The organism is Rugamonas sp. (assembly GCF_025354735.1).
Classification (GTDB): Bacteria; Pseudomonadota; Gammaproteobacteria; order Burkholderiales; family Burkholderiaceae_D; genus Rugamonas.
In genome coordinates this window covers 1-41,432 of the sequence record NZ_JANXMI010000092.1, presented here as the reverse complement: position 1 = coordinate 41,432, position 41,432 = coordinate 1, and the positions used below count along the sequence as shown (strand labels likewise).

The 41,432-nt window shown below is 65.7% G+C and carries 29 protein-coding genes; 18 read left to right on the top strand and 11 right to left on the bottom strand.

Annotation, left to right across the window (positions count from 1 at the left end; translation table 11 throughout):
- The first annotated feature begins 103 nt into the window (after window positions 1–103).
- Both Q0S71_RS08240 and Q0S71_RS08235 read left to right on the top strand, forming a co-directional pair.
- Window positions 104–334: a DUF6139 family protein gene (locus Q0S71_RS08240; protein WP_295993899.1), complete on the top strand. Its 231-nt coding sequence runs from the start codon at window positions 104–106 to the stop codon at window positions 332–334.
- Window positions 335–503: 169 nt separating this feature from the next.
- On the top strand, window positions 504–1,589 hold the full coding sequence (locus Q0S71_RS08235; RefSeq protein ID WP_295993898.1) for a glycosyltransferase family A protein: 1,086 nt from the start codon (window positions 504–506) through the stop codon (window positions 1,587–1,589).
- Between the two features lie 48 nt (window positions 1,590–1,637).
- On the opposite strand, the gene dnaE is transcribed toward Q0S71_RS08235, so the two are convergent.
- From dnaE to Q0S71_RS08220, 3 genes are all read right to left on the bottom strand, one after another.
- Window positions 1,638–5,192: a DNA polymerase III subunit alpha gene (gene dnaE, locus Q0S71_RS08230; RefSeq protein ID WP_295993897.1), complete on the bottom strand. Its 3,555-nt coding sequence runs from the start codon at window positions 5,190–5,192 to the stop codon at window positions 1,638–1,640.
- Between the two features lie 66 nt (window positions 5,193–5,258).
- The gene (locus Q0S71_RS08225; protein ID WP_295993896.1) at window positions 5,259–5,591 is read right to left on the bottom strand and encodes a colicin immunity domain-containing protein; all 333 of its coding nucleotides are present in this window, start codon (window positions 5,589–5,591) and stop codon (window positions 5,259–5,261) included.
- On the bottom strand, window positions 5,588–5,917 hold the full coding sequence (locus Q0S71_RS08220) for a colicin D domain-containing protein (RefSeq protein ID WP_295993895.1): 330 nt from the start codon (window positions 5,915–5,917) through the stop codon (window positions 5,588–5,590). The genes Q0S71_RS08225 and Q0S71_RS08220 overlap by 4 nt, the downstream gene beginning before the upstream one ends.
- 234 nt (window positions 5,918–6,151) lie before the next feature.
- On the opposite strand from Q0S71_RS08220, the gene Q0S71_RS08215 reads away from it, so the two are divergent.
- Together Q0S71_RS08215 and Q0S71_RS08210 are read left to right on the top strand one after the other, a co-directional pair.
- On the top strand, window positions 6,152–7,036 hold the full coding sequence (locus Q0S71_RS08215) for a sulfurtransferase (protein WP_295993894.1): 885 nt from the start codon (window positions 6,152–6,154) through the stop codon (window positions 7,034–7,036).
- 125 nt (window positions 7,037–7,161) lie between these two features.
- Entirely contained in the window at window positions 7,162–8,250 is a 1,089-nt protein-coding gene (locus tag Q0S71_RS08210) for an acyltransferase (RefSeq protein ID WP_295993893.1), read from the top strand.
- Window positions 8,251–8,404: 154 nt separating this feature from the next.
- Here Q0S71_RS08210 and Q0S71_RS08205 read toward each other — a convergent pair whose 3' ends face one another.
- From Q0S71_RS08205 to Q0S71_RS08185, 5 genes are all read right to left on the bottom strand, one after another.
- A complete protein-coding gene (locus Q0S71_RS08205; protein ID WP_295993892.1) occupies window positions 8,405–9,757 on the bottom strand; it encodes a TolC family outer membrane protein in 1,353 nt (450 codons plus the stop codon).
- Window positions 9,758–9,766: 9 nt separating this feature from the next.
- Window positions 9,767–11,128 (bottom strand): HlyD family type I secretion periplasmic adaptor subunit, encoded by a 1,362-nt coding sequence (locus Q0S71_RS08200; RefSeq protein ID WP_295993891.1) that lies wholly within the window; start codon window positions 11,126–11,128, stop codon window positions 9,767–9,769.
- A gap of 2 nt (window positions 11,129–11,130) precedes the next feature.
- The gene (locus Q0S71_RS08195) at window positions 11,131–13,005 is read right to left on the bottom strand and encodes a type I secretion system permease/ATPase (protein WP_295993890.1); all 1,875 of its coding nucleotides are present in this window, start codon (window positions 13,003–13,005) and stop codon (window positions 11,131–11,133) included.
- Between the two features lie 377 nt (window positions 13,006–13,382).
- Window positions 13,383–16,886 carry an S-layer family protein gene (locus Q0S71_RS08190; RefSeq protein ID WP_295993889.1) on the bottom strand — a complete coding sequence of 1,168 codons (3,504 nt, stop codon included), beginning with the start codon at window positions 16,884–16,886 and terminating at the stop codon, window positions 13,383–13,385.
- A gap of 379 nt (window positions 16,887–17,265) precedes the next feature.
- A complete protein-coding gene (locus Q0S71_RS08185) occupies window positions 17,266–18,774 on the bottom strand; it encodes a FecR family protein (RefSeq protein WP_295993888.1) in 1,509 nt (502 codons plus the stop codon).
- Between the two features lie 251 nt (window positions 18,775–19,025).
- Here Q0S71_RS08185 and Q0S71_RS08180 point away from each other — a divergent pair, with 251 nt between their 5' ends.
- The 14 genes from Q0S71_RS08180 to Q0S71_RS08115 all read left to right on the top strand — a co-directional run bounded on the left by Q0S71_RS08180 (window position 19,026) and on the right by Q0S71_RS08115 (window position 37,846).
- The gene (locus tag Q0S71_RS08180; protein WP_295993887.1) at window positions 19,026–20,930 is read left to right on the top strand and encodes a CHASE2 domain-containing protein; all 1,905 of its coding nucleotides are present in this window, start codon (window positions 19,026–19,028) and stop codon (window positions 20,928–20,930) included.
- A complete protein-coding gene (locus tag Q0S71_RS08175) occupies window positions 20,927–22,201 on the top strand; it encodes a tetratricopeptide repeat protein (protein ID WP_295993886.1) in 1,275 nt (424 codons plus the stop codon). Before Q0S71_RS08180 ends, Q0S71_RS08175 begins: the two co-directional genes overlap by 4 nt.
- A 20-nt stretch (window positions 22,202–22,221) precedes the next feature.
- Window positions 22,222–23,007 (top strand): Crp/Fnr family transcriptional regulator, encoded by a 786-nt coding sequence (locus tag Q0S71_RS08170; protein ID WP_295993885.1) that lies wholly within the window; start codon window positions 22,222–22,224, stop codon window positions 23,005–23,007.
- A gap of 152 nt (window positions 23,008–23,159) precedes the next feature.
- Window positions 23,160–23,960 (top strand): ABC transporter permease, encoded by an 801-nt coding sequence (locus Q0S71_RS08165; RefSeq protein ID WP_295993884.1) that lies wholly within the window; start codon window positions 23,160–23,162, stop codon window positions 23,958–23,960.
- A complete protein-coding gene (locus tag Q0S71_RS08160) occupies window positions 23,957–25,183 on the top strand; it encodes an ABC transporter ATP-binding protein (protein ID WP_295993883.1) in 1,227 nt (408 codons plus the stop codon). The genes Q0S71_RS08165 and Q0S71_RS08160 overlap by 4 nt, the downstream gene beginning before the upstream one ends.
- An 8-nt stretch (window positions 25,184–25,191) precedes the next feature.
- A complete protein-coding gene (locus Q0S71_RS08155; protein WP_295993882.1) occupies window positions 25,192–26,802 on the top strand; it encodes an FkbM family methyltransferase in 1,611 nt (536 codons plus the stop codon).
- A 21-nt stretch (window positions 26,803–26,823) separates the two neighbouring features.
- The gene (locus Q0S71_RS08150; protein ID WP_295993881.1) at window positions 26,824–30,207 is read left to right on the top strand and encodes a glycosyltransferase; all 3,384 of its coding nucleotides are present in this window, start codon (window positions 26,824–26,826) and stop codon (window positions 30,205–30,207) included.
- Entirely contained in the window at window positions 30,200–31,393 is a 1,194-nt protein-coding gene (locus Q0S71_RS08145) for a glycosyltransferase family 1 protein (RefSeq protein WP_295993880.1), read from the top strand. Before Q0S71_RS08150 ends, Q0S71_RS08145 begins: the two co-directional genes overlap by 8 nt.
- 161 nt (window positions 31,394–31,554) lie before the next feature.
- On the top strand, window positions 31,555–33,207 hold the full coding sequence (locus tag Q0S71_RS08140; RefSeq protein ID WP_295993879.1) for a hypothetical protein: 1,653 nt from the start codon (window positions 31,555–31,557) through the stop codon (window positions 33,205–33,207).
- Window positions 33,208–33,257: 50 nt separating this feature from the next.
- On the top strand, window positions 33,258–34,220 hold the full coding sequence (locus tag Q0S71_RS08135; RefSeq protein ID WP_295993878.1) for a glycosyltransferase family 2 protein: 963 nt from the start codon (window positions 33,258–33,260) through the stop codon (window positions 34,218–34,220).
- Window positions 34,210–34,905 (top strand): GNAT family N-acetyltransferase, encoded by a 696-nt coding sequence (locus Q0S71_RS08130; protein ID WP_295993877.1) that lies wholly within the window; start codon window positions 34,210–34,212, stop codon window positions 34,903–34,905. The genes Q0S71_RS08135 and Q0S71_RS08130 overlap by 11 nt, the downstream gene beginning before the upstream one ends.
- Window positions 34,902–35,264 (top strand): EamA family transporter, encoded by a 363-nt coding sequence (locus tag Q0S71_RS08125; RefSeq protein ID WP_295993876.1) that lies wholly within the window; start codon window positions 34,902–34,904, stop codon window positions 35,262–35,264. Before Q0S71_RS08130 ends, Q0S71_RS08125 begins: the two co-directional genes overlap by 4 nt.
- The gene (gene rffA, locus Q0S71_RS08120; RefSeq protein ID WP_295993875.1) at window positions 35,265–36,398 is read left to right on the top strand and encodes a dTDP-4-amino-4,6-dideoxygalactose transaminase; all 1,134 of its coding nucleotides are present in this window, start codon (window positions 35,265–35,267) and stop codon (window positions 36,396–36,398) included. It begins immediately after the preceding gene.
- Window positions 36,395–37,846: a UbiA family prenyltransferase gene (locus tag Q0S71_RS08115; protein WP_295993874.1), complete on the top strand. Its 1,452-nt coding sequence runs from the start codon at window positions 36,395–36,397 to the stop codon at window positions 37,844–37,846. Before rffA ends, Q0S71_RS08115 begins: the two co-directional genes overlap by 4 nt.
- A gap of 54 nt (window positions 37,847–37,900) precedes the next feature.
- Here Q0S71_RS08115 and Q0S71_RS08110 read toward each other — a convergent pair whose 3' ends face one another.
- The 3 genes from Q0S71_RS08110 to Q0S71_RS08100 form a co-directional block, all read right to left on the bottom strand.
- Complete coding sequence (locus Q0S71_RS08110) at window positions 37,901–39,457, bottom strand: hypothetical protein (RefSeq protein WP_295993873.1); 1,557 nt, start codon at window positions 39,455–39,457, stop codon at window positions 37,901–37,903.
- A gap of 23 nt (window positions 39,458–39,480) precedes the next feature.
- Window positions 39,481–40,218, bottom strand: coding sequence for an SDR family oxidoreductase (locus Q0S71_RS08105; RefSeq protein ID WP_295993872.1), 738 nt, complete (start codon window positions 40,216–40,218; stop codon window positions 39,481–39,483).
- A 3-nt stretch (window positions 40,219–40,221) separates the two neighbouring features.
- Window positions 40,222–41,432 (bottom strand): FAD-binding oxidoreductase (locus Q0S71_RS08100; protein ID WP_295993871.1); only part of this gene is annotated, 1,211 nt, incomplete at its 5' end.

Sequence of the window (41,432 nt, the reverse complement as noted above, 5' to 3'; positions counted from 1 at the left end):
GGCCGGCGCGGCGTGCGCGGCGCGCCGGCTCTTTTGCTGTAGTCTATGGCTGTTGCCGCTCCTGCCGGAGCGGTGCTGATCGCCACTTCAAGGAGAGATACAGATGCGCGTCGATATTTACCGCAGAGCCGAAGCCCACGGAGCTTTTTTCTTCCTCGCCGTCCCGGAAGGCAAGCCCATACCCGAAGAAGTCACCAACACCGACTGGCAGCCCGAAGCCCAGCGGGTCGAAATGGACGAGCAGGCCGGCACGCTGCCCGCCTATCACATCGAGCACGGCATCGACCAAATTGGCAGCAAGGGCTACGCGATCACGGCGCTGAAGGATATTTAAACGCCGCCGGTGGCGCCGGCCGCCAAGCCGGGGCGGATGCGGCGACGAAACCGGGGTCAGACCACGATGGACGCGCCGGCGCTGGTGCCGATGGAGGCGCCGGCGATGCTCCCCTCCGCCGTCCTCCGCGACTGCTACAATCGCGCCATCTTCCCCACCGCCCGCACCGATGAACCGCACGCCGTCGCTCAGCATCCTCGTCCCCGCCTACAATGTGCGCCACTACGTCGGCGACTGCCTCGCCGCCATCCTGGGCCAGCTGCAAGCGCAGCATGAACTGATCGTCATCGACGACGGCTCCACCGACGGCACGGCCGCGCTGCTGCGGCAGCTGCGGGCGGACCACGGCGGCGACAATTTCACGCTGATCGAACAATCCAACCAAGGCATCTCCTGCGCCCGCAACGCCGCCGTGCAAGCCGCGCGCGGCGACTACCTGGTCTTCATCGACAGCGACGACCTGCTGCTGCCCGGCGCGCTGGCCGCTATCGACGGCGCGATCGCGCAGTGGCAGCCGGACGCCATCGCCGTCGACTTCCGCATGTGGCATCCGGACCAGCCGGCCAAGAACCGCACCGTGCGCTGCGGCTACCAGGCCGATACGCTGATTACGGACCGCGACACGATATTGAAGGTGTTCTTCGCCGACCGCGACATGTACGTGTGGGCCAAGATCATCAAGCGTGCCATCTACGGCCAGCTGGCCATGCCGCTGTTCCCGCCGGGCCGCGTGTTCGAGGACGTGGCCGTCGTGCCGCAGTTGCTGAACCTGTGCGCCAGCCTGGTCTACCTGCCGCTGCCGCTACTCGATTACCGCCAGCACCCGGTCAGCATCACGCGCGCCATTTCGGAACGCTGGTGCATGGACTTCGCCGCCGCGCTGCTGCCGGTCAAACAGCAGTTCCAGCGCCACGCGGTGAGCGCGTCGGTGCGGCTGCACTTCGACGTGGCGGTCTGCTATTTTTATGTGGCGGTGGTGAAGAATTCTTACCAGCTGCCGGCCGCGGTGGGCCGGCGCGTGCGCGCCGCGATCAGGGCGCGTTTGCTCGAAGGGCTGTTCAACGATTACCGCGACGTGCTGCGCGCGATGGAAGACGGCACGCTGCTGACGAACGACGCCGCGTCCGACCGCGCGCACGCCAGACAGATACGCGCCGCCATCAACGGCAGCCTGGTTTTCCACTGGAGCCAGACCATCAACCGCAAAATCAAACTGTGGCGCCGCATGCGCGCCACGCGCGCGCTGGCCGGATAAGTCATCAAGCCGGCGACATGGAAATGGGGCACGCCAACGCAATTCGCCTCAGTATTCGATCGCCACTTCGGTCGCGCCCAGACCCTGCAAGGCCAGCTGCAATTCGTCGGACGGCGCGACGCGCCACTGTTCGCCGAACTGCAACACGCACGACACGCCCTGCGGCGCCACGCGGGCCGAAATGATCAAGCCGTTGTCGCTGCGGTAGGGCGTCAGCACGGCGGCGATCTTCGCGCTGCTCAAGGTGGCCGGCAGCGCCAGTCCGAGCTGGCGGCCGTACTGCACGCGCGCGGTGACGATGTCCATCACCTTCTCGGCCGAGATCCGCAGCCCGCCCGAAAAACGGTCTTCCGACACCTTGCCGACGACGGCCAGGAACTCGTCTTCCTTGAACATCTTCTTGTTCTCTTCGAACACCTCGCTGTACACCGTCACTTCGACGACGGCGCTGTTGTCGTCGAGCGTGACGATGAGGATCTTGCCGCGCTGCGTCATCTGCGGCCGGATGCCGGTGATAACGCCGCACAGCATGCGCGGCTCGCGCGACGGCTCCAGGTCCGCCAGCTTGGTGCGCGCGAAACGGCGCGCTTCCGGCGCATAGGAATCGAACATATGGCCCGACAAATAAAAGCCGAGCGCGATTTTTTCCTCGGCCAGTTTCTGCTTGTCGGTGAACGGCGCGCACTTGACGTATTCGGGCGGCGCCACCAGGTCGCTGTCGTCGCCGCCGAACAGGCTGACCTGGTTGGCGGCCTTGGCTTCCTGGTCGGCGCACTCCATCGCGAAGCTGACCGACGCCAGCAAAATCGCGCGGTCTATCTTCAGGCAGTCGAAGGCGCCACTGCGGATCAGCGACTCGATGGTGCGGCGGTTGATCTGCTTCTTGTCGACCCGCTTGCAGAAATCGAACAGGCTCACGAACGGTCCGCCGGCGGTGCGGGCGGCGATGATGGCCTCGATCGCGCTCTGGCCCGAACCCTTGACGGCTCCCAGGCCGTAGCGGATCTGCGTGACTTTTTTACCGGTGACCGACGGCGCCGGACCGTCCGGCATGAAGCGGTAGTCGGACTGGTTGATATCGGGCGGCAGCAGGGTCAGGCCGCAGATGTCGATGGCGTCTTCGACCAGGATCTTGACCTTGTCGGTGTCGTCCATCGCCAGCGACATATTGGCCGCCATGAACGCGGCCGGATGGTGGGCCTTCAGATACGCGGTGTGGTAGGACAGCAGCGCGTAGGCGGCGGCGTGCGATTTGTTGAAACCGTAGCCGGCGAACTTTTCCATCAAGTCGAAAATCTCGTCGGCCTTTTGCGCGCTCAAGCCATCCTTGGCGGCGCCGGCGCGGAAGATCTCGCGGTGCTCGGCCATCTCCTCGGCCTTCTTCTTGCCCATCGCGCGGCGCAGCATGTCGGCGCCGCCCAGCGAGTAGCCGCCGACGATCTGCGCCATCTGCATCACCTGCTCCTGGTAGACCATGATGCCGTAGGTCTCGGACAGGATCGATTCGGTGCGCGGATCGGGATAGTCGAATTTTTCGCCGTGCTTGCGCTTGCAGAAGTCGGGGATCAGGTCCATCGGGCCCGGACGATACAGCGCCACCAGCGCGATGATGTCCTCGAAGCGGTCGGGCCGCGCGTCTTTCAGCATGCCCTGCATGCCGCGCGACTCGAGCTGGAACACGGCCACGGTTTTCGCTTTCGTCAGCAGCTCGTAAGACGGCCGGTCGTTCAGCGGCAGGCGCGCCAGGTCGAAGTCGGCCTGCACCGGGTCGAGCATCTTGATGTAGCGGACCGCCCTATCAAGAATGGTCAGCGTGGTCAGACCCAAAAAGTCGAACTTCACGAGGCCGACGGCTTCGACGTCGTCCTTGTCGTATTGCGAGACCACGCCGCCGTCGCCGCCCTGCGTGTAGAGCGGGCAGAAATCGGTCAGCTTGCCCGGCGCGATCAGCACCCCGCCGGCGTGCATGCCGATGTTGCGGGTGATGCCCTCGACCTGCTGCGCGAGGTCGAGCAGCTGCGCCACCTCCTCCTCGTTTTGCTGGCGCTCCTTGAGCATCGGCTCTTCCTCGATCGCCTCGGCGATCGACACCGGCTTGCCCGGCTTGAACGGGATCAGCTTCGAGACGCCGTCGCAGAAGTTGTAGCCGAAGTCCATCACGCGGCCGACGTCGCGGATCGCGCCCTTGGCCGCCATGGTGCCGAAGGTGGCGATCTGCGACACCGCGTCGCGGCCGTACAGGTCCTTGACGTGCTGGATCACGAGGTCGCGCTTTTCCTGGCAGAAGTCGATGTCGAAGTCGGGCATCGAAACGCGTTCGGGATTGAGGAAACGTTCGAACAGCAGGTTGTACTTCAGCGGATCGAGGTCGGTGATCTTCAGCGCGTACGCCACCAGCGAGCCCGCGCCCGAACCCCGGCCCGGTCCGACCGGCACGCCGTTCTCCTTGGCCCACTGGATGAACTCCGCCACGATCAGGAAGTAGCCGGGGAATTTCATGTTGCAGATGGTGTCGGTCTCGAACTTCAGGCGCGCCTCGTAGCGCGGCCTTTCCTTCTCGCGGCGCTCGGGATTATCGTACAACTCGATGAGACGCCTTTCCAGGCCGGCCTTCGATTCGGCGACCAGGAAATCGTCGATGGTCATGCCGGGCGGGGTCGGGAAGTTCGGCAGCTGCGGCTTGCCCAGCGTGAGCGTGAGGTTGCAGCGCTTGGCGATTTCGACCGAGTTTTGCAGCGCCGCCGGCAGGTCGGCGAACAGCGTGCGCATCTCGGCCTGGGTCATGAAGCGCTGGCTGGCGTTGAAGCGCTTGACGCGCTTGGCGTTGGCCAGCATCTCGCCCTCGGCGATGCAGGTGCGCGCTTCGTGGGCGATGAATTCGTCCGGCGAAATGAACTGCACCGGGTGCGTGGCCACCACCGGCAGGCCCAGTTTGGACGCCAGCGCGACCGACTGGCGCACCTGCATTTCCTGGTTGGCCTGGCCGCCGCGCTGGATTTCGATGTAGAAGTGGCCGGGGAAGATGTCGGCCCACTTTTGCGCGTTGCGCTCGGCCAGCGCCGCGTTGCCGTTTTCGAAGGCCACGCCGACGTCGCCGAAGTGCGCGCCGGACAGGGCGATCAAGCCGTTGGCCGGGCTGTCGTCGGGCAGCAGCGCGTAGCTGTTGCTGGTCAGCGCCTGCAGCCACTCGGTGCGGATTTCGGCGCGGCCCTTGTACTGGTTGGTGAGCGAGGCGGTCGACAGCAGCTCGCACAGCTGCAGATAACCCATGCGGTTTTTCGCGAACAGCATCAGGCGCGACGGCTTGTCGCGGTTGTCGTCGTTGGTGATCCAGACGTCGACGCCGATCACCGGCTTGATGCCCTTGCCGCGCGCGGCCTTGTAGAACTTGACCATGCCGAACATATTGGACAGGTCGGCCATGGCCAGCGCGGCCTGCCGGTCCTTGGCCGCCGCCGAAATCAGGTCGTCGATGCGCACCAGGCCGTCGACGATGGAATATTCGGAGTGGACCCGCAGGTGGACGAAGGCCGGGCCGGCCGCCACGTGGGCGGGGGCGGCCGCTGCGGCGGGGCTGTCTTGTTCGATTGCTACCATGCTCATGCGCTGCTCACCACGATGTTTCAACAAGCGGCTATTTTACCGCGCCGCCCGGATCCGGCGAGCATCTCATTTCAGAACGGAGGCATGGGTTTGCGCCGGCGGCCGCGCCGGGTCGCGCAGGGCCTGCGCCGTCATGCGGCGCAAAACTTCTTCGGCCTTGAGCCGCAGCCCGGCCTCGTCCAGATAGAAATCCGGTGCATCGGCCAGCAGCGCGGCATCCTTCGTGTAGGAATCGACATCGCCAAACAATTCATCGAGCAGCAGAAACAATGGCGGATCCACAATGCGCGCCTCAAGCTTAAACTGCCGCAGGAACGTGCGCTGAAATCGGCCCGCCGTCAGCTCTCGCGCCAGAAAACGGCCTATCAACGCCGCGTAGGTGTCGTGAACGTCATTCATGAGCCGCCTCCCAATCGACCTGTGTCTAATAAATGCGCCAGTTGCGCTTCGCTCAACGCCCAGCCCGACAGGAAGTCACCGTGCGCGTCGCGCATGACGTTGAGCCGCGTATCACGATCAATAAAATGCGTGACGGCGGCTAGACGATAAGTCCCTATGTGCATTTCAGTGGAGCCCGCATTAATATGCGCCTCCAGTACCACCCTGAATACCAATAATTTAGCACTATTGACGTTGCCAGCTATTCCAAAATCCGCAGCATGCTTGAACGCGTGCCGTAACTGCCGGGAACTGAATGCGGTAGTCCTATCTTCTCCATCATGCATTTTTAGACCCCGTCGCCGATGATTTGGTTCGAAGGACGAGTTTGATCCAACCGCGCAGCGCGCATGATGAGACACCTCAAGCCCGAAGTAGAGCCCGGCGGGCGGTTGCCCCTGCCCGGCGGTCTCCGCGCCGGCTCTGGCGCAGCCATCTGCCTGTTTTTACGGCAGCGCCGGCGCCGGCGGACGCGATAGCGCTTATAATGTCGGCTGTTCCGCTTTTAGATCCCACGCACCATGCTCGCTCACACCTCCAGCGCTTCGGCCAGCGCCGACGCCATCGCCGCCGCCGCCGTACACGTCAACATCGCCGCCTATAAATTCATCACCTTCGACAACACCGAGGAGTTGCGGCCGCAGTACCAGGCCATCTGCGCGGAACTGGGCCTGAAGGGCACCATTTTGCTGACGCCCGAGGGCATCAATATGTTCGTCTCCGGCCCGCGCGGCCATATCGACCAGTTCTTGCGGTGGGTGCGCGGCGACGTCCGCTTCGCCGACCTGGAGGTGAAGGAAAGCCTGTCGACCGAGCAGTCGCACAAGCGCATGCTGGTGAAGATCAAAAAAGAAATCATCACCATGCGCATGCCGCTGATTAAGCCCGAGGAAGGCCGCGCGCCGTCGGTCGGGCCGAAGACGCTCAAGCGCTGGCTCGACCAGGGCCACGACGACCACGGCAAGCCGGTCGTCATGATGGAGACCCGTAACGCCTTCGAGGTCGACGTCGGCACCTTCAACAACACGCTCGACTACCGCATCGACAAGTTCACCGAATTCCCCGAGGTGGCGGCGGCGCACAAGGAGGAACTGGCCGGCAAGACCGTGGTCACCTTCTGCACCGGCGGCATCCGCTGCGAAAAGGCGGCGATCCACATGCAGAACATCGGCTACGACAGCGTCTACCAGCTCGACGGCGGCATCCTGAAATATTTCGAGGAAGTGGGCGGCGACCATTACACGGGCGACTGCTTCGTGTTCGACTACCGCACCGCGCTCAATCCGCAATTGCAGCCGACCGAGACCGTGCAGTGCTTCGTCTGCCGCGCCGTCGTCACGCCGCGCCAGCAGCTGGCGCCGGAGTATGTGTACGAGGTGTCGTGCCCGCATTGCCACGGCCGGTAACAGGTCGGCGGCGCGGCGCAGCCGCCGGGTGACAGACGGGTGGCCGCTGGGATAGACTAGGGCCGAGACTGAGACCGGAATCGACCGGCTCACCGCCCACGTCACCGAAGATCGAACAGGACCACATGAGCAAAATCGTTTTCGCCAACCAGCTGCGCGGCATCGCCGCTTTGCTCATCGTCATCACCCACTATTTCGGCGTCTATTACGGCATGCAGGCGGTGGTCGCCGGCGTCACCCACTCGCCCGACCTGCACCTGGTGGCGGCCGGCTGGGTCCAGTATCTCGACTTCCCGTATTTCAAAGGCCCGTTCGGGGTCGCCGTGTTCTTCCTCATCAGCGGCTTCGTGATTCCCTTCAGCCTGCAGCAGTTTTCGTCGCCGGGCTTTTTGCTGGCGCGCCTGTTGCGCATTTATCCGACCTATCTGTGCTGCCTGGCCATCGGCATGCTGATCGTCTACGGCGGCGCGCACTACTGGGGCCTGCCGTTCGAGCAGTCGCGCCGCATGCTGCTGGCCAACGCGCTGTTGCTGCATAATCTGTTCGGCTACGGCTCGCTCGACACGGTCAACTGGACGCTGGCCATCGAAATCAAGTTCTATCTGCTGGCCGCGCTGTGCGCCGGCGCCTTCCTGCGCGGCCGCCTGCGCTTCGTGCTGGCGGCGGCCGCCGCCATCGTCGGCTTCGACGCGCTGCTGCCGCTGATCGCGGCCACGCCGGCGCTTCAACCGTGGAACACGGCGCTGTCGGCGCTGGCGATGGATGCCAATTACATCGCCTTCATGCTGATCGGCGTGCTGTTTTACCAGCATTTGCGAGGCGCGCTGTCGACCGCGCGGCTGGTCGTCGGCGCCCTGCTGCTGCTGGCTGCGTTCGCGCTGGCGTGGAAGCTGGGGCCGCAGCACGACAGCTTTGCCGTGATCTTCATTTACTACGCCTATGCCTTGGCCGCGTTCGCGCTGTGCTATGCGGCGCGCCGCCATTTCCGACCCGTGCGCGTGCTCGACTTCTTAGCCGACATCAGCTATCCGCTGTATGCGGTGCACAGCCTGACCGGCTTCACGCTGCTGAAGATCGTCATGGACCGCGGCGCGCCGTTCCCGCTGGCGGTGGCCATCGTGCTGCCGCTGGTGGTGGGACTGGCGTATCTGATCCACGTCGGCGTGGAACTGAGCGCGACGGCCTGGGGCAAGCGCCTGGCCGGCGCGCTGTAACGGCGGACGGCGGCGCCGCAAGCGGCATCGGCCATGACGGCGGGCGAACTGCGCTAGTTAAAACGCCGGCGAAAAAAAACAGCACCCGAAAAGCATGGGTGCTGTCGATAACGACCAGCCCTGCATGGGCAGGATTGACCGCGTGTGCGGTGCATCAGTGGAAGTAAGCCGCCACTTCGCGCAAGTCGTCGGCGCTGATGGTGCCGGCTGCGGCGCGCACCTTGAGCACGGCCGCCAAGTAACTATATCGGGCCTGCGCCAGATCGCGCTTGCTGGTGTAGAGCTGCTGCTGAGCGTTGAGCAAATCCAGATTGATGCGCACGCCGCCCTTAATACTCTGCTGCGTCGCCTTAATCAGCAACTCGCTCGACGCCACTGCCTTGTCCAGCGCAGCGATGCGTGCCACGCTGCTTAGCACCGTCGCGTATTGCTTGCGCAATTCGATCAATACCTTGTCCGTTGCGACCTGCATGTCAGACCGGGCTTTTTCTTGGCCGGCAACTGCCTGCCGGGATGCCGCCACCACGGAGCCGCCGGAATACAGCGGCACGTTCAACTGGATGCCGATGCTGCGCACCGTCGATTCCTGGTTGTAGGTATCGATGGTCTGCGCCGTGTTCTTGGCATAGCTGGCGACAAAATCCAGATGCGGTGCGTGGCCGGCGCGTGCCTTGTTCACTTCCTGGTGCGCCGCTTCGATCGCATAGCGGGCCGAGGTGATTTCCGGATTATCGGCCAGCGCGCTCGCTTTTAAGGCGTCGAAGCCGCCGGGAGGCGGTGGCGGCGGGCGAAAGCCGGGCGCCAGGTCGTCGAGCGAGGTCACCTCATCGCCAACGATGGCCGCCAATGCGGCGCGCGTCACGCGCACATTGTCTTCCCCTTCCAGCACTTGCGCTTCGGCCAAGTCCAGGCGCGATTGCGTTTCCAGCATATCGGTCTTGGTGCCCTCGCCTTTTTCGAACAGATGGTCGTTGACCTTTTTCTGTTCGGCATACATGTCGCGAGCGGCCTGGGCCAGACGCAGCTGCTCATTGGCGAGCAAGGCGTCCATATAGGTCGTCGCTACGCGCACGACCAGATCCTGCTGATGCAAGGCGAATTGCGACGAACTGTAATCGGTTTGCGCCACGCCCTGTTTATATTTGGCCCACGCATCGAGACCGATGATGGTCTGCCGCAGTGACACCTGCGCCACGTGGCTGTTGTAGACCGGATGCGTCAACTGGGTATTGCCCAGCGCATCGGCGGCGTTCACGTCGGCGCGGTTGTGGCTGTTTGAATAATCGGCAGACAGGTTAGGCAGCAGCCCGGCTCGGCCGATGATGCGGTTTTGCTGACCGCCCTCGTATTCGTGTATGGCGGCCTGGAACATCGGATCGTTTTGCAGCGCCGCCTGGTAGGCTTGCTGCAATCCGATCGCCGACGCCGCGCCGCCGTGCAGCAGCAAGCCGGCCGCGCAGGCCGACGCCACGCACTGCGCCAGGCGCCGCATTTTCATAGGTGTCATCTGGCCCACTTACTCCTCCGTCATCGACGATTTGGCGCGATCGAATACCGGCTTGAACAGGTAGCTCATCAGGGTACGCTCGCCAGTCTTGACAAACATTTCGACCGGCATACCCGGCTGGATGTCGAGCTTCTTCTGCGCGATCAGTTTGACGCCGGCCGGCGCGACCCGGGCGCGCACCTTGTAGTACGGCTGGCCGGTGCGCTCGTCGACCGAACGGTCGGCCGACACCTGGATCACGACACCTGGGATGTGCGGCGTCTGGTTGCTGTTGAAGGCGGAGAAATTCAGCTCAACCGGCAAGCCGACGTGAACTTTGTCGATCAAGTTGACGGCCAGCTGGCCCTCGACCACCAGCGCGTCGCCGCTCGGCACGATGTCCATCATGTGGGCGCCGGGACCGACCACGCCGCCGCGCGTAAAGACATTGCTGGCTACGACAGTTCCATCGACTGGAGCCTTGACGTCGGCATTGACCAGTTCGTAGTCGAGACCGGAAAGTCGGCTGCCGAGGGCATCCGCCTCACGCTGGGTATCGGCCAGCGAAGAGCGGACTTCCTTCTGGAAGTCGGCACTGCGCTGGGTGCGGCGCAGCGATGCTTCCAGCACTTGGCGCTGGGCGCGGCCGATGCCGGCCGTCGTTTCCGACAGACTGCCATTAACCTGCGCGTAGGTGCGTTCAACGTCGAGCAGGCGGTTGCGAGCGACATAGCCGTCCTTGGCCAGGTCGCGCATGCTGTCGATCTGCTCTTTCAAGATGCCCAGCTGGACCTTCATGCTGTCGCGCGTTTCTTGCAAACCCGCGATTTGGAATTTCAGGCCGGCGATATTTTCATCGTAGGCGCCAAGTTCGCTGTCGAGCGACAGCCGGCGCGACATGAACAGCTGGTCTTGCAGCGCCACCGCCTCAGCGACGCGCGGATCATTCTTGACCGCCGTCAACGCGACCGGAAACACCGGCGCTTTCAGACCGTCGCGCTCCGCGATCAAACGGCTCTCCGCCGCACGCGCGGTGAAGTATTGGGAGCGCGACGTCTCAGCCTGCGAACTGGCCTGGGTATTATTCATGCGCACCAGCAGCTGGCCCTTCTTAACCACATCGCCGTCCTTGACGAGGATATCCTGCACCGTGCCGCCGACCTGGTGCTGCACAGCCTTGCGGTTGCCTTCTGTCGTCACCGTGCCGGACATTGGCACGCCTTTGTCCAGCGGCGCGAAAATCGCCCATATTAAAAATCCGCCCACACCGAGCAGAATGATCAGCCAGCCAATGCGGCTGTAGCGGCGTGCGTCGGTATCGACGGTCAGCGGGGTGACGTCGTGCGTGATGACGTCGGCGACGTCCTTCTTGTTGATGATATCAGTACGCATCGTTACTCCTGTTCCGTCGAGGCTTGGACCGCCGCAGCGGCTTCCGCCTGGGCTTGCTGCTGTGCAGCCGCCAGTTGCTGTTCCATGTTGCGCAGCTGTGCCTGTTGCGCCTGCGCCTGGGCTTGCTGCTGGGCTTGCTGCTGGGCTTGGGCCTGAGCTTGTTGCTGCGCTTGCGCCTGAGCCAGCAACTTCTGATTGCTATCCTGGATCGCGGCCAGCACGTCTTTGGTTGGACCGAACATCGACATCATGCCATCGCGCAGCACCAGCAATTTATTGGTCACACCGATGATGCTGGTGCGGTGCGTGACGAGCACGATGGTTTTGCCGCGCTGGCGCAGATCGGCGATCGCCTGCACCAAGGCCGCCTCGCCAACATCGTCCAGATTCGAGTTCGGCTCGTCGAGCACCAGCACCGACGGGTCGCCATACATCGCTCGCGCCAAGCCAAGACGCTGGCGCTGGCCACCGGACAGGCCGGCACCACCGTCACCGAGCAGCGTGTCGTAGCCCTTCGGCAGATGCAAAATCATGTCGTGAACGCCGGCACGTTTAGCCGCCAACACCACTTTTTCCGGATCGATATCGCCGAAACGGGCAATATTTTCGCTCACGCTACCACCGAACAATTCGATATCCTGCGGCAGATAGCCGATATGCGGACCGAGTTCGGCCTTGTTCCACTGGAAAATGTCGGCGCCGTCGAGACGGACTTGGCCCATCATCGCCGGCCATACGCCGACGAGCAGCCGCGCCAGTGTTGACTTGCCCGAACCACTAGGGCCGACCACGCCCAACACGTCGCCAGCGGCGATCGCAAACGTTACCGCTTTCAGCACCGGCAATCTGCCACCGGGCGGCGAGGCCGTCACGGCTTCGACCGACAAAGCCCCAAGTGGCTTAGGCAGTTGCATGCCAGCGCTGCGCACCGGATTTTCTTCCAATAACTTCACCAAGCGCTCGTAGGCGCTACGGGTATTGCTATACGTCTTCCAAACGCCGATCACTTGCTGCACCGGCGCCAGCGCACGGCCGACCAGGATCGACGCGGCGATCATCATACCGGGAGTAATCTTGCCTTCGACCGCCAGCAGCGCGCCGAAACCTAGCACCAGCGATTGCAGCGACACCTGGACGAACTTGGTGATGGCGCCGACGGTGCCTGCTTTTTCGCTGGCCTCTCCCTGCAAACGTAGGAAGCGCCCGTGCAATTTGTACCAGCGGCCCATCAGGTTGGGCAGCATGCCCATCGATTCGATGACTTCCGCGTTGCGCAGATTGTTGGTGGCCAGCGTGTTCGCGGCGATGGCCATGCTGTTGGCCTCTGCCAGCGGCTTGTGCGTGACGCGCTCGTTGACATAGGCCAGCACCACCAGCACGGCCGTGCCACAGAGCGAGAAGATACCCAGCGACGGCTCGAAGCAGAAGATGACGATCAAATACACCGGAAACCATGGCGCATCGAAAAACGCGAACAAGGCATTACCGGTCAAGAACTGGCGCACATTGGTCAGATCGGCCAGCGCCTGGCCGGCGTTGGCGCCGCTTTTTTTCAGGTTTTGCTCGAACGCGGCCGTGTAGATACGCTTGTTGAGCTCCAGGTCGAAGCGGGCGCCGACGCGTACCAGCACGAAGCTGCGCATCAATTCCAAACCACCCATGAAAAGGTAGCCGCCAAGCATCATTAAGGTCAGCATCAGCAGCGTCAGTTCGTTGCGGCTGGCCAGCACGCGGTCATAGACCTGCAGCATGTACAAGGAAGGGACCAGCATCAGCAGATTACTGACGGCGCTGAACGCACCTACCGTCATGAACGTATTCTTGAAGGCGAGGAGTGCCTGCTCGATTTCGTTTTTAGGCTTGAGGAAATTTTTCATTTTGGGTAGTGCTCAGTGCAATGTTTAACCGCATGGAACAGCGAAGTAACTGGGAAATGTCAGGGATGTCTGTGTGCATTCAACGTCAGCGTCAGAAATATCGAGAAAAAGATGACATGCGACATTATCGCTTAAAATGACGAGGAAATGTGATGCACATCACATTTATCGCGACCTGGAACGCAAAAAGTCTTTTATGGTGGAAACCACTTCACCAAGACTCCTCATGTCTTGTCCCTGCACCCGCGGACTGTAGTGCAGGGTGCGCGCAAGAACTTCTACCACGAAAAAACTGCTCGAAAAAAAATACCCCCGTCGCTTTTCAGCAACGGGGGTATTACGCTCAACCTACAGAATTTTGTAGGTTTTTCCTAATATTAGGAACCCACAACGACGTGGGTAGCGATGTGGCTCGACAGCGTGTGGGTACCAACCAGCTCAACGATCGAATCACCGATGGCCAAGGTTCCCGTACCAGTAGCAACCGACTCCAACACGTAGGTGTTAGTGCCATATTGGAACACGGTAGCCTGGTGACCCGCGACGGTGATCGCAGCTGCATCAACAATCGCGATTGCCGCTGCCAGCGAAGCAGCTGCAGAGATCGACGTTTGCTGGGTACCAGTGACCTGAACCACGCTGGTTGGGGTGTCTGCGAAGGTGATCAGATCGCCAGCAACAGCACCGGTGATCACGACCAGCGGCGCTGCGCCAGCAACAGCTGCGAAACTACCAACCAGGATCGTATCCACGCCAGTAGCGGCGGTATGCGCACCGAGGGTGATCGCGGTCGAGTGACCAGCGACATCCGCGCCATGTACGTCGATCAAGTTAGCACCGGTACCAACGGTAATCGAGCTTGCGCCCGCCACGAGGCCAGTCAAAACGATCGAATTGTCGCCATTACCTGCGACGATAGTGCCGCTGACAGCCGAGATGCTGTTGATGCCATTGCCCACGGTGATCGTGTCGTTACCGCCACCACCAACGATGGTGTTATGACCATTGCCGGAGGTGATCGAGTCGTTACCAGCGCCGCCAGTGATCGTGTCGCCGCCATTACCGCCGACCAGAACGCTCGCCAGGGCGTTGCCCAACAGCGTATTGGCACCGGTCGTGCTACCGATGATTTTCAGACCGTTAGCGCTGGAACTGCTTGCATCGATGAACACAGCGCCAGTTGCGGTGTGGGCATCAAACACGGTGTTGACGTTCAAAGCCAGAAGACCAGTTGTGATGGAGACATCACCAGCACCATCGATATTCACGTTGGTCAGTGCAGCAGCGGTCAACAGACTATCAATCGTCACGGTGTCAACTGCGGTCAAATGCAGGGTTTCAACGCCAGCCAGCGACAGCGAGGTCAAGGCAACCGGGGATCCGCCTGCGTCGACGGTCAGGTGGACGGTGTCCAACTGGCCAACGGTCAAAGCACCGGTAACACCAACAGTATAAATACCGTCAGCAACAACAGTAATATTATCCGCCTGAGCTGCGCTCAGACCGGTCAGGGTCGAAGTGCCGCCATTGAAGGTTACACCGGTCACAGTGCTGCCGGTGAACTTGGTAACGTCAGCAGTTACGCCGTTCAGAACTTCGATGTTCGAGAAGTCGATGAATTTAGCTGCACTAGCCGTGGTGCTAAACGCCAAGTTGTTAGCCAGAACCAGGGTATTGTTGCCGCCCGTACCGCCATCAACGGTCACGGTCTGCACAACAGCGCCGGTGGTGATGGTGTTGCTACCCGAAGTACCGCCCATGAACGATTGCGTGGCGCCCGACAGGATAACCGTGTCGCTACCATTACCGGTGATAACAGCGGTAGCAGCCAGACCCGAACCCGTCAGATCAACACCAGCGGTACCGGTCAGGTTCACCGCAGTTGCAGCAATATCGGCCAGCTGAACGGCATTGCCAGCCGTACCATTGCTGACGATGTTAACCGTGACAGCTGCACTGTCGGAGACGACTGCATTGACGGTGTTCAGAGTCAGGGTATCGGTATGGCCAACGGTCTGGTTGGTGATCACTACTGCATTGACTTGGTTCGACAGATTCAACTGGGTCAAGGCATTTCCCGACAACGCAGCCGTGCCTGCGTTGTTCAGCGTAACGGTCGTCAACGTATTGTTCAGGGTCGAAGCATCGGTAACAGCAACGATACCAAGGTAGTTACCTGTGGCGCTGACGCTGGTCAGTACCGTGCTGAGGATATCACTGATCGCGTGGCCGGCGATAGCGGCAACGCCGTCGGCGGTAACAACACCAGCGGCGGTGACTGCAGCGGCATCCGCAACGGTTGCTGCATTGCCGGCCTGAGTAGCCGCAGTGGTAGCAGTAGTCTGGATTGGAGCTTCAACAGCCAGCGCTGCGATGCGAGCCGAAGCTACGGTACCACCGGTAGCGGTCAATGCGGTCGAGAAGGCCGCATCGATAGCCGCACGTTGTGCTTGGGTAATATAACCAGAGGTTTCGGCGGTCAATGTGGCCGCATTAACGGCTTCCACCGTCGAAGCCGCAACGATCGCACCGTGCAAAGTAATGCTCAGGCCAGCGGCAACTGCCGTAGCATGAAGACTTGCGGCATCAGCAGCACCGGCGGCGGCGGCGGCAGCGTTCGAAGCAGCGATGTGCGCTTGCTGCATTGCATAAGTGGCGGCACCGGTCATCGATGCGGTCAGCGACGTACCGTCGGCAGTGATATCACCCTTGGCTGCAACGGTAACGTCTGCAGCAGCATTGGTGACGTTGACTGCTTTACCAGCACCGGAGTCGGTAATGGTCAGCGAACCAGCTGCGCTGTCCGAAGCGATCACACCGGAAGCCGAGATAGTAACCTTTTGACCACCGCTCACCGATACGTCGTTACCAGCGCCGTTCGACACTTCGCTAACGTTGGTCGTGGCAGCAGCCTTGATGTTGTCGCCGGTTACACCGTTCGACGTAATCGTCAAAGTTTTCAAACCTGCAACATTGGAAACATCGAACACGGTAGGACCCGGGGAAGTCGCGCTAGCGACAGCTAAAGTACCCGCATTGCCGGCGGTTGCCAGTTTGATGGTCTGGATGTTGGTGATGGTGGCGCCGATCGGCATGGTATCCACGCTGGTACCGCTCGAATCCGTCAGCGACAGGGTGTTGCTCGAACCCGCACCGGTAATGGTGTCTGCACCGCCGAAGGTTGCGGTGGCCAGTGGAGTGATAACGCCGACAACGCCGCTCGTCACGGTATTGTCCAGTGTCGCATTGAAGACGTTCGAACCGTTACCACCCAGGAAAGTATCTACACCAACGCCCAGCGTGAAGTTGGTTGCGTTTGCGGCTTGGTTGGCAGCTTCAGCATTGGTGAACACGGTGTTCAGCGAGCTAGGGGTGACGGCAGCAGCCAAAGACGGAGCATCAACCACACCCGACAGCCAGGTCTTGACGATAGCGTCAGCAGCAGGACCGTCGTAACCACGGATAGCGGCAGCGTCATTATTCATAGCCAGGTTGAAGGCGTTAGCAGCCGAAACTTTGCTCGATACTGCGGTTTTGTCCTGGAAGCCACCGACGGTGTCTTGTGCGCCTTGGAAGATCTGGTAAGCGATGTTACCGACATTCAACTGGCCGCTTTCCAGAGCGTTGCCCCAGAAGGTCAGGCCTGCAGGCTCAGCGTGGCGGCCGAACAGGTTCATGTAGATGCTGTCGACGATGTAGGTGGCCGATTTGCCGGAATACAACGCGGCGTATTCTGGCGATGCGCTGAAGGCGTTAGCAACAACCGCGACGCCGCCAGCTTGGGTGGCGGCATTGGTCCAGAAAGTCAGGCCCAGTGCATCGGCTGGACGATTGAAGTAAGCGATGTACAGTGCTTGGATGTCGGAAGTGCTGATGGTCATTTAAAACTCCTAGGAAGTCATTTCAAAAAGTTCAAACTGCGGGCGTTTGAAACTCAGATGCTTGCAGTACTACGGCAGCCATAATGGCAGAAGACATTTGTTGCTTTGTGTGACGGGCGTCACACAAAGCAATAAAAAGCCCTCTCATTTCGTAAAAAAAGCTACAAAATCTGTCCGCTGGGCATTATGGGAGATGTATCGGGGGAAATCAATACCGAATTATCAAATAAACAATCGACATTGTTAAACATATCACTGCGGCCGTACCCGACTGTTTATCGCGATGCCGGCCGCGCAACTAAATTACAGATGAACAATACCGACGGAAATAAAAACGCAGGCCTGGGCCTGCGTCCAAACTGTGGCATCTGCGCCAAGCTTAATTCTTTTGCCAGTAAGTGACGCCGTTGGCAACGCGATGGTCATCAATGCGCGACGAGAAGATATACGAGGCGGCGCCGCCGTTTTCATTACTCAGCACACCAATGACCGTCATATTGGTCGGCCGCGCGTATTGATTATTACCGGTCATTATGCCGTCGCTGGAGACCGCCCCCTGCGCCTGCAAATTAAATTTCTCTTTGCCGGACAATAAATCAAACGAGGTATTGAAGGTCGATTTGCCGAAATCGACTTGCAACTGCCCGTTTTGCAAGGTGGCCGCCGTCAACGCATTGGTCGTCACATCGACCAGGGACGCCTCGCTCTGCTTGAGCGCGAAGCCGGCCGAGCCTTGCGTTGGCGACAGCCAGTTGGTACCAGCGGTGCGAAACACGGCATAGTAACCACTGCGGGCAATCTCCTGCCCTCCCGACTGCAACACTTTAACCGTGTCGACGTTTGCAGCCAGGTCCAGCACGGGCTGCCAACGACCCCATACGATTTTGCTATCAGGCACAACTACCGGTGGCGTCACCACAGGCGGCGCCACCACAACGGGCGGCGCCACGACGGGCGGCGCCACGACGACGGGCGGCGCCACGACCGGCGGCGGGGTCACCACCGGCGGATCGACCGTCACCGGTGGCGCTGCCGGCGCCAGCACCACCGGCGGCGGATCCGGCGGCTTGACCGATTGCACCACTTCGGCCTGGTGCAGCAGATTGTCGCCCTTCTGCGGGTCGAGGCTGACGTCGCCCGACGGCGGCGCGCCGGCCCCGCCGTTCGCGCCGGATGAGCCGGTCTTGCCGATCGGCTCGTCGCCGCGCGGTGGCGCCACCGCGTCCGGCGCCAGCGCGCCGCCCGACATCAGCTGCGGCACGGACTGGCCGCGCTTGACCTGCATCATCTGGCCGACCTGGGTCGCGGCCAGTTCGCGGCTGGACGTGTGGTCGCACGGACCGCTGCCGCCGGGCATGCACGTGGCGGAAAAACCACTGACGACGATGGCGCCGGAAATGACGGTCACGCGCGAGGTTTCGTCGTCGGTGGCGACGGTGAAGTCGGTGCCGCGCACGCCGATGGCGGCGACCGGCGTGTTGAAGCGGAAGTTCTGCCGCGCCAGCTTGACGGCGTCGCCCGAGACGCTGCGCGCCACGCCCGACAGCAGCTCGAACTTGATGTGGGTGTTGGCCGGGTTCTGGAGGTCGACGTGGTAGGTGACGATGCGCGCGCGGCTGCCCGGGCGCAGGATCAGCAAGCCGTTGTCGACCGTCTTCAGATAGATATAACCCTGGGCGCCGGTGGCGATTTCATCGCCCTCCTGGACCGCGTCGCCGACGGCCAGCGCGCGGGCGCCGGTGTGCACCTGGCCGGCCACGAAGACGATGCGCGCCGCTTCGCCGGCGTGGGCCAGGCCGCCCAGCAGCGCCAGGCACAGGGCCAGGCACAACAGGGGAAAGCGGCGCGCGCCGCCGGCCGCCGGACCGCGCGTAATTTGAGACAGCATATAGATACTCCTTTTTTAGGGTATTGTCCGCCTCGTGGCCGAAAATACTGTGACGGCCATCACATTTCATGCGTACAATACTTACCGTTACTATAGCAGTTCGCTACGCCCGCCAAGGCGCATGGCGTGCGCTTTGCCGTCTAAAAGTTGTAAGCGAAGATTACAGTTAACCACCGATTAAAAACGATGCATTTATACTCGCGGGTTCGCCCGATCCCTTCCCCGCGCCCTGGGCGCCGCCGCGCCTGTTTATGACGTCACCGCTTTCTTCCCGTGCGCCGACGCTGTCGTCGGCCCTGCCGCGCGCCCTAGTCGCGCTGGTGGCGGTCGCGCTGGCCGTGTGGGCGCAGTGGCTGCCGGCCTCGGTCGAGTCCTATGTGGCCAACGAGTGGCTGCGCGACCGCATCGTGCGCATGCAGGCGTCGACGGTGCCGGAAACGCGGCTGGTGGTGGTCGACATCGACGAGGCCAGCCTGAGCGCCGACGGCCCGTGGCCGTGGCCGCGCGAACGGGTGGCGGCGCTGATCGAGCAGCTGCTGGGGCCGTACCAGGCGCGCGGCGTGGCGCTCGACGTGGTCTTTCCCGAGCCGGGCGACCGCGACGGCGACACCCGGCTGGCGCTGCTGGCCCAGCATGGTCCGCTGGTGATGCCGCAAGCCTTCGATTTCAACGGCGCGCTGCCGCTGCGCAAGGGCGGCCTGAGCGGCGGCGAAGCGGCCGCCACGGCCGGCGCCGCCGTGCCCGCCAGCGGCTACATCGCCAACCACGCCGGCCTGGCGCTGGCGGCCCACACCGGCAATATCGGCTTCATTCCCGACAAGGACGGCATGATACGGCGCCTGCCGATGCTGACCTGGTTCGCCGGCCGCGACTATCCGACGCTGTCGCGCGCGCTGCTGGCCTGCTGCGGCCCGGACCCTATCCCATCTTCGAGCGCAGGCTCGGCCAAAGCAAACGGCGGCCCGACCGACGGCATGGCCGGCGGCGACGGCTTGCGGCGCCTCCCCTACAGCCGCGCCTGGGAAGCCTATACCGTGGTGCCGGCGGCCGACATCCTGGCCCAGCGCTGGCCGGCCAGCCTGATCGACGGCAAGCTGGTGCTGGTCGGTTCCTCATCGCTGGGCCTGTCGGACCGGGTGGCGACGCCGTTGTCGGCCTCCACCAGCGGCTTGCTGGTGCACGCGGCCGCCCTCACCGCCCAGCTCGACGCCCGCGCCGGCCTGGCCCCGGCGCCGTGGCCGGGACGCGCGATCGCCATCGCCTACGCCGTGCTGCTCACCGCCCTCGTCACCTACACCGTCGCGCGCCTGCCGGCCTGGGCCAACCTGGCCATTTTGGCGGCGGCGTCGCTGCTGTGGCTGTTCCTGGCCTGGCTGACGGTGCCGCACGACGCCGAATTCAACAGCACCGGTCCGCTGCTGACCCATTTATTCCTGCTGGCCGTGGCCGTGCCGCTGGCGTGGCAATCGACGCAGCGGCAGTCGCGCAAGCTGCTCGGCACGCTGCGCCAGTACGTGGCCGACGCCGTGGTCGACGAGCTCCTGCGCAGCAATCTGCGCGACCCGCTGGCGCCGCGGCGCGGCGACGTCACCACCCTGATCGCCGACATGGAGGGTTACACCAGCCACGTCGAGGCGCTGACGGTGGAGCAGGCGGCGCAGCTGACGCGCGACTTCCTCAACTGCCTGACGCGGCCGGTGCTGGCCCAGCGCGGCACGCTCGACAAATACACGGGCGACGGCCTGGTCGCGTTCTGGGGCGCGCCGCTGCCGGTGGCCGACCACGCCGACCAGGCCCTCGACGCCGCGCTGGCCATCATCGCCGAGGTGCGCGCCTTCAACCGCGTGCGCGCGGCGCGGGCCGAGGCGCCGCTGCGGGTGCGCATCGGCATCGAGAGCGGGATCGCGATGGCGGGCGACTTCGGCGCCTCCTCGCGCAGCATCTACACGGCCGTCGGCGACAGCGTCAACGTCGCTTCGCGGCTGGAGACGGCGGCGCGCGACCTGCCTTACGACGTCATCATCGGCCCCGGCACGGCGCAGCGGGCGCGGCGCCACCGGCTGACCGGGCTGGGCGAGATCATGTTGCGCGGACGCGAACACAGCACCACTTTATATACGCTGGCGGCGCTGGCCGAGGCGGCGGTGGCGCCATGACGCGCGCGCCATGGCCGCTGCGCCGGCGGCTGCCAGCGCTGGCATTGACGCTGACCCTGGCGCTGACCCTGGCGCTGCCGGCCCGGGCCCAGCTCGCCAGTCCGGCGGCCGCGCCGGCCGAAGTGGCGCCCGACCTTTATATGGATGCCATGCAGTCCATTTCCGAAGGCCGGCGCGGCGACGCCAGCGCGACGCTGGCGCGCATGATCGCCCAGGGGCCGCGTCACGCCGGCGAATGGCTGGACCTCGCGCTGCTGCAATGTGCGCTCGGCAACGACGGCGCCGCCGAACGCCTGTTCCAGGAAATCGAGCAGCGCTTCGATCCGCCGCAGGGCATCCTCGACATCATCGCCCAGCAGCGCCTGCAGGGCTGCGCCGGCACGCCGCTGCACAGTGAGTGGACGCTGACGACGGCGCGCGGCTACGACCGCAATGTCAACCAGGGCGCCAGCAATCCGCTGTACGCGCTGGGCGACGGTTCCGGTCAGCCGCTGCAGCTGCTGCCCGACTATCTGCCGAAACCGGACCATTATTCCGTGGTGTCGGCCGACTATCTGCGCGACCTCGACCAGGACGGCGACCTCGGCTACGCCCAGCTACACGTGCGCCAGAACGATCACCTGTCGAGCTACAATACCATTTCGCTGTTCGCCGGCGCCGAGCATCCCTGGCGCGTGGGCAACTGGCGCATGCGCGCCAGCGGCCTGGTCGGCGCGCTCTCGCTGGGCGGGCGCATGTACCAAGGCCAGAGCCAGTTGCAGCTGCGGGCGACGCCGCCGCTGGCGCTGCCGAACGGGGTGGACTGGAGTGTGCTGGGCGGCGTGTCGCACATGACTTACCGCACGCTGAGCAATTTCGATGCCAATACCAGCGAGCTGCGCAGCATCCTCGGCTACCGCGACGAGACCCGCCAAGTGCAGCTGAACCTGGGCTGGCTCAACGACCACGCCGTCAGCGACCGGCCGGGCGGCAACCGGCAAGGCTGGAGCGCCGAACTGTACGGGCACACCCGGCTGTGGCGCCTGCTCGAAGGCGAACTGGACTTGTCGGAACAGCGCTGGAACAGCGCCCTGGCCTATTCGCCCGGCCTGATCGACACCGTGCGCCGCCAGGACACCTACAATCTGCGCGCCAGCCTGCTGTATCCGCTGACCGCGCGCGTCGCGCTCCAGTTCGACTGGCGCGAAGTGCGCAACCACGAGAATATTTCGATTTTTCAATACAACAATCGCCAGATCCAGTTCAGTCTGCGCTGGCACGACAGCCAATGACCGCCCCGGATAAGCCACCCATGAAGCCCAGTTCCAAAGCCAACCCCGAGCCGACGCCGGTCGCCGAGGCCGGGGCGGCCGGTCCCGACGTCGCGGACACGGCCGGCACCGAGGCGCCGACGACGACCAAGCTGCAAGTGCACCTGCGCAAGATCCCGCTGCTGGCCGGCCTGGACGACGAGGCCATCCAACGCATCAAGCCCGACCTGCGCTACCGCCAGTACCACAAGCGCGACATCGTGCTGCAAAAGGGCGGCAGCGGCGACGGCCTGCTGTTCCTGCTGTCGGGCCAGTTGCAAGTGATCGACGTGACCGAGGACGGCCGCGCCATCGGCCTGCGCATGCTGGCACCGGGCGACTTCTTCGGCGAGATCGCCGTCATCAACAGTTCCACGCGCACGGCCTCGGTGGTGGCGATGAGCGACGTGCTGGTGGCCTTCTTGCCGGCGCCGGCCGCGCTGCACCTGTTTTCGCACGCGCCGTCGGTGGCCAATCTGATGTTGCGCCACCTGGCCGAGAAGATCCAGCGCGACTCCGAGTTCCGCAGCCTGCTGAGCATCAACAACACGGCGCGCCGCATCTACACCTTCCTGGTGCAGCTCAAGACCACCCAGCCCGGCCAGCCCGACGTGGTGGAAAACCTGCCGACCCACCAGGACATCGCCAACATGATCAACACCAGCCGCGAGACGGTGACGCGGGCGCTGCTGACGCTGACCCAGCAGGGCATCGTGCAAAAGGATACCCACCGACTCATCATCCTCGACCCGCAGGCGCTGCAAAAACTGGTCGAGGGTCCGTCCTGAAGCGAGCTTATCGAAACGCCAATGTATAATGCGCGCCGCCGCGCCTGGCGCGCGTGCCCTTTTCTATCCCGTTTTTTCTCTGTAGATGCCCACACCATGATGCTAGTACCACCGTCCGCCCACCACACGCGCCGCCGCGCCGGAGCCCAGCCATGATGGCGCTGGCGCGTCTGCGCAACCTCGCCAATTACCGCGGCTTCATCAAGACCAGCGTGCAGCGCGAATTCCAGTCGAAATACCGCAATTCCATCCTCGGCGCGGCCTGGACCGTGCTCAATCCGCTGGCCATGATCTTCGTCTATACCGTCATCTTCGCCCAGGTGATGCACTCGCGCCTGCCGGACAACAATTCCACCTTCGCCTACAGCATCTACCTGTGCGCCGGCGTGCTGACGTGGAATCTGTTCGCCGAAATCACCAGCAAGGCGCAGACCGTGTTCCTCGACAACGCCGGCTTGATCAAAAAGATCAATTTCCCGCGCCTGTGTCTGCCTGTCATCGTCGTCCTCAACGCCTGCCTGAACTTCGCCATCATCTTCGGCCTGTTCACGCTGTTCCTCGTGGCGTCGGACAACTTCCCCGGCTGGGCCTACCTGGCGCTGTTCCCGGTGCTGGCGATCCTGATCGCGCTGGCCATCGGCCTGGGCATGATCGTCGGCGTCCTCAACGTCTTCTTCCGCGACGTCGGCCAGTTCTTCACCATCGTGCTGCAATTCTGGTTCTGGTTCACGCCGGTGGTCTACCCGCTCAAGGCGCTGCCGCCGGACGTGCGCGACTGGCTGATGTTCAATCCGATGGCGCCCCTCATCATCGCCTTCCACGACATCCTGGTCGCCCACGCGGCGCCGCAATGGGACACGCTGCTGATGCCGGCCGTGGTGGGCATTATCTTGTGCCTGCTGGGCATGCAACTTTTCCGCGCGCGCGCGGGCGAAATGGTGGACGAACTGTGAACGGCAGCATACGCGTATCAAATCTGGGCAAGGCCTACAAACGCTATCCCAACCACCGGGCCCGCCTGCTCGAATGGCTCACGCCGTTCGCCCGGCCGCGCCATGAGCGGATCTGGGTCTTGCGGGACATCAGCTTCCAGGTCCATCCCGGCCAGGCGCTGGGCATCATCGGCATCAACGGCGCCGGCAAGAGCACGCTGCTCAAGCTGATCACCGGCACCGCCGCCGCCAGTACCGGCACGGTGCAGATGGAGGGCCGCGTGGCCGCCATGCTGGAACTGGGCATGGGCTTCCATCCCGACTTCACGGGGCGCCAGAACGCGCTGATGTCGGGCCAGTTGATCGGCCTGAGCGCCGAGGAAATGCGCGACCTGATGCCGGAGATCGAAGCCTTCGCCGAGATCGGCAGCTATCTGGACCAGCCGGTGCGGGTCTATTCCAGCGGCATGCAGATGCGGCTGGGCTTCGCCGTCGCCACGGCGCGCCGCCCGGACGTGCTCATCGTCGACGAGGCGTTGTCGGTCGGCGACGCCTACTTCCAGCACAAGAGCTTCGAGCGCATCCGCAGCTTCCGCGAACAGGGCACGACCCTGCTGATCGTGTCGCACGACAAGGGCGCGATCCAGTCGGTGTGCGACCGCGCCATCCTGCTCGATGGCGGCCGCATCAGCAAGGAAGGCACGCCGGAAGAAATCATGGATTACTACAACGCCATGCTGGCCGAGCGCGAGAACCAGAACGTGCGCCAGGAAACCCACGCCAGCGGCAAGGTGCAGACCATTTCCGGCAGCGGCGAGGCCACCGTGCGCGAGATCGCGCTGCTCAACGAACAGGGCGAGCCGGCCGAGGTGCACGACGTCGGCAGCCTGGTGACGCTGCGGGTGACGGTCGACGTCCACCGCGCCATCCCCAACCTGACGCTGGGCTACCGCATCAAGGACCGGCTGGGCCAGCCCATCTTCGGCACCAACACCTTCCACAAGGAAGCGCCGGTGCCGCCGGTGGCCGACGGCCAGCGCCTCACGTTCACCTTCCAGTTCCGCCTCAACCTGGGGCCGGGCAGCTATTCGGTGGCGACCGCGCTGCACAGCGCCGACACCCACCTGGTCGACAACTACGAGTGGCGCGACCTGGCGCTGGTGTTCCAGGTCATGAACCTGAGCCATGGCTATTTCGAGGGCAGCACCTGGCTGGACCCGCAAGTACAACTGCAAGGCATTTGAGGACGACCATGAGTTTGATTTCCTACGCGCGTAATTTTGAAGACGTTTTGCTGTGGCGCGCGCTGCGCCATATCGAGGCCGGCTTCTACGTCGACGCCGGCGCCGGCGATCCGCAGCGCGACTCCGTCACGCTGGCGTTTTACCAGCGCGGCTGGCGCGGCCTGAACGTGGAGCCGGCGGCCGACACGCTGCTGCGTCTGCGCCAGGCGCGTCCGGCCGACATCAACGTCGGCGCCGCCGTGGCCGCCGCCGCCGGCAGCGCCCTGCTGTACTGCCGCACCGATGCCGCGGCGTCGACGCTGGAACCGGCGCGGGCGCAGGCCTGGCGCGCCGCCGGCCACGAGGTGATGCAACGCGAAGTGCCGTTGCAGACGCTCGATGCGCTGTGCGCGCAGCACGTCGCGTCCGACATCCATTTCATGCACATCGCCGTCGATGGCGCCGAAACGGCCGCTCTGGCCGGGCTCGAACTGCGACGCTGGCGGCCGTGGCTGCTGCTGGTGCGCGGCGGCGCCGCGTTTGCCGACCCCGCTGAAACCGCGGCGTCGGCCGAGCCGCTGTGGCAGGCCGGCGTGCTGGCCCAAGGTTACACGCTGGCGCTGGACGATGGCCGCAGCCGCTATTATGTGGCGCAAGAACAGGCGGCGCTGCTGGCGGCGCTGCGCCTGCCGCCGTCGCCGGCCGACGATTTCATGCTGTGCGAAGACCACGCCTACGCCTACCCGCTGACCGAATGGCGCACGCGCACGGCGGCGGCGGAAGCCGAAGCGGCCGAGTCGCGTACCTGGGCCCTGGCCCATACTGAAGAGTGGAAGCAGAAATACAGCCGCATCGAACAATACGAGCAGACCCAGGCCGAGCACGTGCAGACGCTGCAAGTGCAGACCGAGGCCCTGGCGCGCCAGGGCGCGACGATGAGCGAGCAAGCCCAGTCCTTGCAGAGCCAGTACGCAACGTTGCAGACCCAGCATGCGTCACTCGACGCCCAGCGCCTGCTGCTGGCGGCGCAAGCGGAGACGCTGGCGCTGCAAAAGCACAGCCTGGGCCAGCAGGCGCACGCGCTGCAACAGCAAACCGACCGCGCGCGCCAGGTCGAGCAAGACTTGATCCATGCCCGCTGGAGCGCCGACCACGCCGCCGTGCTGACCGAACAACAGCGCCAGGACACCGAACAACAGCGCCTGCGCGCCGAACACGCCGAAGCCGTCGTGGCCGGCATCACGCGCAGCCTGTCGTGGCGCGTCACCCGCCCGCTGCGGGCCGCCAAGGATGGCGCGCGCGCCGCGCGGCGCCTGCTGCGCCGTGTGGCCGGTGCCGCCAAGCGCGCCGTCCGAGGCCTGCGCACGCTGTCGCGGCGCGCACTCAAGAGCACGCTGCTGCGCGCGATGCGCTTCATCACCGCGCGCCCGGCGCTGTCCTACTTCGTGCGCCGCAACGTGGCGCGCTTCCCGCCGCTGGTGGCGCTGCTGCGCGGCGTCGCGCTGCGCTCCCAGAGCCAGCCGCTGCCGGCCGCCAGCGACGCTCCGGCGGCGGCCGCCGAACTGCTGCATTTGCCGGCCACCGCGCGCCGCGTCTTCGACGACCTGCAGCGCGCACGCCAGCAGCAAGCCCAAACCTGATCCACGAGGACCACTCCGTTTATGCGTATCGTACTAGACTTGCTCGCCTGCCAGGGCTCGAGCACCAACCGCGGCATCGGCCGTTATTCGCTGGCGCTGGCCCAGGCCATGCTGCGCCAGGGCGGCGGCCATGAATTCCGCATCGTGCTCAACAACCACTTCCCGGACAGCGTGGCCAAGCTGCGCCTCACCTTCGCCGACGCCCTGCCGCAGTCGCAGATTTCGGTGTTCGACCTGCCGGCGCCGATCTTCGAGCACGACCGCAACAACAGCTGGCGCCTGCGCGCCGCCGAGCAGCTGCGCGAGCATTACCTGGCCAGCCTGCGGCCGGACATGGTCCACCTGTCGAGCCTGTTCGAGGGCCTCGGCGAGAACGCCTGCGGCTCGGTGCTGCACAACAGCGGCCAGTACGACAACGCCGTCACGCTGTACGACCTGATTCCGCTGATCCGCAAGGAAACCTATCTGACCGACCCGCACGTGGCCAGCTGGTATTACCGCAAGCTGCAAAGCTTGAAGAACGCCGAACTGCTGCTGGCCATTTCCGGCCACTCGCGCCAGGAGGCGATGACGGCGCTGCAACTGCCGGGCGAGCGCGTCGTCAACATCTCGTCGGCGGTCGACACCATCTTCGTGCCGCGCACGCTGGCGCCGCCGGCCGCCGAGGCGCTGCGCGCGCGCTATGGCTTGACGCGGCCCTACATCATGTACACCGGGGGCATCGACTACCGCAAGAACATCGAGGGCTTGATCGAAGCCTACGCCCAGCTGCCCGGCGCGCTGCGCCAGCAATACCAGCTGGCCGTCGTCTGCAGCATCCCCGACGGCGACCGCGTGCGCCTGAACGCGCTGGCGGCCCGCTTCGGCCTGGCCCCGGCCGACCTGGTGCTGACCGGCTTCGTTTCCGACGACGACCTGGTCTCGCTCTACAACCTGACGTCGCTGTTCGTGTTCCCGTCGCTGCAAGAAGGCTTCGGCCTGCCGGCGCTGGAGGCGATGTCGTGCGGCGTGCCGGTGATCGGCTCCAACAACAGCAGCATCCCCGAGGTGATCGGCCGCGGCGACGCGCTGTTCGACCCCAACAGCGTGGCCGACATCAGCGCCAAGATGCACCACGCGCTGACCGACGCCGACTTCAGCGCCAGCCTGGCCGCGCACGGTCTGGTCCAGGCCAAGCTGTTTTCGTGGGACGCCAGCGCGCGCAAGGCGATCGACGCCTTCGAGGCGCGCCACGCGCAGCGCCAGCATGTGGCGCGCAGCACCGTCAGCGTACCGGACCAGCTCGACGGACGGCGGCCGCGCCTGGCCTTCGTCTCGCCGCTGCCGCCGGAACGCTCGGGCATCGCCGACACCGGCGCCGAGCTGCTGCCGGAACTGGCGCGCTATTACGACATCGACCTGGTGCTGGACCAGCCGGTCATGACGGATACCTGGGCCACCGCTAATTTCCCGCAGCGCAGCGTGGCCTGGTTCGACGCCAACGCCCACCGCTTCGACCGCATCCTCTACCACTTCGGCAATTCCTCGTTCCACCACCACATGTTCCCGCTGCTGGCGCGCCATCCGGGCGTGGTCGAGCTGCACGACTTCTTCCTCAGCGGCGCCGTCAACTACATCGACGCCGCCAAGCTGCAACCGAATTTTTATTGCCAGTCGCTGTACGCCTCGCACGGCTATCCGGCGCTGGCCCATGAGCAGGAGCACGGCCGCGCCGCGTCCTACTACCAGTATCCGAACAACAAGGCGGTGCTGGACCAGGCCACCGGCGTCATCATCCACTCGGCCCACTCGGCCGCGCTGGCCGAACGGTGGTACGGACCGGGCCGGGCCGACGCATGGCGCTCGATCCCGCTGCTGCGCCTGTTGCAGGGCGATCTCGACCGCGCCGGCGCGCGCCGCGAGCTCGGCTTCGGCGAGCGCGACTTCGTGGTCTGCTCCTTCGGCCTGCTGGCCATCACCAAATGCAACGACCGCATCCTGGAAGCGTGGCTGGCCTCGGCGCTCGCCGAAGACCGCGACTGCCACCTGGTGTTTGTCGGCGAAAACAATATCGAGAAATTCGGCCAGGACCTGGCCAAGCGCATGAGCGGCCACAAGCGCATCAAGATCACCGGCTTCGCCACGCCCGCGCTGTACCGCAGCTATCTGATGGCGGCCGACGCCGCGGTGCAGCTGCGCACGCTGTCGCGCGGCGAAACCTCGGGCACCATCCTCGACTGCCTGGCGTTCGGCCTGCCGACCATCATCAACAGCCATGGCTCGGGCGCGGAAGTGTCGGCCGACGTCACCATCAAGCTGCCGGACCAGTTCACCATCGACGAGCTGAGCGCGGCCCTGGTGCGCCTGCGCGCCGAGCCGGACCTGGCGCGCAGGCTGTCGCAGCGCGGCGCCGACTACATGCTGCGTCAGCACCACCCGGCCCGGATCGGCGAACAGTACCGCGACGCCATCGAACACTTCGCCGCGCACAGCCCCGGCGCCCGCTACGCCGACCTGATGCGGCGGCTCGCCGCGCTCGACACGGCCGCCGCGCCGAGCGACGAAGACTGGCTGCAAACGGCGGCCTGCATCGCCTCCAACCAGGCCGGCACGATGGGCCGCCAACTGCTCGTCGACATCACCGCGCTGGCCGCCGAGGCCGGGCCCGAACGCACGCTGCTGCGCGAGCTGGTGCTGGCGCAGCCGGCCGGCTACCGCATCGAGCCGGTGCTGCGGGTGGACGGCGGCTACCGCTACGCGCGGCGCGCCACGCTGGAACTGATAGGCCGGCCGCAGCTGGTGCTGGACGATGCGCTGGCCGAGATCAAGCCCGGCGACATGCTGTTGCACTGGGGCGGCGGCGCGGCCGACGCGGCGCTGGCCAACCGCGGCGTGATCCAGGCCGCCATGCGCTTCGACGGCGCGGCCAGCGGCGGCGAGGAGCCGGCCGCCGTCGCCCAGGCTGTTATAACGCCTGCCGCGCACGGCGCGCATGGCGCGGCGGCTGTCGTTCCGGCCGCCGCCCATACGGGCAAGTTGCCGGCCGCCGCCATGCCGGTGCGGCGCGCGCTGGAAGCCTTGGGCGGCACGTGGGATAGCTGCCTGCCGCTGGCGGGCACGCCGGCCGGCCCGGCGCGCGCGGCCGCCCGCACCGCGCTGGAACTGGCGCCGGACGATGTGCTGGTGTGCGCGCTGGGCTGGCCCGACGCCGCCCGACAGGCCGCCTTACAGGCCGCGTGGCAAGCCTCGCCGCTGGCGGCAGGCGGCCGCTACCGTCTGCTGTTCGCCGATGCCGGCGCCGCCGGCTCGGCGCTGGCCGGCGCCGACCTGGCCCTCCACCTGGCGCCGCTCGACGCCGCCGACCTGCAAGCCTGCCTGGCGCACGGTGTGCCCAGCCTGCTGCGCCGGGAGCAGCAACATGGCTGAGCAAGCCCCCCCGGCCGCGGCGGCCGAGCGCCGCCAATTGCTGGTCGATATTTCGGTACTGGCACGCCAGGATGACAAATCGGGCATCCAGCGCGTGGTGCGCAGCGTGCTGCACGCGCTGCGCCAGGCGCCGCCGCCGGGCTACCGCGTCGCCACCGTCTATGACGCCGGCGGCTATTACGCCTACGCGGACGGGATGGCGATGGCCGGCGCCGGCGCGGAACCGCCGATCGCGGTGCGCCGCGGCGACATCTTCTACGGCCTCGACCTGTCACCGCTGGGCGTGTGCGCCAATGCGGCCACGCTGGCCGACCTGCGGCGCCACGGCGTGCGCCTGTATTTCATGATTTACGATCTGCTGCCGATCACCCGGCCCCAACTGTTCATGGCCGGCGCGCCGGTGCCCTATACGGCGTGGCTGCGCACGATCGCGCAACTGGCCGACGGCCTGATCTGCATTTCGCGCGCCGTCGCCGACGACGTGCTGGCCTGGCTGGAACAGGCCGCCGTGTGCCGTTCCGACCCGCTGGAAGTGAGCTATTGCCACCTGGGCGCCGACTTGCTCACGGCACCGGCCAGCACCGGCATCGACGCCGGCGACCGGCAGGTGCTGGGCGCCATCGCCGGCCGCCCCGCGCTGCTGATGGTCGGCACGCTGGAGCCGCGCAAGTCGCAGTCGCAGGCGCTGGACGCCTTCGAGCTGCTGTGGCGGCGTGGCGTGGACGCCAGCCTGGTCATTGTCGGCCGGGCCGGCTGGATGGTCGAGGCCCTGGTCGAACGGCTGCGCCAGCATTCCGAGCTGGGCCGGCGCCTGTTCTGGCTCGACCATGCCAGCGATGAAATGCTGCTGCGCCTGTATCAGGCTTGCTCGGCGCTGCTGGCCGCGTCGCAGGCCGAGGGCTTCGGCCTGCCCCTGATCGAGGCCGCGCAGCACGGCCTGCCGGTGGTGGCGCGCGACATCCCGGTGTTCCGCGAAGTGGGCGGCCACCATGCGTTTTATTTCAACGCCGACGATGACGCCGGCCTGGCCGAGGCGCTGACCGCCTGGCTGGACTTGCACGCTCAGGGGCGGGCGCCGGCATCGACCGCCATGCCCCATCTGGACTGGGCCGCCAGCACCGCCCAGATCGTCGATTGCCTGTTGCAGCGGCGCCGCTACCGCCGCGGCGCCACGCTGATGGCGTGACGGTGCGGCTGCCGTAACCCAACAACCCCACCGAACACGGGAAAAACCGCATCGCCATCGCTACCCTCGGGTGTTGACTCAGTGTAATATTCTGAAACAATAGTTTATTTTCCTACAATTTGCACTATGATGCAGTTCTTCGGCCACCCATACAATCCTCCATGCTGTTACGCGAACTAGCCCACGGCAAGCACACCAAGCGCTTGCTGGGTGGCTTGCTGATATTGAACTTATTGTTGCTGCTATTTTTCATCTGCTTCGACTACCAGCTGATCTTCCATTCCGACGCGGCCGTCAAGAACCTGTTGGCGCAAGAAATCTACGAAACCGGCCAGTACTTCCCGCGACAGTGGAATTACATTAATAACGACCTGTGGGTGTTGTATGTCCACACCTGGATCGTGCCGCTGCTGGCCATCATGCCCAACGGCTACGCCACCCATGCCATCTCCGACATCGTTTCCGCCGCCCTCATCCTCGGTTCGACGTGGCTTGTGACGGGTGTGCTGGGCCAGTCGCGCCCGGCGCGCATGTTGAGCATGCTGATTATTTCCAGTGGCATGTCGCTCTTCATGGCCGAACACGTCTTCGGCCAGGCCGCCTACGGTTCCATGTATTACATGGGCTGTTTGCTGCTGTACAGCTACTGGGCGCTGAGCCATGCGGCCGGCGCGGCGCGCTGGCGCTGGAGCGCGGCGACGCTGGGGCTGACGGTGCTGATCTTCTGCGCCAATCCGCAACGCGCGCTGATTTACTACGGCCTGCCCTTGGCCGCCGCCGCCGCCGCGCTGCAGATGATCGACTGGCAGGATGCGCGCGGCCATGGCCGCCGGCCATCGTGGCGCCAGGCCGGTCAGCTGGCGCTGGTCGCGCTGGCCATCGCCGGCGGCACCGCCCTCAACCATCACATCCTCAAACTGGTCCATAACACGGCTGGCCTGACCCAGCTGAACTGGGTCAACTTTGACGGCATGGTGCGCAACGTGATGGGCACTGTCCACGGCCTCATCAGTATGTTCGACGGCATGCCACGGCTCGACACGCCGGTCGTCTCGGCCATGGGCGCCTATATGCTGCTGCGCACGCTGACCGCGCTGGTGGTGCTGGCGCTGCTGCCGTGGGCGCTGTTGAAGACATTGCAACCGCAACGGCGCGGCGCCTGCTACATCGCCGTCTTCACGCTAACGTCGATGCTGCTCAACCTGTTGATTACGCTGAGCACTGGACTGGCCGACATGAACGCGCCCGAATCGGCGATCCGCTATCTGGTGCCGCCGCTGCTGCTGATGGTGCTGCTGTTGGTGAGCGTGATAGTCGATCGCCGCACGCTAAGGCCAGCCATGCGCGTCGTCGGCCTGACCGCGCTGGCCGTGCTGGCCACCAGCGCCCCGGCCACTTATTTGTATCCCTACGTCGACTGGGCCCGCGGCGGCATGCACCACGGCCTGGTCGTGACGCAGGATACGCAGCTCATCGACTACCTCGAACAGCAGGGCCTGCACTACGGCTACGCCACCTACTGGAACGCCGGCAAGCTGACCGTGCTCAGCGCACAGCAGCTGCGCATCCGCGCGGTCGACATCGCCGACGGTTTGCCGCTGCCGAGTCGCAACCTCGGTTCGGACCGCTGGTACCAGCCGCAGGCATGGCAAGGCCCGACCTTCCTGCTATTGACGACGGCGGAAGCGGCGACGCTGAAGCGCGATGCGCTGGCCGCGCTGACCGGCGCGCCCCGCGTGCTCGACTATCAAGGTTGGCACATCCTCGTCTTCAACGACAATCTGGCCCGCACGCTGCCGCTATGGCGGCGTTGACTTTCAAGAACCCTGATGCGCCGCTAGTCGGCGCACGAAAGACCCGTACTATGGAACAACTTACTCCCGTGCCCCTGATCTCGGTCGTGATCCCGGTCTACAAGGCCGAGCTCATCCTCGACGAACTGTACCGCCGCCTGCGCGACGCGCTCGAGCCCATCAGCCCGCGGTTTGAAATCGTGCTGGTCGAAGACTGCGGCGGCGACCGTTCCTGGCCCGTCATCGAACGGCTGGCCCAGGCCGACCCGCGCGTCGTCGGCCTGCAGTTCAGCCGCAATTTCGGCCAGCACTACGGCATCACGGCCGGCCTCGACCAGTGCCGCGGCGACTGGGTCGTCGTCATGGACTGCGACCTGCAAGACCAGCCCGAGGAAATCCCGCGCCTGTACGCCAAGGCCCTGGAGGGTTACGACGTGGTGCTGGCGCTGCGCGGCGCGCGCCAGGACCCGCTGCGCAAGCGCCTCACCTCGTGGCTGTTCTACCGCATGTTCAGCTATCTGGCCGACATCGATTTCGACGGCGACAGCGGCAACTTCCGCATCATGTCGCGCCAGGTGGTGAGCAACTTCCGCCGCATGCGCGAGCAGCTGCGCTTCTTCGGCGGCCAGGTGCAGTGGATGGGCTTTCCCACCACCGGCATCGAGGTGCAACACAACGAGCGCTTCGAGGGCGCCTCGACCTACACCTGGTCCAAGCTGTGGAAGCTGGCGGCCGACACCATCATCGCCTATTCCGACAAGCCGTTGCGCATGGCGGCGCGGCTGGGCCTGACGATGGCGGCCGTGTCCTTCGGCTTCGGCGGCTTCCTGCTGGTGCGCTCGCTGGTGCAGAGCTCGCCGATCCAGGGCTGGGCCAGCCTGATCGTGTCGCTCTACTTCATCGGCGGCCTCATCATCGGCATCCTCGGCATCCTCGGCGTCTACCTCGGCAAGGCCTTCGACGAATCGAAGAAGCGCCCGCTCTACATCGTGCGCCGCATGACGCCGAACGCCGGAGCCGGCTTTGAGCACTGAGGCCGCGCCGCTGCTGCGGCCGGCGCCCTGGGACGCGGCCGCCTTCGGCCTGCCGGCCTGGGAACTGGCCGAGTACAGCGCCGCCGCGCTGGCGCAGGCCGACGCCGCGCCCGGCATCCAGACCGTCAAGGTCGATCCGCTGGCCGACAAGCGCTTGTTGCAGGAGCACGGCTTTTACTACGCCGACACCCTGCTCGAAACCCGCGCCGCGCCGGCCCAGCTGCGCGCCTTCGACGTCGCGGCCGGCCTGCGCGTGGCGCGCGACATCGGCGCGGCCGACGCCGCCGCCCTGCTGGCCATGTGTCACGGCGTGTTCGCCCACGGCCGCTTCCACCGCGACTTGAACATGGACCAGGCCGGCGCCGCGCGGCGCTACGACAACTGGCTGCTGCAACTGTTGGACGCCGGCGAGGTCTACGCCCTGTACGCGGCCGACGGCGCGCCCGCCGGCTTCATCGGCTGCCACGGCCCCAGCCTGGTGCTGCACGCGGTGGCGCCGTCGCAGCGCGGCCGCGGCCTGGCCAAGCACTGGTGGCGCCTGGTCGTCGACGACTTGTTCGCGGCCGGCCACGCCACGGTCGGCAGCTCCATTTCCGCCGGCAACATGGCGGTGCTCAATCTGTACGCCTCGCTCGGCTTTTCCTTCCACCGTCCGCAAGACATCTACCACCGCATCGTGCCATGAATTATCTCTATATCGTCCTCACCATCGCCCTCACCGTCTACGGCCAGATCGCCATCAAGATGCAGGTGCTGGCCGCCGGCGCGCTGCCGGCCGCCGGCGCCGACAAGCTGCTGTTCCTGCTGCGCCTGCTGCTCAATCCGTGGATCGTCAGCGCCTTCGCGGCCGCCTTTTTGGCCTCGATTTCGTGGATGGGCGCGATGACCAAATTCCCGCTCAGCCACGCCTATCCCTTCATGGCCCTCAATTTCGTCATCGTGCTGCTGCTCGGCGCGTGGCTGTTCCAGGAACCGATTTCGATCACCAAGATGGTGGGCATGGCGCTGATCTGCGCCGGCACCGTCATCGCCGCACAAGGATAAATGATGAGCACCACCATCCCCTTCAACAAACCCTTCATGACCGGCCGCGAACTGTGGTACATCGCCCAGGCCCACACCAACGGCCACCTGTCGGGCGACGGCCAGTTCACCAAGAAATGCCACGCCTGGCTGGAACAGCGCACCGGCACCAAGCGCGCCCTGCTGACGCACTCGTGCACGGCGGCGCTGGAAATGGCGGCGCTGCTGGCCGAGGTCCAGGCCGGCGATGAAGTCATCATGCCGTCCTACACCTTCGTGTCGACCGCCAACGCCTTCGTCATGCGCGGCGCCATCCCCGTGTTCGTCGACATCCGGCCCGACACGCTCAACATCGACGAGAGCAAGATCGAGGCCGCCATCACGCCGCGCACCAAGGTGATTTTGCCGGTGCACTACGCCGGCGTGGCCTGCGAGATGGACACCATCATGGACATCGCCAGCCGCCACAAGCTGATCGTGATCGAAGACGCGGCCCAGGGCATCATGTCGACCTACAAGGGCCGCGCCCTGGGCACCATCGGCCACATGGGCGCCTATTCCTTCCACGAGACCAAGAACATCGTCTCCGGCGAGGGCGGCGCGCTGCTGGTGAACGACGCCGCCTTCGCCGAGCGCGCCGAGATCATCCGTGAAAAAGGCACCAACCGCAGCCAGTTCTTTCGCGGCCAGGTCGATAAATACACCTGGGTCGACGTCGGTTCGTCCTACCTGCCGGGCGAGGTGATCGCCGCCTTCCTGTGGGCCCAGATGGAGGAGGCCGACGCCATCACGCGCCGCCGCCTCGACCTGTGGGACCGCTACCACGCCGCCCTGGCGCCGCTGGAAGCGGCCGGCAAACTGCGCCGGCCGGTGCTGCCGGACGGCTGCGTCCACAACGCCCACATGTATTACATCTTGCTCGATTCGCTGGAGCAGCGCGGCAAGGTCATCGACAACATGAAGCGCCAGGGCGTGAGCACCGTGTTCCACTACGTGCCGCTGCACAGCGCGCCGGCCGGCCTGCGCCTGAGCCGCGCCCACGGTTCCATGCGCCACACCGACGAGCTGTCGGCCCGCCTGCTGCGCCTGCCGCTGTGGGTGGGACTGGAAGACAGCCTGGCGCGCGTGGTCACCGCACTCAACGAAGCGCTATGAGCGGCGCGGCGGCGGTGAGGGATGCGGTGCCGCTGGTCGTCGACCTCGACGGCACGCTGCTGCGCTCGGACATGCTGCTCGAATCAGCGCTGGCCTTTGTGCGGGCCGCGCCGCAGCGCGCGCTGGCGCCGCTGTGGTGGCTGGCCGGCGGCAAGGCCGCGCTCAAGCGGCGCCTGGCCGAGCAGACCGACATCGACGTGACGACCCTGCCCTACGACCCGCGCGTGCTGGCGCTGATCGAGCGCGAGCGGGCGCTGGGCCGGACCATCGTGCTGGCCACGGCCAGCGACCGCCTGCTCGCCGAGCGCATCGCCGCCCACCTGGGCCTGTTCGACGAGGTGCTCGCCAGCGACGGCGGCGTCAACCTGTCGGCCGGCCGCAAGCGCGACGCGCTGCTGGCCCGCTACGGCCGCCAGGGCTACGATTACGCCGGCAACAGCGCCGACGACTTGCCGGTGTGGGCCACGGCGCGGCACGCCTGCGTGGTCGGCGCCGGCGCCGGCCTGCTGCGCCGCGCCCGCGCCTGCTGCGAGGTCGCCGAGGTGCTGCCGCCGCCGCCGGCCCGCGCGCGCCTGCGCACCCTGCTCAAGGCGCTGCGCGTGCACCAGTGGAGCAAGAATCTGCTGCTGTTCCTGCCGCTGCTGGCGGCCCACCAGGGCGGCGACCCGCTGCGGCTGCTGGCCGGCATGCTGGCCTTCCTGTGCTTCAGCCTGTGCGCCTCCAGCGTCTACCTGCTCAACGACCTGCTCGACGTGGCCGACGACCGCCACCACAAGAGCAAGCGCGCGCGGCCGTTCGCGGCCGGCAGCCTGTCGCTGCTGACCGGCGTGGCGCTGGCGCCGCTGCTGCTGATCGCCGCCTTCGGGCTGGCCGGGTGGCTGCTGCCGTGGCGCTTCAGCGCCGTGCTGGGCGGCTATTACGCGCTGACGCTGGCCTACACCCTGCACCTGAAACGGGTGATGGGGCTGGACGCCATCACCCTGGCGGCGCTGTACACGCTGCGCCTGATCGCCGGCGCCGCCGCCTTCGACGTGCCGCTGACGTTCTGGATGCTGGCGTTTTCGATGTTCATGTTCCTCAGCCTGGCGCTGGTCAAGCGCTACGCCGAACTGCGCGAAGCGCGCAGCCGCGGCGACGCGGCCCAGGCGCGCGGACGCGGCTACTTCCCCGGCGACCTCGACATGATCGCGTCGCTGGGCGCGGCGTCGGGCTATCTGGCGGTGCTGGTGCTGGCGCTGTACACGCAAGACCACGCCACCGTGGCGCTGTACCGGCGGCCGCAGCTGATCTGGCTGGCCTGCCCGCTGCTGCTGCTGTGGATCACCCGCACCTGGATGCTGACCCATCGCGGCCTGATGCACGACGACCCGGTCGTGTTCGCCATGAAGGACCGCACCAGCCTGGTGATCGGCCTGCTGTTCGCCGCCATCTTCGGCGCCGCCGCCTGAGTTGGCGGCGGCCGGCTAGGCGGCTAGGCGGCTAGGCGGGCAGAATTCAACGCCTCAATGCTTCAGCAGCGGTCCCAGGCCGCCGTGGGGATAGACCAGCACTTTCAGCGCGCCGCAGACGACGCTGGCGGCCGGCGCGCCGTTTTGCGCCACGATCAGCGCCTCCGGCGGCTTGTTCTGGTCGACGCCCTCGACGGCGACCAGCGCGAAATCATAGCGCGGCAAGAAGTTTTCCCTGGTGGTGATCCACTGGTGCTCGTGCAGGTCGATATAGGATGGCGCCACCACGGGCTGGCGGTGGGTATTCATGGCCACCCACGCGGCGTCCCAGTAGCCGCCGTAGCCGTTGTGCAAATCGTATTGGGCGAAGACGCCGTCGGCGCAGGCCAGGTCGGCCGGATAATATTCATGTTGCAGCGGCCCCGATTGGGCCACCACGCGCGTCAGCGGCCACGCCAGGAGCGCCGCACCCAGCCACAGTGCCACGGCGCTGCGGAATACGCGGCGCAACGGCGGGCGGACGGCGGCGGCCGACCGGCGCTGGCCGCGCAGCGCATACAGCAGCGCCGGTCCCAGCACCAGCGGCAGCACGAACACTGGGATCAGGTAGCGCACCGTCGGCGGCACGCTCGACACGGCCATCACCGCGACGACGCCGCCGGCGCTGCCCACGCTGAACAAGCCCAGCCAGCCGGCCACCGGATCGGCCAAACGCCAGCCCTTGTCGAGCAGCGTGCCGGGAAGCAGCGTCAGCAGCGTGGCGTAATACAGGCCGCACGCCAGCAGCAGCCCCGGCGACTGCCGCCCCACTTCGGCCGCGATGCCGCCCAGGTCGCGCAGGTTGGCGCCGGTCTGGCGCCAACCCAGCCGCCACGGCAAGCCCACGCCGTTGGGCACCAGCAGCTTCCATTTGTACAGCAGCACGCCGGCCACACAGGCGGCCAGCAGCGCCAGCGCCAGCGGCCGCCAGTTGGCCGGGGCCAGGCGGCGGCGCAGCAGCGCCAGCGCCCCCAGCGCCGGCAGCGCGCACTGCATCAGGTAAAGCCGGTCCGACAACACCGTCAGCGCCGCCAGCAGCGCCAGGCCCGCCAGCGCGCCGCGCGTGAGCGGCGGCGCATCCGACCGCAGCGCCGGCAACAGCAGCGCCAGCGTCGCCAGCAGCGCCAGGAAGGTGCCGAAATGGTAGCTCGTCAGCATCAGATAGGTGTAGGGGAAAACGCCGTTGACGGCCGCCAGGCTGGCCGCCATGGTGGCCAGCGCGGCCGCCGCCGTGGCGTTCAGCGGCGAGGTGAAACGGCGCAGCACCAGGGCGGACAGCGCCCACAGCAACAACGCCTGCACCGCCATGATGGCGGCCAGCGCATAGTAGACGCTGCCGGTCAGCCAGCGCAGGCCGAAGTAAAGCGGCCAGTCCGGGAAGAAATACGGCGCCGGCGTGAAATACCACTGGCCGAAATGGCCGCCCCGCTCGAACAGGTCGTGGTACACGGCCGGCAGGTAGATGGCGTCGGAATTGAAGAACAGGTCCGGCGTGATGCCTTGCCTGAGGTAGACCAGCGCCAGGCAGGCGGCCGCCAGCACGGCCAGCGCCAGCGCCGGCAGCAACTTCATTACACGCAACAGCCGCGGCGCGGTCACAGGCTGAGCTTTTTAAAGATGGCCTCCGGTATGGAGCGAATCATCAGCATGATGGCGCGCCAGAAGAATGGCGTGTAGAGCACGCTGCGGCCCTGGTCCATGGCTTGAACGATGGCGCCCGCCACCTGGTCGGGCGTGGCCCACAGCGGGCCCTTGGGGAAGGCCGCCGTCATCGGCGTGTCGACGAAGCCGGGCTTGATCGTCAGCACCGTGACGCCGGCCTTGTGCAGGCGGTTGCGCAAGCCTTGCAGGAAGATCGCCAGCATGCCCTTGGCGCTGCCGTACACATAGTTGGACTGGCGGCCGCGGTCGCCGGCCACCGAGCCGATCACGGCGATGCAGCCGTGGCGCTGCGCTTCGAAGCGGTTGGCCAGCTCGGTCAGCAGATTGATGACGCTGAGCGCGTTGGTGCCGATTTCGCGCAGCGCCAGCGCGGCGTCGGCCTGGCAGGCCTGCTGGTCGGGCAAGGTGCCGTGGGCGATCAGCACCGCGTCCAGGCCGCCCAGCGCGGCGACCGCCTCGGCGATCAGGCCGGCGTGCGACTCGGTGGCGCCGGCGTCGAAGCGGGCGCCGCCGCACTGGGCGGCGCCGCGGATGGCCAGGTCGGCGCACAGCGCGGCCAGGCGCTCGCCGTCGCGGGCCAGCAGGATCAGGGCGTCGCCGCGCTGGGCGAAGCGGCGCGCGGCCGCCTCGGCGATGGCGGAGGTGGCGCCGATGATGAGGATTTTTTGCATGAGCTACAGTCCGAGACGGTGGGATTGACAGGAGGCGAAGGCGTCGAGCGCGCCGTATTGGCGGCGCACGCGCTGGAATTGCAGATAATTCGGATAGCTGTGTTCGAACGTGGCGCGGCTCATGCGCGCATCCTTGGCCAGGTAGAGGCGGCCGCCGGCGGCCAGCACCATGGCGTCGAGTTCGGTGAGCAGCGCGAGCAGGCCGGCCTCGAGCTTGAAGTCCAGCGCCAGCGTGTAGCCTTCGACGGGGAAGGACAGGTAGTTGTCGTTGGCGGGGCCGAAGCTCTTGAGCACGGCCAAAAACGAGCCGCGTCCCGACGCCGCGACCCGGGCCAAAATGGCGCCCAGGGCGGCGATGCCGGCCGCGCGCGGGATGACGAACTGGTATTGCACGAAGCCGGCCTTGCCGTACAGCCGGTTCCAGTGCAGCAGGCCGTCGAGCGGATAAAAATACGGCTCGTAGTGGACGCGCCGGCGCGCCGCGCGCGGTTGGTGGAAATACAGGGTGTTGAAGGCGGCGATGGCATGGCGGTTGAGCAGCTGCGGCGGCAAATCGACCGGCAGCGTGCGGCTGCGCGTCGGCAGCGGCGCCAGGCCCCCCTCGTCCGCGTGCTCGCCGAGCATCAGCAGCGAGCGTCCCAGTTTGGCGCCGGCGGCCAGGCAATCGATCCAGGCCACCGAGTAGCTGGCGCCGTGGTGCTGCTCGAACAGTTCCAGGGCCTCGGCCAGCGAGCCGGCGCGCAGCGTGGTCTGGTCGATATAGGCGCTGCGCACGGCGCGCAGGCGCACGCTGGCGCCGAGGATGATGCCGGTCAGGCCCATGCCGCCGCAGGTGGCGCGGAACAGCTCGGGATGCGCGTCGCGCGAGCAGTGCAGCACGCTGCCGTCGGCCAGCATCAGTTCCAGCGACAGCACGTGGGCGCTGAAGCAGCCGTCGACGTGGTGGTTCTTGCCGTGCACATCGCTGGCGATGGCGCCGCCGACGGTGACGAATTTGGTGCCCGGCGTGACCGGCAGGAACCAGCCGCGCGGCAGCAGCACGGCGAGGATGTCGGCCAGCGTGGCGCCGGCCTCGCAGCGCAGCACGCCGCTGGCGGGGTCGAAGTCGAGCAGCAGATGGCGCGCCGCGCTGCCCAGCACCAGCGGCGCCAGCGCGCTGTCGCCGTAGCTGCGGCCCAGGCCGCGCGCGATCAGCGGCGCGCCGGCCAGGCGCA

Bases quoted from the DNA above. Each gene is read 5' to 3' on its own strand.
- Q0S71_RS08135 (WP_295993878.1), top strand. From the start codon at position 33,258: ATGGAACAACTTACTCCCGTGCCCCTGATCTCGGTCGTGATCCCGGTC.
- Q0S71_RS08190 (WP_295993889.1), bottom strand. From the start codon at position 16,886: ATGACCATCAGCACTTCCGACATCCAAGCACTGTACATCGCTTACTTC.
- Q0S71_RS08165 (WP_295993884.1), top strand. From the start codon at position 23,160: ATGATGGCGCTGGCGCGTCTGCGCAACCTCGCCAATTACCGCGGCTTC.
- Q0S71_RS08200 (WP_295993891.1), bottom strand. From the start codon at position 11,128: ATGCGTACTGATATCATCAACAAGAAGGACGTCGCCGACGTCATCACG.
- Q0S71_RS08225 (WP_295993896.1), bottom strand. From the start codon at position 5,591: ATGAATGACGTTCACGACACCTACGCGGCGTTGATAGGCCGTTTTCTG.
- Q0S71_RS08170 (WP_295993885.1), top strand. From the start codon at position 22,222: ATGAAGCCCAGTTCCAAAGCCAACCCCGAGCCGACGCCGGTCGCCGAG.
- Q0S71_RS08210 (WP_295993893.1), top strand. From the start codon at position 7,162: ATGAGCAAAATCGTTTTCGCCAACCAGCTGCGCGGCATCGCCGCTTTG.
- Q0S71_RS08155 (WP_295993882.1), top strand. From the start codon at position 25,192: ATGAGTTTGATTTCCTACGCGCGTAATTTTGAAGACGTTTTGCTGTGG.
- Q0S71_RS08110 (WP_295993873.1), bottom strand. From the start codon at position 39,457: ATGAAGTTGCTGCCGGCGCTGGCGCTGGCCGTGCTGGCGGCCGCCTGC.
- Q0S71_RS08145 (WP_295993880.1), top strand. From the start codon at position 30,200: ATGGCTGAGCAAGCCCCCCCGGCCGCGGCGGCCGAGCGCCGCCAATTG.
- Q0S71_RS08235 (WP_295993898.1), top strand. From the start codon at position 504: ATGAACCGCACGCCGTCGCTCAGCATCCTCGTCCCCGCCTACAATGTG.
- Q0S71_RS08195 (WP_295993890.1), bottom strand. From the start codon at position 13,005: ATGAAAAATTTCCTCAAGCCTAAAAACGAAATCGAGCAGGCACTCCTC.
- Q0S71_RS08140 (WP_295993879.1), top strand. From the start codon at position 31,555: ATGCTGTTACGCGAACTAGCCCACGGCAAGCACACCAAGCGCTTGCTG.
- Q0S71_RS08180 (WP_295993887.1), top strand. From the start codon at position 19,026: ATGACGTCACCGCTTTCTTCCCGTGCGCCGACGCTGTCGTCGGCCCTG.
- Q0S71_RS08105 (WP_295993872.1), bottom strand. From the start codon at position 40,218: ATGCAAAAAATCCTCATCATCGGCGCCACCTCCGCCATCGCCGAGGCG.
- Q0S71_RS08175 (WP_295993886.1), top strand. From the start codon at position 20,927: ATGACGCGCGCGCCATGGCCGCTGCGCCGGCGGCTGCCAGCGCTGGCA.
- dnaE (WP_295993897.1), bottom strand. From the start codon at position 5,192: ATGAGCATGGTAGCAATCGAACAAGACAGCCCCGCCGCAGCGGCCGCC.
- Q0S71_RS08215 (WP_295993894.1), top strand. From the start codon at position 6,152: ATGCTCGCTCACACCTCCAGCGCTTCGGCCAGCGCCGACGCCATCGCC.
- Q0S71_RS08205 (WP_295993892.1), bottom strand. From the start codon at position 9,757: ATGACACCTATGAAAATGCGGCGCCTGGCGCAGTGCGTGGCGTCGGCC.
- Q0S71_RS08125 (WP_295993876.1), top strand. From the start codon at position 34,902: ATGAATTATCTCTATATCGTCCTCACCATCGCCCTCACCGTCTACGGC.
- Q0S71_RS08185 (WP_295993888.1), bottom strand. From the start codon at position 18,774: ATGCTGTCTCAAATTACGCGCGGTCCGGCGGCCGGCGGCGCGCGCCGC.
- Q0S71_RS08220 (WP_295993895.1), bottom strand. From the start codon at position 5,917: ATGCATGATGGAGAAGATAGGACTACCGCATTCAGTTCCCGGCAGTTA.
- rffA (WP_295993875.1), top strand. From the start codon at position 35,265: ATGATGAGCACCACCATCCCCTTCAACAAACCCTTCATGACCGGCCGC.
- Q0S71_RS08150 (WP_295993881.1), top strand. From the start codon at position 26,824: ATGCGTATCGTACTAGACTTGCTCGCCTGCCAGGGCTCGAGCACCAAC.
- Q0S71_RS08115 (WP_295993874.1), top strand. From the start codon at position 36,395: ATGAGCGGCGCGGCGGCGGTGAGGGATGCGGTGCCGCTGGTCGTCGAC.
- Q0S71_RS08240 (WP_295993899.1), top strand. From the start codon at position 104: ATGCGCGTCGATATTTACCGCAGAGCCGAAGCCCACGGAGCTTTTTTC.